Here is a 56,382-nt window from a genome sequence, read left to right on the forward strand (position 1 = left end):
CCACACCCCGTCGCCCTGGGCGAAGGCGGCGGCGAACGCCAGCAGGTTGAGGATGAACAGCCCGTACACCCAGTCGATGTAGCGCGAGCGCGGTACCCGCGAGTTGAGCCAGGCGAATAGCGGCACGGCCACCAGCATCAGCACGAAGGTGGCGCTGAACAGCCACTGCAGGTTCTCCACGCCGCCGCGGATGCCCATGGCCTCGCGGATCGGCCGCAGCATGAAGTAGCCGCAGAACAGGCAGAAGAACAGGGCGAAGCCGTTCAGCGCGGCGCGCAGTTCGCCGGGTTCGGCGTTGATCGCCCGGGCCAGGCGCTGCGCCGCGGTCATGACGGCGGCGGGCATTCAGGCGAACGCCTGGACGATCTTCTCGCGTAGCGCGGCATCCGGCAGGCGGCCAAGGCCGGCGCCGAGGTTGTCGGCCATGTAGTGCGCCTTGGAGGTGGCCGGAATGGCCACCGTCACCGCCGGCTCGGCGAGGATGAACTTGAGCAGCAGCTGGGCCCAGGAGTCGGCGTCGGTTTCCTTGGCCCAGTCTGGCAGCGGTCGGCCGCGCACCCGCTGGAACAGCTGGCCACGGGCGAAGGGACGGTTGATCAGGGTGGCGATGCCGTGGTCGGCGCAATACGGCAGCAGGCGCCGCTCGGCGTTGCGCTCGGCCACCGAGTAGTTGAGCTGGACGAAATCCACCGGCTCCCTGGCCAACACCGCCAGCAGGTCGTCGTGGGCCGCCTCGCGGTAGTGGGTGATGCCGACATAGCGCACCCGGCCCTGGGCCTTCAGCTCGCGCAACAGGGCCAGCTGGGTGCGGGTGTCCTGCAGGTTGTGCACCTGCACCAGGTCGAGGCGCTCGCTCTGCAGCGCCCGCAGGCTTGCCTCGAACTGGGCCAGGCCACGGTCGCGGCCGGTGGCGGACAGCTTGCTGGCGAGAAAGGCCCGGCCCTGGTGGCCCGTGCGCCGCAGCAGCTCGCCGGTGACCGCCTCGGCGTTGCCATAGCTCGGTGCGGTGTCGATCAGGCTGGCGCCGCCTTGGATGAAGGTGCGCATCACCGCCTCCAGGGGCGCGAGACTGGCATCGTCGAGACGCACGTGGAAGGTGCGCGAGGTGCCCAGGCCGATCACCGGCAGTAGCTCGCCGCTGGCGGGAATCTTGCGCTGCAGCAACTGCCCGGGCTCGAGGGCCAGGGCGCGGTGGGGCAGCAGCGGCAGGGCGGCGGCGAGGCCGAGCAGGGTGGCGCCGGTTTGGATGACCTGACGACGGCTGGGCATGCTGTCCTCCAGGGGCGCGGCCTAAGGGACTGGAAACCCGAGGCGCGGCGGGCCGCGGAGCGCGCGCTTCACCGTTCGAGCATAGTCCCCGGGGTCGGGGCGCGCCGGCTCAGTTGCCCGGATGCTCGCTCAGCACCTGCTCGGTCCCCTGGCGGTCCAGGCCTATGACCTGATAGGCGTCGCGGATATCGCCGCGCTCCATCCCCGGCGAGCCGGTCGGCATGCCCGGCACGGCCGCGCCGAGCAGATCGGGGCGCTGGCGCAGCTTGAGAATGTCCGCCGCTGGCACGTGGCCCTCGACGAACTGGCCGTCGATCACCGCGGTGTGACAGGCCGACAGGCGCGGCGGTACGCCCAGGCGCTGCTTGACTGCGCTCATGTCCGTCTCGACATGGTCGACGACGGTGAAACCGTTGTCCTGCAGGTGGCCGATCCAGGCCTTGCAGCAGCCGCAGTTGGGGTCGCGGTGGACATCGATGGTCAGCGGCTCGGCGGCCTGGGCCCAGGCGGCAAACAGCGTGGCGAGAAGCAAGGCGAGGCGCATCGGGCAGGACTCCCTAAGGATTCGGGGTGACAGGATAACGCCGTCGCCGGCACCGCCCCAGGCTCTGGCTGTTTCCGAATATGCCAGGCTGGGCCTATGCTGCCCGCTCCCGGACATGAGAAGGAAGCTGTCGATGCTGTTGGCGCGGGTGGTACTGATTCTGCAAATACTGGCCCTGGGCGGCCTCGGCCTGGCCTACTTCATCCGCCCCCACGAGATGAGCAACCTCAGCGGTATGCTGCTGATGGCGCCGGCCGCGGCCACCGATGTGCGGGCCTACTATGGCGGCCTGCAGCTGGGCCTGGCGGCCTACCTGCTGCTGGCCCTGGCGCGCCTGGAGCTGATCCGTGGCGCCCTGACCCTGCTGGTGCTGCTGTACAGCGCCCTGGCCCTGGCGCGCATCGGCGGCCTGTGGCTGGACGGCGGCGCCCAGCAGACCTTCAACCTCGTTGCCCTGCTGCTGGAACTGGTCTCGGCCGGGCTGGCGTTCTGGGCGCTGCGCACCCTGAACCGTCTCTAGCGCCTAGCGCCGCTCCAGCAGCACGCCCGCTTCCATGTGGTGGGTGTAGGGGAACTGGTCGAACAGCGCGCAGCGCGTCACCTTGTGGGTGTCGCTGAGTTGGGCGATGTTGGCGGCCAGGGTCTCGGGGTTGCAGGAGATGTACAGAATGCGCCCGAAGCGCCGGGTCAGCTCGCAGGTGTCCGGGTCCATGCCGGCGCGCGGCGGGTCGACGAACACGCTGCCGAACTCATAACTCTTGAGGTCGATGCCGGCCAGGCGGCGGAACGGCCGCACTTCGTTGAGCGCCTCGGTGAGTTCCTCGGCGGACAGGCGCACCAGGGTCACGTTGTCGATGCCGTTGTCGTCCAGGTTGGCCAGGGCGGCATTCACCGAGCTCTTGCTGATCTCGGTGGCCAGCACCTTGCGCACCCGGGTGGCCAGGGGCAGGGTGAAGTTGCCATTGCCGCAGTACAGCTCCAGCAGGTCGTCGTCGCGCTCGCCGAGCGCCTCGAAGGCCCAGCCGAGCATCTTCTGGCACACCTCGCCGTTGGGCTGGGTGAAGGCCCCCTCCGGCTGGCGGTAGCGGTAGGTGCGGCCGGCCACCTGCAGCGCTTCCAGGGCATGGTCGCGGCCGATGACCAGGCGCTTGCCGCGCGAGCGGCCGACCAGGCTGACCTGAAGCTCGGCGGCCAGTTTCTCGGCTTCGGCCTGCCAGGCCGCATCCAGAGGACGGTGATAGCACAGGGTGATCAGTGCGTCGCCGGCCAATGTGGTGAGGAACTCGACCTGGAACAGCTTGAAGCTCAGGACCTTGCTGGCCTGCCAGGCGGCTTTCAGGCGCGGCATCAGCTCGTTGATCCGGGCGCTGGCGATGGGGAAGTCGTCCAGCAGGATCGGCGTGTGCTTGTCGCCGGCCTCGAACATGGCGTAGTGGCGATCCTCGCCCTCGCGCCACAGGCGGAATTCGGCGCGCAGGCGGTAGTGCTCGCGGGGCGACTCGAAGACCTCGGGCGCCGGCGCGGCGAAGGGCGCGAGCAGCTCGATCAGGCGCTGCTTCTTCTCGTCTAGCTGGGCGGCATAGGTGGCGGGATCGAACTGGGGACGGCTCATGGACTACTCGACATTGCTTGCGGCTGAAACGGACAGGAGCGGGACCGGCCCGCTCCTGGAGGACTGGCTGGACGGTGTCAGGCGAAGAAGCCCAGCTTGATCACGAACAGCGCCGAGAGTATCACCAGCGCCGGGTTGAGGTCGCGCCAGCGGCCGGCCAGGACCTTGACCAGGGTCCAGGTGATGAAGCCGAAGGCGATGCCGTTGGCGATGGAGAAGGTCAGCGGCATGGCCAGGGCGGCCGCCGCCACCGGCGCGGCGACGGTCAGGTCGTCCCAGTCGATCTGCGCCAGGCTGCTCATCATCAGCACCGCGACGAACAGCAGCGCCGGGGCGGTGGCGTAGGCCGGCACGGCGCCGGCCAGGGGGGCGAAGAACAGGCTGAGGAGGAACAGCAGGGCGACCACGCAGGCGGTCAGGCCGGTGCGCCCGCCGGCGCTGATGCCGGCCGCCGACTCGATGTAGCTGGTGGTGGTGCTGGTGCCCAGGGCCGCGCCGGCCATGGTCGCGGTGCTGTCGGCCAGCAGGGCGCGGCCCAGGCGCGGCATCTTGCCGTCCTTGTCCAGCAGGTCGGCCTTCTGGGCCACGCCGACCAGGGTGCCGGAGGTGTCGAAGAGGTCGACGAAGAGGAAGGCGAAGATCACGCTGAGCAGGCCGATATCCAGGGCGCCCATGATGTCCAGCTGCAGCAGGGTCGGCATCACCGGGGGCGGCATGGACACCACGGCGTCCAGCTGCGACAGGCCGAGGACGATGGACAGGCCGGTAATCAGCAGGATGCCGATCATCACCGCGCCAGTGACCCGGCGGTGGGCCAGGGCGGCGATGATGAAGAAGCCCAGGCAGGCCAGCAGCGGCCCGCCTGCGGTCATGTCGCCGAGGGTCACCAGGGTGGCAGGGTGGTCGATGACGATGCCGGCGTTCTTCAGGGCGATGATCGCCAGGAACAGGCCGATACCGGCGGCGATGCCGGCACGCAGGGCCAGGGGGATGCTGTTGATGATCCATTCGCGGACCTTGAAGATCGACAGCAGGAAGAAGATCACCCCGGAGAGGAACACCGCGCCCAGCGCCACCTGCCAGGTATGGCCCATGGTCAGCACCACGGTATAGGTGAAGAAGGCGTTGAGGCCCATGCCCGGCGCGAGGGCGATCGGGTAGTTGGCCAGCAGGCCCATGATCGCCGAACCGATGGCGGCGGCCAGGCAGGTGGCGACGAACACCGCGCCGCGGTCCATGCCGGTCTCGGCGAGGATGCTGGGGTTGACGAAGAGGATGTAGGCCATGGTCAGGAAGGTGGTGAGACCGGCGAGGATCTCGGTGCGCACCGTGGTGTTGTGCGCTTTGAGTTGGAATAAGCGTTCCAGCATGGCGTCTCCCTGGGGCGCTGATGGCGCCGTTGATATGCGAATCGCAAGCAAAGCACATCCGTGCGGAGACGGCAGTTTCTGCGGGCAATTCGGAAAAGGCGCGCATCATATCAGCTAGGCTTTAGTCGGTGAATTTGTGACCGGAAGGTCAGCAAGATTCCCTTTCCTGTCGAGGAGAACAGCATGAGCACACGCGCCGTAATCACCGTAGCCGATGGTGTCGAAGACCTCGAATGCGTGACCCTGATCGACGTGCTGCGCCGCGCCGAGATCGAGGTGGTGGTGGCCAGCGTCGAGAACCGGCGGATGATCACCTGTGCCCGCGGCACGCGCCTGACCGCCGACGCCATGCTGGTCGACGTGCTGGCCCAGGACTTCGACCTGATCGTGCTGCCCGGCGGCATGCCGGGCGCCCAGCGCCTGGGCGAGCACGAGCCGCTGGCCGAGCGGGTGCGCCAGCAGGCCAAGGCCGGCAAGTTCTACGCCGCCATCTGCGCGGCGCCGGCCGTGGCCCTGCAGCCCTTCGGCGTGCTCAGGCAGCGGCGCATGACCTGCTACCCCAGCTTCAGCGATCGCCTGTCCGGCTGCAGCTTCGTCGACGAGCCGGTGGTGGTCGACGGCAACTGCATCACCAGCCAGGGACCGGGCACCGCCCTGGCCTTTGCCCTGACCCTGGTCGAGCAGCTGCGCGGGCGTGGCACGCGCCTTCAGGTGGCCGAGGCGATGCTGGCGTCCTAGGCCGGCGTCCTGTCCAAGGCGCGGTCGGCCGAGTCCGCGGCGGGTTGGGCGAGCAGGGCCGCCAGGTGGCTGTCGCGGCGGGCGATGAACTGCCGCAGGCGCTGCCCATAGTCCGCCGGCGCCGCGCCGCGCACCGAAGGCCGCTGGGCCAGCGCCAGGCGCCAGCGTTCGACCTTGTCCAGGCCGGCGAAGGTGGCGAAGTCGGCGATGCGCTCGAACACCTGCCAGTAGCGGAACACCGGGGCGAAGGCCGCGTCCACCAGGGAAAAGGCCGTGCCGGCGAACCAGGGGCCTTCGCCCAGTGCGTCCTCCAGCTGTTCGAAGCGCCGGCGCAGGGTCTGGTGCTGGGCGTCCAGCTGGGCCGCGTCGGCGGCGTTGTAGAAGCGCGCGACGTCGTTGAGCACCGCCGAGGCGAACTCGATCCCGGCGCGGTGGCGGGCGCGTTCGAAGGCGTCTTCCGGGTGCAGGCGCGGCGCCAGGGTCTCGTCGAGGTACTCGGCGATCACCGCCGACTCGAACAGCACGCCGCGTTCGCTGCGCAGCAGCGGCACCTTACCCAGCGGCGACAGGGCGAGGAACCAGGCCGGCTTGTCGCTCAGGTCGACGTCGCGGCGACGGAAGGCCACGCCTTTCTCCGCCAGCACGATGGCCGCCCGCTGCACGTAGGGGCACAGCGGGTGACTGATCAACTCCAGGGATGTGTTCATGGGGTGGCTCCTTCGGCTTTCAGGGCCAGCGGGCCGTCGCCGAGCAGGATGTGGACCAGGGACATGGCGGCGAGGAACAGCGGGTATTCCCAGCCGCCGTTGGGGTTGCTGAACACCCAGCCGTTGCCGGCATGGATCAGCAGCGCGCCGAGCAGGATCGGCAGCAGCGCCAGGGATACCCAGCGGCCGTAGAGACCGAGCAGGATCAGCAGGCCGCCGAGGCTTTCGGCGACGATCAGCGGCAGGGCCAGGGCGGACGGCAGGCCGATTCCGCTCAGCCAGCTGCCGAGGCCGTCGACGCCGAAGGTCAGCAGCTTTAGGAGCAGGCCGTGGCTGATCCACATGGCGGCCAGGCCGATGCGCAGCAGCAGGCGCGCGGCGGCGGGGGCATAGGGCAGGTCGAGGCTGGGCATGATCGGAACTCCGGTCTGTTGGCTGAGGTGCCGTGAGTCCAGGCTATGCTTTGCAAATCAGCGGATAAATTCTCAATATCCGCAAAATCATTATGCGGATTTGCAGAGATGGACTGGAGCGACCTGCAGTACTTCCTCGCCGTCGCCCACGGCGGCTCGATCAGCCGGGCGTCGCGCACCCTGCGGGTCAACCACAGCACCGTGCTGCGGCGCCTGCAGCGCCTGGAGGAGCGGCTCGGCGTCGCCCTGTTCCAGCGCCTGCCCGGGGGCTACGAACTGACCGCGGCGGGCGAGGCGCTGGGCAGCCAGCTGGCCGGTGTCGGCGAGCAGATCGAGCGGGCCGAGCGCCAGCTGCTGGGGCAGGACCTGCAGATTCGCGGCAGCATCCGCCTGACCTCCACCGACACCCTGTTCGCCGGCCTGCTGACCCCGTTGCTGGCCGAGTTCCGTGAACAGCATCCGGGGGTCCAGCTGCAGCTGGTGATCAACAACAGCTTCCTCCGCCTGACCCAGCGCGAGGCCGACATGGCGGTGCGCGGCACCAACCGGCCGCCGGAAAACCTGCTCGGTCGCTGCGTGGGGCGTATCCAGGCGGCGCTCTATGCCTCGTCCGCCTACCTGGCCGGGCGGCCGGCGTCGCTGCCGCTGAGTGAACACCTGTGGGTGGCCCCCGACGAGAGCCTGGCGCACCTGGAACAGGCTGCCTGGCTGGCCGCGCGGGTGGCCGATGAGCAGGTGGTGGCGCGCAGCGACAGCCTGGTGGGCATGGTCGACTGCGTGCGCCTGGGCATGGGCGTCGGCCTGCTGCTCTGTCCCCTGGCCGAGGCCCATGGCGAGCTGGTGCGCCTGGCCGAGCCTGACCCGGCGCTGGATACCCAGGTCTGGGTGCTGACCCATCCGGACCTGCGGCGGGTGGCGCGCATCCGCGCATTGGGCGAATTTCTCTACCAGCGGCTGAGCGCCGATCCGCGCCTGATGCACTGAGAGAACGGCGCCTCGGCCGGCTCCTCAAGCCTATACCGCCGAGCACCACCAGTACCGCCAGGCTGAGCCAGAACGAGGTGGACAGGCCGAAGGCGATGGTCGCCCCGCTGAACACTGTCACCGCCATGAATAGGGTCCGGCACCACTTGGTGCTCGATGGGAAACCGCGCCAGCCAGAGGGCGCTGAACGGGCGCTGGTGGTGCAGAAGCAGCGGACGAGGCGACGGCCCGTCGCGCGACAAATAACCACAGCGGTCGGCGCCTGGCCGGCGAGTACTCTTTAGTCAGTGCCTGATCCAGCTTAATAACGGTTGCGCACTCGCACGGGCTCGTGCGCCGACTCACCCGATGGAGAACCTTCCATGTTTGGCCTCGAGGCGCTCGATCTCGCCCGCATCCAGTTCGCCTTCACCATCTCCTTCCACATCATCTTCCCGGCCATCACCATCGGCCTGGCCAGTTACCTGGCGGTGCTCGAAGGGCTGTGGTTGAAGAGCGGCGAGGAGGTCTACCGCGACCTCTACCACTTCTGGGCGAAGATCTTCGCGGTCAACTTCGGCATGGGCGTGGTCTCCGGGCTGGTCATGGCCTACCAGTTCGGCACCAACTGGAGCGCCTTCTCCGACTTCGCCGGGGCGGTCACCGGGCCGCTGCTGACCTACGAGGTGCTCACCGCGTTCTTCCTCGAGGCGGGGTTCCTCGGCGTCATGCTGTTCGGCTGGAACCGGGTCGGCCCCGGCCTGCATTTCTTCTCCACGGTGATGGTGGCGATCGGCACCCTGATCTCGACCTTCTGGATACTCGCCTCCAACAGCTGGATGCACACCCCCCAGGGCTTCGAGATCGTCGACGGTCGGGTGATTCCGGTGGACTGGCTGGCGGTGGTGTTCAACCCCTCGTTCCCCTATCGCCTGGCCCACATGGCCACCGCGGCCTTCCTCGCCACCGCCTTCTTCGTCGGCGCCTCGGCGGCCTGGCACCTGCTGCGCGGGCGCGACAATCCGGCGATCCGCAAGATGCTGTCGATGGCCATGTGGATGGCCCTGATCGTGGCGCCCATTCAGGCTTTCATCGGCGACCTGCATGGCCTCAACACCCTCAAGTACCAGCCGGCGAAGATCGCCGCGATGGAGGGCCACTGGGACAACAGCAGCGGCGAGCCGACCCCGCTGATCCTGTTCGGCTGGCCGGACATGGAGGCCGAGCAGACCCGCTTCAAGCTGGAAATTCCCGCCCTGGGCAGCCTGATCCTCACCCACAGCCTGGACCGGCAGGTACCGGCGCTGAAGGACTTTCCGCCGGAAGACCGGCCCAACTCCACGGTGGTGTTCTGGACCTTCCGCATCATGGTCGCCCTGGGGCTGCTGATGATTCTCACCGGCCTGTGGAGCCTGTGGCTGCGCAAGCGCGGCGCGCTCTACCGCAACCGCGCGTTCCTGCACCTGGCGGTATGGATGGGACCCTCGGGGATCATCGCCATCCTCGCCGGCTGGTTCACCACCGAGGTCGGCCGCCAGCCCTGGGTGGTGCACGGCCTGATGCGCACCGCCGATGCCTCCTCCGGCCACAGTTTCGCGCAGATGAGCCTGACCCTGGCGCTGTTCGTGGTGGTGTATTTCGCCCTGTTCGGCGCGGGCCTGGGCTACATGATGCGCCTGGTGCGCAAGGGCCCGGTCACCGACGAGGGCAAGGAAGTGGCCCATGGCGGCCCCGGTCAGCAGCACACGCCGTCGCGGCCGCTGTCGGCGGCGGACGAAGGGCTGGATGAGCTGGAAACCGATCTGCCGGGCGGGAGGGCCTGAACATGGGTATCGATCTTTCGCTGATCTGGGCGGTGATCATCGCCTTCGGGGTGATGATGTACGTGGTCATGGACGGCTTCGACTTAGGGATAGGCATCCTCTTTCCCTTCGTCGCCAGCGAGGGCGAGCGCGATGTGATGATGAACACCGTGGCGCCGGTGTGGGACGGCAACGAGACCTGGCTGGTGCTCGGCGGCGCGGCGCTGTTCGGTGCCTTCCCGCTGGCCTATGCGGTGGTCCTCAGCGCCCTGTACCTGCCGCTGATCCTGATGCTGCTGGGGCTGATCTTCCGCGGCGTGGCCTTCGAGTTCCGTTTCAAGGCCAAGGCCGCCAAGCGGCACATCTGGGACAAGGCCTTTATCGGCGGCTCGCTGACCGCGACCTTCTTCCAGGGCGTGGCCCTGGGCGCCTATATCGACGGCTTCGAGGTGGTGGACCGGGCCTATGCAGGCGGCGCCCTGGACTGGCTCACGCCGTTCTCGCTGTTCTGCGGGCTGGCGCTGATCGCCGCCTACGCCCTGCTCGGCTGCACCTGGTTGATCATGAAGACCGAAGGCCGCCTGCAGCAGCAAATGCACGACCTGGCGAGGCCGCTGGTGTTCGTCCTGCTGGCGGTGACCGGCATCGTCAGCCTGTGGACGCCCCTGGCCCATGCCGAGATCGCCGAGCGCTGGTTCAGCCTGCCCAACCTGTTCTGGTTCATGCCGGTGCCCGTGTTGGTCGTCGTCTGCACCTGGGCGCTGCTGCGGGCGGTGGCGCGCAACGCCAACTACTCACCGTTCCTGCTGACCCTGACGCTGATCTTCCTCGGTTACAGCGGCCTGGGCATCAGCCTGTGGCCGAACATCATTCCGCCTTCGGTGAGCATCTGGGACGCCGCCTCGCCGCCGCAGAGCCAGGGTTTCATCCTGGTCGGCGCGCTGTTCATCATCCCCTTTATCCTGATGTACACGGCCTGGAGCTACTACGTGTTCCGCGGCAAGGTGACCGAGGATCAGGGCTACCACTGAGGGCAGGGCAATGAGCGGAACGCAGGAGAAGAAACCGCTGTGGCAGCGCCTGGCCTGGCTGGCGCTGATCTGGGCCGCCAGCGTGCTGGCGCTCGGCGCGGTGGCCGGGCTGCTGCGCCTGTTCATGGGCGCCGCGGGGCTGGGTGCGCCCTGAAGGTCAGGTTCACAATCGGGTAGGGTGCGCCGTGCGCACCACGCGCCTATGAGGTTTGCCCGGTGCGCACGGCGCAACCTACGGATCATCCGTCTGCGGGCTTACTTGCTCGCCTTGAGCACCACGAACTTGGGGTTGGCCGCCACCTGCTCGACGCCGCGGAACAGGCGCTTGAGTTTGGCGTGGTAGCCCAGGTGGCGGTTGCCGACTATCCACAGCTCGCCGCCGGTGACCAGCGCGGCGCGGGCCTGCTGGAACATGCGCCAGGCGAGAAAGTCGCCGACCACCTGCTGCTGGTGAAAGGGCGGGTTGCACAGCACCAGATCCAGGGAGTCGGCCTGCTGCTCGGCCAGGCCATCGCCGGCGCGGAGGGTCACCGGGCGCTCGCCCAGGGCCGCGCGCCAGTTCTCCTCGGCCGACTGCACCGCCATGTAGGACTCATCGACCAGGGTCAGTTCGGCCTGGGGGCTGGCCAGGGCATAGGCGATGCCGAGCACGCCGTTGCCGCAGCCGAGGTCCGCCACGCGGGTGCGCCCCAGGTGTTTGGGCAGGTGCGGCAGGAAGGCGCGGGTGCCGATGTCCAGGCCCTCGCGGCAGAACACATTGGCGTGGTTGACCAGCTCCAGGGCCGGCTTTTCCAGGCGGTAGCGGGTCGGGTAGGGCGATTCGGGCGCGTGTTTCGCCTGGGGCGTGGCCAGCAGCAGGCGGGCCTTCTTCACCGCCAGCGAGGCCTGCACCGGGCCGATGTATTTCTCCAGCAGATCGCCGGCGGCGCGCGGCAGGTGCTTGACCATCGCCGCGGCGACCACCTTGGCACCGGGGGCCAGCTGGCCGTGCAGGCGGATCAGCTGTTCCTCGAGCAGCGCCAGGGTCTTGGGCACGCGGATCAGCACCCAGTCGAAGGGCCCCACCGCCCACTGGCTGGCCGGGACGAAGGTCACCCCGTCGGCCGGCAGCTGGTTGCGCGAGAGATTGACCGTCAGGCCCAGCTGTCCCAGGTAGGAATCGCCGCTGCTGGTCACGCGGGCGCGGCCGGCGAGGCTGGCGGCCAGGGCGCCGAAGCTGTCGTTGAGCAGCAGCACGCGGGCGTCGCCTGCCAGGCCCTGCTCGTGCAGGTGAGCCAGCAGGTATTCGTCGGCGGCGTCGAAGGCCTGCAAGGGCTCGTTGGCCTGGTCGGGCTGGCGGATCAGGTCGAGTTGGGCGAAGGGGCTGGTGAATAGGGGCATCGGTCACTCGGGGTTGCGGGATGACAAGGACGGAGCCGGGACTCCGCGGCGCCATTGTCGACGTCCGCGCGGGAAAAGTCTCGAAACTGAGAAGCGGTCCGGCAAAACCGCCCTTGTACCCAAAGGCGCTTTGCCGAAGAATGCCGCCCCCGTTGAGCAGGGCGGTCACACTCGCTACCGCCGAGTCACCCTGGCAACGCGCCAATAATAACCGGGCCTTCGCGCACCGCGCGCGGATACGACCCGGTAGCCCATGACGATCCCGCGCCCACCCGGTGCAGCCGGTCCGTCAGCTCACAATCACTCGAACCGATGGGACCCCTGCCAAGCACGGGTGCCACGGGCTGCCATTGCATTAAGGAAGTGCCGATGTTCAACCCCCTGCTGGCCCTGTTCTGTTCCGCCCTGTTGCTGGCGTCTCCCGCCGTCCTGGCGCAGGAGCAAGGGCCGATCGTCATCAAGTTCTCCCATGTGGTCGCCGAGGACACGCCCAAGGGCCAGGGCGCGCTGCTGTTCAAGAAGCTGGTGGAGGAACGCCTGGCGGGGGAGGTGCGGGTCGAGGTGTACCCGAACTCGACGCTGTTCGGCGATGCCGACGAGCTGGAGGCGCTGCGCAGCAACGAGGTGCAGATGCTGGCGCCCTCGCTGTCCAAGTTCGGTCAGTACACCCCGCAGCTGCAGGTGTTCGACCTGCCGTTCCTGTTCGATGACCTGGCGGCGGTCAAGCGTTTCCAGAAGCGCGACAAGGGCCAGGAGCTTTTGCGTTCCATGGCGCAGCACAACATCTACGGCCTGGCCTTCTGGAACAACGGCATGAAGCAGCTCTCCGCCACCCGCCCGCTGCGCCTGCCGGCGGACGCCAAAGGCCTGGCCTTCCGCATCCAGCCGTCCGACGTGCTGGAGGCCCAGTTCGGCCTGCTCGACGCCCAGGCGCTGCGGCTGCCGTTCGCCGAGACCTTCGCCGCGCTGCAGAGCGGTGCGGTGCAGGGCGCGGAGAACCCCTGGTCGAACATTCGCAGCCAGAACCTGGACAGCGTGCAGCCGTTCATCACCGAGACCGCCCATGGTTCGCTGAACTACATGCTGGTGAGCAACTCGACCTTCTGGAACAGCATCCCGTTTCGCACCCGCTCGCAGCTGGAGGCGATCATCGAGGAGGTCAGCCATGCGGTCGGCCAGTCCGCCGAGCGACTCAATCGGCGCGACCGGGCGCAGCTGCTGGCGGCCGGCCGGGCCGAGCTGGTGCAGCTGAGCCCGGCCGAGACGGCGGCCTGGCGTGAGGCGATGGCGCCGCTGTGGCAGCGTTACGAGGGGCAGATCGGCGCCGATGTGCTGCGCGCGGCGCAGACCGTCAACCGGCGCTGAGCCGGCGCAATGGCCGCAGTGCGCGAGGGTGTTTATCGCCCGCGCTTTGCGGGACACTGAAGGCACTGCGATGACCTGGAGTCGGCCTCATGACCGTCAGCGAGGAGAAGTTCACCCGCCAGATCCTGAGCGACGTGCACGTCTGGTCACCGAGCCTGTTCAGCCTGCGTTGCTCGCGCGATCCGGGATTCCGTTTTCGCGCCGGGCAGTTCGCCCGCCTCGGCGTACAGAAGGCCGACGGTTCGCTGGTGTGGCGCGCCTACTCGATGGTCTCGGCGCCCCACGATGAGTTCCTCGAGTTCTTCTCCATCGTCGTGCCGGGCGGCGAGTTCACCTCCGAGCTGAGCCGCCTGCAGGCCGGTGACAGCCTGCTGGTGGACAAGCAGGCCTTCGGCTTTCTCACCCTCGACCGCTTCATCGACGGCCGCGACCTCTGGCTGCTGGCCAGCGGCACCGGTCTGGCGCCCTTCCTCTCGCTGCTGCAGGACTTCGAGGCCTGGCAACGCTTCGAGCGCATCATCCTGGTCTATAGCGCCCGCACCGCCAGCGAGCTGGCCTATCAGGCGCTGATCAGGGACATCGGCCAACTGGAACACCTGGCCGAGTACGCCGACCGGCTGACCTACCTGCCGCTGGTGACCCGCGAGCAGGCCCCGGGCTGCCTGAATGCGCGTATCACCACCCTGCTCGAAAGCGGCGAGCTGGAGCGGGCCGTCGGCGTCGAACTGAGTCCCGAACACTCCCGGCTGATGCTCTGCGGCAACCCGCAGATGATCGACGACACGCGGGCGCTGTTGAAACAGCGTGGCCTGCACCTGAGCCTGACCCGGCGGCCAGGCCAGGTGGCGGTGGAAAACTACTGGTAAGCACAGGGGGCATCGCCCCCAAGGGCTATTTCTGCTGCGCCTTGAGCAGGTCGCGGATCTCGCTGAGCAGCTGCTGGTCCTCGGTCGGCGTCTTGGGCTGCTCCGGCTTGGCTTCCTCCTCGCGCTTGAGCCGGTTGATGGTCCTGACCGCGAGGAAGATGGCGAAGGCGACGATGGTGAAGTCGAAGACCGTCTGCAGGAACTTGCCGTAGCTCAGGGTGACGGCTTCGGCATCGCCCTGCGCGGCCTGGAGCACGATGGCCAGGTCGGTGAAGTCCACCCCGCCGATCACCACGCCGAGCGGCGGCATCACCAGGTCGGCGACGAAGGAGGAGACGATCTTGCTGAAGGCGGCGCCGATGATGATGCCCACCGCCATGTCGACCACATTACCCTTGACCGCGAACGCCTTGAACTCGCTGAGTATGCTCATGTTTCTACCCGTTGCCGGTTGCTGATGGGCTGAGTCTAGCCGGCGGTCGCGGGGTTGCCGCTCAGCGATCAGTCGGCGAAGTCGATCTCCGGCAGGGACTCGAAGGCGGGTCTGGCGAACAGCTAGCCCTGCAACAGCTCCCCGTCTCGCGCAGGGTGTTCAGCTCGCCCTGAGTCTCGATGCCTTGTGCGATGATCCGGATGTCCAGCTTGCGGCACATCTGCAGCGCAGCCTCGATGAGGATCTGCCTTACCGAGGCCCCCTCGGCGCCGCGCACCAGGGCTTCATGGGCGAAGACCTGCCGGGTGTTCAGTGGAAGGCCATGCTGATGGCGAAATCCGGCCCCTTGCCGTCGCAGCAGGCCGAACAGCCTGGATTGCCGATCATGGAAGGCACTTGGGCGATAGAGGCGGACCATGGCAGAACAGTGGCGCCTTGTGACATCGATCGGACGCGGCAAGCGGTGCCTTCGGCGCTGAGCTAGGCTGAGGGTAAAACCGCCCCCAACCGGAGGATGCCGCCATGCCATTGCAATATCATCCGCTCAGCCGTGAGTTCCCGCAGTTTGAAAACGAAATGCGCGCCCTGCTACAGGCTGATGGACATTTCGCCCGGCTGGCCCAGGAGTACGAAGAGCTGGACAAGCGCATCTATGAGGTAGAAGACGGCCGGGTCGCCATGGACGAGATGGAGCTGCTGGGTCTCAAGATGCAACGGGTCAGCCTGAAGGACGAAGTCGCGTCGATGCTGAAGAACGGCTCCGCCAGCTGACTGGCGGCGCGCGGGCAGGGACCGGCTGCCAGGCGCGCCGTTGTATAGATCGACTCCTACCTCCGCTCGAGGGTTTTCCTCCCCGATGCTTTCAAGGCAACTGCCGACCTGCGCCTGCATGAGCGGTGCGCGGGTCGCGGGTTGTTGCTGCGCCAGCCGCCTGGACCGTCCCGTTCGGCCGGCGCGACAGGCTATGATGCGCGCTTTCGTCTTACGGAGTCCGTGATGGCCAAGGCCAAGCGCATGTACGGCTGCACCGAGTGCGGCGCGACCTTTCCCAAGTGGGCCGGCCAGTGTGGCGAATGCGGCGCCTGGAACACCCTGGTGGAGACCCTGCTGGAGTCCACTGCCAGCACCCCCAGCGGGCGCACCGGCTGGGCCGGCCAGCAGGCGCAGATCAAGACCCTGGCCGAAGTCAGCGTCGAGGAGATGCCGCGCTTCTCCACCGCCTCGGGCGAGCTGGACCGGGTGCTCGGCGGCGGCCTGGTGGACGGCTCGGTGGTGTTGATCGGCGGCGATCCCGGCATCGGCAAGTCGACCATCCTGCTGCAGACCCTGTGCAATATCGCCACGCGCTTCCCGGCGCTCTACGTCACCGGCGAGGAGTCGCAGCAGCAGGTGGCCATGCGCGCACGGCGCCTGGGGCTGCCGGAAGACCGCCTGAAGGTGATGACCGAAACCAACATCGAGGCGATCATCGCCACCGCTCGGCTGGAAAAACCCAAGGTGATGGTGATCGATTCGATCCAGACCATCTTCACCGAGCAGCTGCAGTCGGCGCCGGGCGGCGTCGCCCAGGTGCGCGAGAGTGCGGCGTTGCTGGTGCGCTTCGCCAAGCAGAGCGGCACGGCGATCTTCCTGGTCGGCCACGTGACCAAGGAGGGCGCCCTGGCCGGTCCGCGGGTGCTCGAGCACATGGTCGACACCGTGCTGTATTTCGAGGGCGAGTCCGACGGCCGCCTGCGCCTGCTGCGCGCGGTGAAGAACCGCTTCGGCGCGATCAACGAGCTGGGCGTGTTCGGCATGACCGACAAGGGTCTGAAGGAGGTCACCAACCCCTCGGCGATCTTCCTCACCCGCGCCCAGGAAGAGGTGCCGGGCAGCGTGGTGATGGCCACCTGGGAGGGCACCCGGCCGATGCTGGTGGAGGTGCAGGCGCTGGTCGACACGAGCCATATGGGCAACCCCCGGCGGGTCACCCTGGGCCTGGACCAGAATCGCCTGGCCATGCTGCTGGCGGTGCTGCACCGCCACGGCGGCATTCCCACCTACGACCAGGACGTGTTTCTCAACGTGGTTGGCGGGGTCAAGGTGCTGGAGACCGCCTCGGACCTGGCGTTGATGGCGGCGGTGATCTCCAGCCTGCGCAACCGGCCGCTGGCCAATGACCTGCTGGTGTTCGGCGAGGTCGGCCTGTCCGGCGAAATCCGACCTGTGCCCAGCGGCCAGGAGCGCCTGAAGGAGGCCGCCAAGCACGGCTTCAAACGCGCCATAGTGCCCAGGGGCAACGCGCCCAAGGAGGCCCCGGCGGGGCTGCGGATCATTGCGGTGACGCGCCTGGAGCAGGCGCTGGATGCCTTGTTCGAGTAGGCGAGTGCAGGCGCGCCGCCCATGGCGGCGCGATTGCCAGGCCCTGGCTAGTCGCTGCCGAGCGCGGCCAGTTCCCGTTCCAGCAGGGCTTCGTCGCCGAGGTTGAGTTCGACCAGGCGGCGCAGGTGGCTGATCGAGTCGAGGTCGATGTGCCGACAGCTGAAACCCAGCAGCTCATCCTGGGTGCGGGTCAGCAGCACTTCCATGCGCACGCGGATATCGCCGCCCAGATCGACCCGTGCCTCGAACGGCTGCTCGGCATCGCCGTTCCAGTCCGCCGGGCGCCGGACCAGCAGGCCCTTGAGCGACAGGTCGTGCAGTTCGACCGACCAGCGCTGAGCGCCCTGGACGATCTCGGTGGGTGCGTCGAAGGCAATGCGCTGAAAGCGCCGACGCTCTTGGCTAGTATCACTCATCTACAGACTCCCGGACGGTTGCGTCCACTATAGCCAAGGCCGTCGCGACTGGCTCGGCATTCTTGCCGGGCGCCGGGCATCGGTGCCGATTCGCGACCATGAAAAAGCCCGCCGATTGGCGGGCTTCCGTGTTCCTGGCGCGGCTTAGTTGCCGTAGACCGGGAATTTGGCGCACAACGCCTTGACCTGCTCGCGCACCCGGCTTTCCACCGCATCGTCGCCCAGGTTGGCGAGGACCTCGCAGATCCAGCCGGCCAGCTGGCGGCACTCGCCTTCCTGGAAGCCGCGGGTGGTCACCGCCGGGGTGCCGATGCGCAGACCGGAGGTAACGAACGGCGAGCGCGGATCGTTGGGCACCGAGTTCTTGTTCACCGTGATGAAGGCGCGACCCAGGGCGGCGTCGGCGTCCTTACCGGTGATTTCCTGCTTGATCAGGCTGAGCAGGAACAGGTGGTTCTGGGTGCCGCCGGAGACCACGTCGTAGCCGTTCTCGATGAATACGCCGGCCATGGCCTGGGCGTTCTTCACCACCTGCTGCTGGTAGGCCTTGAACTCGGGCTGCAGGGCTTCCTTGAAGCACACCGCCTTGGCGGCGATCACGTGCTCCAGCGGGCCACCCTGGCCGCCCGGGAACACCGCCGAGTTGAGCTTCTTCTCCAGCTCTTCGTTCTTGCGCGCGATGATCAGGCCGCCGCGCGGGCCGCGCAGGGTCTTGTGGGTGGTGGTGGTGACCACGTCGGCGAAGGGCACCGGGTTCGGGTACAGGCCAGCGGCGACCAGACCGGCGACGTGGGCCATGTCGACGAACAGGTAGGCGCCGACCTTGTCGGCGATGGCGCGGAAGCGCGGGAAATCGAGGATCTGGGAGTAGGCGGAGAAGCCGGCGATGATCATCTTCGGCTTGTGCTCGACGGCCAGGCGCTCGACCTCGTCGTAGTCGATCAGGCCATTGCCGTCGATGCCGTACTGCACGGCGTTGTACAGCTTGCCGGAGAAGCTGACGCTGGCGCCGTGGGTCAGGTGGCCGCCGTGGGCCAGGCTCATGCCCAGTACGGTGTCGCCGGCATTGAGCAGGGCCATGTACACGGCGCTGTTGGCCGAGGAGCCGGAGTGCGGCTGGACGTTGGCGTAATCGGCGCCGAACAGCTGCTTGGCACGGTCGATGGCCAGTTGCTCGACCACGTCGACGTACTCGCAACCGCCGTAATAACGCTTGCCCGGATAGCCTTCGGCGTACTTGTTGGTCAGCACCGAGCCCTGGGCTTCCATGACCGCCGGGCTGGTGTAGTTCTCCGAGGCGATCAGCTCGATGTGTTCTTCCTGGCGCTGGGCTTCCTGCTCCATCGAGGCAAACAATTCGGCGTCAAAACGAGCAAGGTTCAATTCACGGCTGAACATATGGCAATCCCCTGAGAATCAGCTGGGCGGTTGAAAGAGGGGGCGGATTCTACCCCAACCCGGCCGGTGCGGGGCGTGAATGGCGGTCATGGGCCGCACAAGCGCGACTCATCCAGATGCGCTCGCCCTGGGGCATGCCCGCCAGTCCTCCTGGACGGGCTCCGCTTGATGATTCAGCAAGCGCAGGCAGCCCTGAGGCGGTCAAACACGGTTGGCTGTCTTCAGCTCGCTTGCATTGAACTGCTGAAACGCCTGGTGGATGTCTTGGCGCAATTGTTGGTCATCCCACGGTTTGGTCAGGAATTTGTAGATGGCGCCTTGGTTGATGGCTTCTGTGACGGATTTCAGGTCGGTATAGCCGGAAAGCACCATCCTGATCGTGTGGGGGTGCAGATCTTTGACGCGACTGAGAAACTCCGTACCGCTCATCTCCGGCATCCGCTGGTCCGAGAGAATGACGCTGACATGATGTTTGGCGAGTAGCTCGAAGGCATCTCGGGCGCGAGTTGCGGTGAGGATCTTGTAGCCGTCACGCCGCAAAACTCGGACGAGGGCGCGAAGAATGTTCTCTTCATCGTCGACGAGGAGAATGGTCTGCAGGTTTTCCTCTTCGCTGGACTGGTCCATGACAGGGGCATGCACCTGCATGTGATAGTGAAGAAAGTTTTCAAGGGCCGCGAAAGGCATGGGCTTTGCGAAGTGGTAGCCTTGGAACTGGTCACAATGACTTTTTCTGAGAAAGGCCACCTGGGGCTCGTTTTCCACACCTTCGGCCACTACTTTCAGCTTCAGATGGTGGGCCATGGAAATGATGCCGCGGGTAATGGCGGCATCGTTGCTGTCGCTGATGATCTCCCGGATGAAGGAGCGGTCAATTTTGACCTTGTCGATCGGTAGCCGCTTCAAATAACCGAGGCTGGAGTAGCCCGTGCCGAAGTCGTCAATGGCGATTCCAACGCCAAGAGCCCGCAGTTGCTGCAGGGATTCGATAGCCTGGTCGGTGTTGTTCAGCAGCACCGACTCGGTAATCTCAAGAGCCAGTTGCTCTGGGTTGAGCGCGTACTTCTCCAGGGCGGCCCTTATCGTTTCGAGGAAGTTCTTCCGCTGGAAGTGAACCGGGGAGATGTTTACCGCTACCGATAGCTTGCTCATGCCCTGGTCGGCAAGCTGGCGAATCTGTCTGCAGGCGGTATCCAGCACCCAGAGGCTGAGCGGAATGATCTGTCCGCTTTCTTCCGCAACTGGGATGAACGTCATCGGTGAGATGAATCCGCGCGTGGCGTGTTGCCAGCGGAGCAGGGCCTCCAGGCCGACTACCCTGCCACTGCGACTGTCGATTTGCGGCTGGTAGTAGAGTTCGAAATCTTCGCCTTCGATGGCCTTTTGCAGTTCGCCGCGCAGTCCGGCGCGTTCGCGAACGGCCAAGCTCAGGTCTTCGGTAAACCACAGGTAATTGTTGCGCCCTTCCTGCTTGGCCTTGTACATGGCCAGATCCGCCTGCTGGATGAGCTGCATGGGGTGTTCGATGCTGCCGTCGTTCAGGGTGATGCCGATGCTGGCGCTGGTGTGGAAGTCGGTTCCGTCGATCTGATAGGGGCGTGAAATAGCTCGAAGCATGCGCTCCGCTACCTGCACGGCGTCTTCCTTCTGAGCCAGGTCCGGTAGCAACACGACGAATTCGTCGCCGCCCATTCTGGCCACCGTGTCACCGGCACGGACCTGCGCGCTCAGTCGCCTCGCGACCTCAATCAGGACCTGATCGCCGAAATGGTGCCCGTTGGTATCGTTGATCTGTTTGAAACCATCAAGGTCAATGAACATGACCGCAACGCTACGCTTATACCGATGGGAAAGCTGACAGCTCTGACCCAGACGGTCCTCCAGCAGGGTACGGTTGGGTAGGCCGGTGAGCACGTCATGGCTTGCATTGAAGCTGAGTTCGTCCTGGTAACGCCGCTCTTCGCTGATGTCGTTCTGGACGCCAACGAAGTGAGTGACTTGCCCGCCTTCATCGAGAACGGGAGAGATATACAGGTCGTTCCAGAACGGCGAGCCGTCCTTGCGGTAGTTGCGTAAGACGGCGTGCACCTCGCTGTTTCGGGCGAGGCTATGGCGAATTGCTTTGATGCCCTTCTGGCTGCTGTCGCCACGCTGAAGGAAGCGGCAGTTATGGCCAAGGATTTCGTCGGGACTATAGCCGGTGATTCGCTCGAATGCCGGATTCGCATAGATGATTGGCAGATCCTCGGCCTGCGCATCCACGATTAGTACGCCGTTGTAGCTGGACTCCAGGCTGCGCTGGAGCAGGCGTAGTTGCTTCTCTGATTCCTTGCGCTCGGTGATATCGCGCGCTGCGCAGTAGATCACGCGGTCATCGCTCAGGGTCGCGCTGAGTTGCAGCCAGTGCAGTTCCTGGTCGGCGTCCCAGACGCGAATGATCAGCTCTTCAATCGATTGCCCGAATTGCAGTTGCTGGACTGCCGACTTGACCATGGGCCGGTCCTGCGGGTGAATCAGGTCCATGTAGGCTTTGCCGATCAGATGCTCCTCGCTGTAGCGCAGGGTGCTGGCGAATGCCGGGTTCACCTGGATGAAGTGACCCGACAGGCTGAGCATGCAGAACATTTCCAGCGACAGGTTGAAGAACTGGTTGCGCTCGCGCATGGCCTGGTCCCCCAGGCGTTGGGCGGTGACGTCATCCAGGGCGATTACCCAGCCAGCGTGCTCGGCGTTGCTGCTCAGCGGCCGGGCATCATAGAGCAGGGTCCGGCTGTCGCCGGTCTGCAGGCAGAGTTCGCCTTCGAGTGCCGGCTGATCCTGCAGGTTACAGCTGGCGGGGTCCAGAGGCAGCACGCTGTGCAGCGGCTGGCCGAGCAGCCGCTGTTCCTGTGTGCCGAGGAGCGCTTCGGCCGCCGGGTTGACGAAGGTCACAAGGCCCGCGCTATCGACCGCCAGCAGTCCTTCGGACAGGCTGTCGGTGATGGCCGAGGTGAAGGCGAGCTGGGACTTCAGGCGTTGCTCGCCGCCCTTGACCTCATTGAGCAGGCGGATGTTCTCCAGCGCGGAAACCGCCATTTGCGAGAACTGCAGGGCGATGGCGAGGTCGTCCTGATCGAAGTCATCCTGCAGCTTGTCCGAGAGCAGCAGCATGCCGATAGTGTGGCCGCCGTTGTCGAGCAACGGTGCCAAGAGGAGACCGCGTAGAGGCGCATGCCCGCTGTTGCCGAGCTTGCCGGCGAAACCACCCCAGTAGGGGTCGGTCTCGAGGGCGTGCTGGCTCAGGCAGATCGGTTGCTCGACTGCCATGAGCTGCCGTAGGAGTGCGGTTTCTGCCCATGGCGAGGTGCCGTGATGCCTGGGGGCGTCCTGGCTGGATAGCGAGCTGGTGACTGTCGGATGTCCGGAGTCGCCTTCCGGGGCAACCAGCATGACCTGATGAACGCCGATGACCTGGCGAATCTGGTTGACCAGGTAGTGGGACAAGGCCTCGCGCTCAAGCAAGCGCGCGCTGGCGATGGCCGCAGCGCTGAGGCCACGCAGCTGATCTGTCCGCTGCTCGGCTTCGAGTAGCGCTTGATGCAGAGCGTCGGTCATCAGCTCGCGGCCGGTGATGTCCTTGGCGATGCCGTATACGCCGACGATCTGTCCGTCGACGATTATGGGCAGGTTGGTCACGTCCAGGTTCAGCAGCTCGCCATTGCTGTTGCGGATCCTCGTCTCGTAGCGCTGGGGGATGCCCTTGCAGGCCGAGGCAAAGTGCTGAGCCGTGCGCTCAGCGTCCTCGGCGACGACCATATCGATGAAGTGTCGGTGGGTTAGTTGTTCCTGAGCGAGCCCGGCCAGTTGCCGGGCGGCACCATTGACCTGCTGAAAGTGGCCATTGAGGTCGAAGGAAAGCACGGCATCCGGGTTGAAAGTGAACAGCGAGCGAAATCGTTGCTCGCTCTCTTGTTGCGTCTGGCGATCATGGGCGCGGGTGATGGCGATAGTGGCCAGTTGCGCGGCCGTCGCCAGGTGTTCGACCTGCTCCTGGTTCGGCGCATAGGGGCGGCGGTTATAGAGGGCAAGGGTACCCAGCACCTTGCCCTCTCGGGTCAGCAGTGGGAATGACCAGCAGGCGTGCAGGCCGTTGGCCAGTGCCAAGTCGCGATGGTCCTCCCAGAGCGGGTCCGTTGCGATGTCCTCGACCACCACGACTTGACGGCGGTACGCGGCCGTTCCGCAACTGCCTGCCTTGGGGCCGATGGCGGTGCCTTCGAGGGCCTGGTTGAGTGCGCTGGGAAGGTGGGGGGCTGCGCCGGTTTGCAGGTGCAGGCCGGTTTCGTCGAGTAGGAGGATGGAGCAGAGCGCTTCTGGCTCCAGAGCTTCGACCATCTGGCAGATGGAGTCGAGGATTTCTGCCTGTGGGTGATCACTGGAGATCAGGCTGAGGATGTCGCGTTGGGCCTCGGTGTAGGTTTGGCTCTGTACCAGAGCGGTAATGTCGTGCGCCACGCAGAACAGGGTTTCGTCCTGCCCTGAACCGTCCGCTGACCAAAGGATATGCAGTATTCGTCCATCAGGGTGGCGGTAGCGGTTGCGGAATCTGTGGGTTCGGCGTCCGGTGACAATTGCGGCGGTTTCTGCCTCGGTGTTCTGTCGGTCTTCGGGGAGAACCAACTCTATGTATGGCTGGCCGATGAGTTCCTCGGCCTTGTAGCCAAACACCCGCTCGCAGGAGGGGCTGATTTCGAGGAAGCGGCCTTGCTTGTCGATGGAGCAGAGCACATCGCGCGAGAACTGCATGATGCGGCGGTTAAGCAGCTGGAGGCTGTGTTGTTGGCTCAGGGTTGCCTGCAGTTCATGGTTGAGCTCTTGCGCGTTTTGCGTGCGATCGGCGTTCAGGCGCACGACTCGCTGGCTGAGCATCAGCAGACCGCTCAGGGACAAGCCGAACAGCAGTACCAGCGTTGGCAGGTAGGACAGCACGTTGCCGAGATGTGGGTGATCCAGGTAGCTGATCAGTCGCCAGGCCCGATCCTCATTCACCGGGACATCGAGAGAGCCCACTTGAATGGCGAAGTGGTTCAGCGGCTCACCGGAGGGGGCGAACAGCAGGGTATCGCCTTCATAGAGCCGTACGCCGAGGTCACTGAGATGCTGGTCGCTCAGGCTCTTCATGGTGTCGTGGATATCCAGGCTCGCGACCACCGTCAGGGCGGGCTGGTCAGGCAGGCTCAGCTGGCTGCTAATCAGTACCCTGGGTATTGATTCGGCGCCTGGCGCGACCGGGCTGATTTGCGAACCCCCGTCCTGCCTTGCGCGCTCAAGCCAGCGGCGCAGCTGGCTGTCGGAGAGAAAATGGTTGAGCCAGGAGCTCTGCTGCGGATCGCGAGCACCCTGTAGCAGGGGGCTGAGGTCTGGGCCGAGCACGGCGATCAGTCCCAGCCCCGGGAAGTCATGCAGGTAACTGCGCACCTCCTGTTGCCAGAGATTCTCCGGGGGCAGATCGCCAAGCGACTGCCAGCGTTCGCTCATGCGCTGTATCAGTGCCAGGCGGTCCGCCTGGGTGCGGATGATGGCGCTTTGTGTCTTGGCCAGCAGCACCCGGCTTTCACGATTGACGGATTCGATGTTCTGCAGGCTCAACAGGTACCAGCCGGTGCAGCTGAGTAGGGTGCAGATAAGCCCGGCGGCCAGCGAGGGGCGGTCCAGTCTGCTTCGCGAAACGCTGGGTAGCTGCGTAAGCGCTATGATCGAAGCGCCTAGAATCACCGCAAACAGGTTGGCGACGTTGTTGGCGGCATGCCTGAGCGCCAGCCTGAAAGTGCCAAGGTCGGGGTGAAAATCGCTCAGCTGCGACGAAATCGCGAACAGGATGATCGCGGCGCCAATGGCTTGCGCCGCGCGCTTGGCCAGCAAGTTTCCCAGACTCAGGGTTATGGCCAGGGTGCCTGCCAAGGCGGCAAGGGCCATCTCGCTGCGCACTCGCATGGAGCCACTGATCCATGAGTGTCCCACTTCGGCGCCGCCGGCCAGGTGGTTGTGCGTCAGGGTATACAGGCTGGCGACCGTCAGCAGCGTGGCAAACAGCGTCACAAAGGTGCGCAGCTGACGAATGGCGCTGAGCAGCAGGCCGCCCATCAGCATGGCGAAGACCGAGCTGTCGGGTCGCAAAACCACAGAGTGTTGGCTCAGGTGTTGGCTGCCCAGGTAGTCGAGCAGGCTGAGCAGGCCGGTGCCGAACAGCGCAAAGGCGGTTACCAGTAGGCAGCTTTCAAGGATCAGGTGGCGGGTCTTCATCGTGATGCCTCTACTCCTGGTCGGACGCTAGTCTGCGCCTCGGGTTCTTGTAACTGGGCCAAGACAGGTCGTCGTGCGATTGGCACTGCTTGGGGCGCCTGGCTGTTGCGCCAGCTATGGGGGGCTTGCGGGGTGCATTGGCTGGGCGCGAGCGCTCACTTGCGCTGTCGCGCAGACTTAATCGCGACAGGTGCGGGGCGCGTCGGTGGCGTTGCCTGTGGTCCTTGCGCGGGACTCCGAACTGGCCGCAGGCGGCTCTGGCAGTCGCGCTGTGCGGGGGCTCAATCGTCGAGAGGTTGTGCCGGAGGCGGCTGAAACAGATTCCTGGCCAAGGCTGTGCTCCGGGGCGCTGATCTCGGCCGTTGGTCATGTTGCGACTGCCGCTGGTCTGGACTGCTCGATGCTGCGCGACAGGGAGAAGCCGAGGCCAGTGCCCCTGCCGAGTGATTTGGTGCTAAAGACGGGGGCGCAGAGGCGCTCCAGGGCCTCGGTGGTGATGTCGGTACTGGACTCCTCGACCTCGGTCCAGACCCAATCGTCGTTGCAGGCCGTGCGCAGGGTGATATGGCCGAACGGTTCGATGGCGCGGGCGGCGTTCACGAGCGGGCTCATCACCACCCGATTGATCTGTGAGGGAGTGCATTCGACTTTCGGCAGGTCGTCGTACTCCTCGGTTAACTCGGCTTTGTACTTGAGTTCGCTGCTGACCAAATTGAACGTGGTATCCAGGCCTCGATGCAGGTCGACACGTTGGAGTGCCCCCTCATGGCGCAGTGGAGGACACTCACGCCGGTGGATGTGGCCATTGCCGTGCCGATCCCGCGCCAGCCCCACCTGGCAGTTGCAACGTTCGGCGTCGGTCTCCGGGAAGCGCTGGGTAAATGGTCGGCCGGTGGCCGGCCGCAGATTCCTGCCACTGCGCGGGCTGATGAACCTGTTCCGGTTCAGGGTCATGAACTCGGCGTCGAACACGGTGATTCCCATGTCGACCTGCTCGATCAGGGAGCAGAGCACTGGGGCCAGGCGGTTATCCATTCTGTGCCTCTGGTACGTGTAGTCGACCTGGGTTGGATACACGTCGGAATAACATCGGTCAAAATATGGGCGCCAATATTATAGCGATGCTGGCTGTTTGCCCATGCCGTCTTTTGGAATGGCCAGCTTTTCTGTGGGGTTTGATGCGGTAGAGGGCAGCTCGGCTTCAGCTCAGGATGAACAGCGCCGCACCACCGAACTGGGCGGCGAACTGCTTGGCGGGCATGGGCCGGCCGAGCAGGTAACCCTGCACTTCGTCGCATTCGTGCACGCGCAGGAAATCGAGCTGGGCCTGGGTTTCCACGCCCTCGGCGATCACCGCCAGGTTCAGGCTGTGGGCCATGGCGATGATGGCGCAGGCGATCTGCCCGTCCTGCTCGCCGTCGGGCAGGCCGTCGACGAAGCTGCGGTCGATCTTCAGCACGTCGATGGGGAACTGCTTGAGGTAGTTCAGCGAGGAGTAGCCGGTGCCGAAGTCGTCGATCGCCAGGCACAGCCCCAGGGCCTTGAGGTCGGCCAGGGTGCCCAGGGCGCCGGTGACGTCCTGCATCAGGATGCTCTCTGTCAGCTCCAGCTCCAGGCACGCCGGGGGCACGCCGCTGTCTTCGAGGATGGCGGCGATGCGCCGATCCAGATCGCCGTCGGCGAACTGCCGGGCCGACAGGTTGACCGACACCTTGGGCACGCGAATCTTCGCCAGGTGCCACTCCTTGAGCTGGCGGCAGGCCTCGGCCAATACCCAGTCGCCGACCTGCCCCACCAGGCCGAGCTCTTCCAGCACCGGGATGAAGTCGTCCGGCGGCACCAGGCCGCGGCGCGGGTGCTGCCAGCGCAACAGTGCCTCGACGCCGGTCAGGCGTTGGCCGTTGCCGGAGAACTGCGGCTGGTAATGCAGGATGAACTCGCCCAGGTCGAGGGCATGGCGCAGGTCGCTCTCCAGCTCCAGGCGCTCCAGGGCGCTGGCGTTCATGTCCGCCTGGTAGAACTGGAAGTTGTTCTTGCCGCGCTCCTTGGCGTGGTACATGGCCGTGTCGGCGTTCTTCATCAGTTGGCTCAGCTCGTCGCCGTCCTGGGGGCTCAGGGCGATGCCGATGCTGGCGGTGACGAAGAACTCCCGGCCCTCGAGGATGAACGGCCGGGCCAGGCTGGCGAGAATCTGTTCGGCCACATGGATCGCCCGGTTCAGCGCGGCTTCCTGGCTGGTGGATGACTGCAGCAGCAGGGTGAACTCGTCGCCGCCCATGCGCGCCACCGTGTCGTCGGCGTCGACGCAGGCCGACAGGCGGGTGGCCACGTCCTTGAGCATGCGGTCGCCGGCGGCGTGGCCGAGGGAGTCGTTGATCGGCTTGAAGCGGTCGAGGTCGAGGAACATCAGCACCACCCATTGCTGATGGCGTTCGCCGTGCTGCAGGGCGGTGTGCAGGCGGTCCTGGAACAGCGTGCGGTTGGGCAGCTGGGTCAGGGCGTCGTAGTAGGCCAGGCGGTGGATGCGCTGTTCGCTGGCCTTGCGTTCGCTGATGTCGCTGAAAAAGCACACGTAGCTGACCAGGTCGCCTTCCTCGTCCTGCACCGCGGTGATGCCGACCCAGGCCGGGAAGCTCTCGCCGCTGCGGCGCTTGAGCCAGACCTCGCCCTCCCAGCTGCCGCGCTGATTGAGCTGGCCGAGGATGTACTGCAGGTGGCTGGCCTGCTGGCGGTCGGCGGTGAGCATGCTCGGCAGCTGGTCGAGCACCTGGGCCGAGCTGTAGCCGCTGACCCGGCTGAAGGCCTTGTTGACCTGGACGATGTAGCCGGCCGGGTCGGTGACCAGGATCGCCGCGGTTGAGTGCTCGAACACCGTGGCGGCCATGCGCAGCTCTTTCTCCGCGCGGCGCTGCTGGGCGATGTCGCGGCCGACGCCGAGCAGGCCTTCGAAGCGTCCGTGCTCGTCCCACATCGGCACCAGGCGCAGTTCCACCGGAATCCGCCGGCCGTCGGCGCGCAGGCAGTCGAAGACGAACAGTTGCGGCTGCAGCTGCTGGCGCAGTTCGGCCATGCGCTGGGGGGTGCCCAGGCCGCCGCGCACCCGCTCGAGCAGCTGGTTCAGGTCCGTCAGCTGGGCCGGATTGCTGGCCAGGCTGCGGAAACCATTGCTCAGCACCCATTCAGTGGTGAAACCGAGCACCGGCTGCACCGAGGGGCTGACGTAGTTCAGTTTCAGGCTGCTGTCGGTGGAGAAGATCACGTCGCTGATGCTTTCGGCCAGCAGGCGATAGCGCTGTTCGCTGGCGCGCAGCGACTCGCTGCGCTCGATCTGCTCGGTGATGTCCTTGGCGATGCCCAGCAGGCGGCTGACGCGCCCGGTGTCGTCGCGCTGCAGGGCCTGCTCGCGAATGCTGAACCAGCGCCAGGCGCCATTCTGGTGTCGCCAGCGCAGCTGGGAGTCGAGCAGCACGCCGTCGCCGAGCACCTGCTGCAGGTTGCGGATACGCCAGTAATAGTCGCTGTCGTCCGGATGCAGGATGTGCTCCCAGAAACGCTCGCCCATGCTCTTCAGCTCGATCTGGCTGTAGCCAAGCTGCAGCCCCAGGTGGTGGTTGCTGAACAGCACCCGGCGGTTGGCCACGTCATGCACATAGAGGGTGTCGGGCACGGCGCGCACCACGTCGGACCAGAAGCGCTCGCGCTCGATCAGCGACAGCTCGATGCGCTTGCGACTGGTGACGTCGCTGATGCTCAGGGTCACCGCACGCAGGTCCTCCGCGCTTTCCGGCAGGCGCAGGACCAGCCACAGGTGGCGCTCGTGGCCCTGGGGCGTGCTGATCCGCTGCTCCATTTCCAGTTGGCCGGTATTTTCCAATAGGGCCGTGAGCAGCTGCATGCGGAAACCGCCGGGGCGCAGCGGGCCGCTGTTGATCAGGTGCTGCCAGGCCTGATCGTTACTTGAGGCGCCGAGCAGGCGCAGGGCCATCTGGTTGCTCTCGGTGCAGCGCAGGCGCTGCAGCAGTTCGCCGTGGCGCTGCGGGTTGGCCTGCAGCCAGCGGTCCAGGTCGACGCCGTCGCGCAGCTGCAACTGGCTCAGGTAGTCATGCAGGGCGGACAGGTCGAGTACGCACAGCGCCGTACCGGTGCCTTCGAATATGTCCTGATAGCGACGCCGGGTCTCCTTCAGCACGCGGGTCGCCTGCTGCTCCTCGGTGACGTCGCGCAGCACCCAGACCAAGCCCTGGTGACGACCCTCGTCGCTGAGCTCGCGGCGGCTGATGGCGAACAGCCGACTCACGCCCTGCTGTGGGATCTCCACCAGGTCCGGGCCCTGTTCGCTGTGAAACGCGGTGTGGTGCAGCAGCAGCGGGTCGAGGTGCGGCATCAGTTCCAGCAGGTGCCGGCTCTGGGCGTCCCGGCTGGCCCGGCCGAACAGCGCCTCGGCCTGGGGGTTGAGGTAGCGGATCAGGCCGTTGCCGTCGGTCACCAGCACCCTTTCCTCGATTGCGCTCAAGGCGCCGGCGGCCTGGTGCAGCGAGCGCTGCGAGGCGGCATTGAGCTCGTGCAGGCGGCGCTGCTCGCACAGCAAGCGGTACAGGGCGAACAGCGTGAGCAGGGTGCACAGCACGAACAGGGCGAACTTGGTTGCCAGGTTCGGCAGCAGCTTCGCCCGTACCTTGCGCTCGTTGAACAGTGCACGCAGTTGCCATTCGCTGCCCTTGAGGGGCGTCAGCAGCAGACTCTGGGCCAGGTCCTCGGCGGTCACTGGCGGGAAGGCCGCGCTGGAGGGCGCCGGGCGATCCTGACGACTGGCGATCACCCGCTGCGCCAGGCTGTCCTCCAGCAACCAATGGTAATCGTCCAGACGGTGCTCGTAGAGCCATTCGCGCAGGGTACTGGTGGTCATGCGCAGGGCCCAGTAGCCGCTCGTGCTGCTGTTCTCGGCCTGACGCAAGAGCACGTAGATGCGCCCCTCGGCGTGCGTGCTGAAGGCGTAATGGTAGGGCTGCCCCTGGCTGCGCCGGTACAGCTGGCCGAGGAACACGGCATCGTCGGCCCGGGGCTCGCTGTCGTCGAGGATGCCGCCGCGCGGGCCGAGCCAGGCCAGGCTCTGCACGTTGGGAAACACCGCGCGCAGGCTGTCCAGCACGGCGGCGCGCTGGCGCGCCGTGGCCGGAGGCTGGTCGAAGGGGGCGAGCATCGCCAGGCCGGCGCGCGCCTTGAGGTCCATGCTCAGGCCGAGGTGGTTGGCCAGCTGGGTGTTGAACTCGCGGTTGAGCTGGCGCTGATTGTCCTGCAGCTGTTGCGACTCCAGGTGCAGCTGCCAGAGCAGCAACGCCAGCATGCCCAGGACCAGTGCCACCAGTGCGCCCTTGACCGAGCCACGCAGCGGCGTTGCCGGTGGCTCGCCGGGTGCGCTGGGGAACGGCAGGGGTTGGGCTGTCGCCATGGGTCAGTTCCAGCGGCTGTGGCTCGGTTGGCGCGGGTGGCGTTGAGCGACCAGGGGTGGCCGGTCGCAAGAGGCGGCTAGCATGCCATAACCCCGGCAAAGTGCCAGCTTGGCCGACGAGTGCGGTTTGCCCTGTACCGCGCATTCCGGTAGCTTTGCCGCACGCGCGCGAGCTTTCATCTAGTAGGCGCAGCATGCGAATGGCGCAGCGCCTGCCGGGCGGCCCGACGAGCGGCCCTCTCCAGGCTCGGGCGGACGCGAACATTCGCCGCCACGGGGCGCGACAGCCGCCGAGCAATCTCCAGTTTCCTGTCATCGAACCAAGGGTATCCATGGCTCAATACGTCTACACCATGCATCGGCTGAGCAAAGTTGTGCCGCCGAAGCGGGAAATCCTCAAGAACATCTCCCTGTCCTTCTTCCCGGGCGCCAAGATCGGCGTACTGGGTCTCAACGGCTCGGGCAAATCCACCCTGCTGAAGATCATGGCCGGGGTCGACCAGGAATTCGACGGCGAAGCCCGCCCGATGCCCGAGCTGAATGTCGGTTACCTGCCCCAGGAGCCGCAGCTCGACCCGAGCAAGACCGTACGCGAAGTGGTGGAAGAAGCCGTCAGCGTGATCAAGGACGCCCAGGCGCGCCTGGATCAGGTCTATGCCGCCTATGCCGAGCCGGACGCCGACTTCGACGCCCTGGCCGCCGAGCAGGGCAAGCTGGAGGCCATCCTCCAGGCCGCCGACGGCCACAACCTCGAGCGTCAGCTTGAAGTCGCCGCCGATGCCCTGCGCCTGCCGGCCTGGGATGCCAAGGTCGCCGTGCTCTCCGGTGGCGAAAAGCGCCGTGTGGCGCTGTGCCGTCTGCTGCTGTCGGCGCCGGACATGCTGCTGCTGGACGAACCGACCAACCACCTGGACGCCGACTCGGTGGCCTGGCTGGAGCACTTCCTCCACGATTTCCCGGGTACCGTGGTGGCGATCACCCACGACCGTTACTTCCTGGACAACGTCGCTGGCTGGATTCTCGAACTGGACCGCGGCGCCGGCATTCCCTACGAGGGCAACTATTCCGGCTGGCTGGAGGCCAAGTCCGCCCGCCTGGCCCAGGAATCCAAGCAGCAGTCGGCCCACGAAAAGGCCATGAAGGAAGAGCTGGAGTGGGTGCGCAAGGGCGCCAAGGCTCGCCAGTCCAAGTCCAAGGCGCGTCTGCAGCGCTTCGAGGAGATGCAGTCCCAGGAGTTCCAGAAGCGCAGCGAAACCAACGAGATCTACATCCCGGTCGGTCCGCGCCTGGGCGACAAGGTCATCGACTTCGTCAACGTCAGCAAGGGCTACGGCGACCGCGTGCTGATCGACAACCTGTCGTTCAGCATGCCGAAGGGCGCCATCGTCGGGGTGATCGGCGGCAACGGCGCCGGCAAGTCGACCCTGTTCCGCATGCTGATGGGCAAGGAGCAGCCGGATTCGGGCAGCATCGAGATCGGCGACACCGTGCAACTGGCCTGCGTCGACCAGAGCCGCGACGACCTCGACGGCAGCAAGAGCGTGTGGGAAGCGGTATCCGGTGGCTCGGACATGATCAAGATCGGCAACTATGAAGTCCCGTCGCGCACCTACGTCGGTCGCTTCAACTTCAAGGGCGGCGATCAGCAGAAGTTCGTCAAGGACCTCTCCGGCGGTGAACGCGGCCGCCTGCACCTGGCCCTGACCCTGAAGGAAGGCGCCAACGTGCTGCTGCTCGACGAACCGTCCAACGACCTCGATGTGGAAACCCTGCGTTCGCTGGAGGAGGCGCTGCTCGACTTCCCCGGCGCGGCCATCGTCATCTCCCACGATCGCTGGTTCCTCGACCGCGTCGCCACCCATATCCTGGCGTACGAAGACGACTCGCACATCGAGTTTTTCGAGGGCAACTACACCGAGTACGAGGCCGACCGCAAGAAGCGCCTCGGCGAGGCCGCCTCGCAGCCGCATCGCGTGCGGCACAAGAAACTGGCGTAGGCCGGATCTGCTGCACAGAAAAAACGGAGCCCCAGGGCTCCGTTTTTTATCTCATCGACCCAGTATTAGCCCTTGACGCAGACCACCTGGCGCAGGGTATGCACCACTTCCACCAGGTCGCGCTGGGCGGCCATCACAAGGTCGATGTCCTTGTAGGCCATGGGGATCTCGTCGATCACGTCCTTGTCCTTGCGGCACTCGACATGGGCGGTGGCGCGCACCTGATCGGCCACGCCGAAGCGTTTCTTCGCCTCGGTGCGGCTCATGCTGCGCCCGGCGCCATGGCTGCAGGAGCAGAATGCCTCCTGGTTGCCGAGGCCGCGGACGATGAAGCTCTTGGCACCCATCGAGCCGGGAATGATGCCCAGCTCACCCTGCTGCGCCGACAGCGCGCCCTTGCGGGTGACCAGCACCTCCTGACCGAAGTGGCGCTCCTTCTGTACATAGTTGTGGTGGCAGTTGACCGCCTCCAGGCTGGCCTCGAACGGTCGACCCAGCAGCCGGCGCGCGGCGCCTATGACCGCCTGCATCATCAGCGCGCGGTTCTGCCTGGCGTAGTCCTGGGCCCAGCCCACGGCCTCGACATAGTCGGCGAAATGCCGGCTGCCTTCCTCGAAGTAGGCCAGGTCCCGGTGCGGCAGGTTGGCCAGGTGCTGGCGCATGTCCGCCTGGGCCAGCTGAATGAACTGGGTGCCGATGGCATTGCCGACCCCGCGCGAGCCGCTGTGCAGCATGAACCAGACCCGGTCGGCCTCGTCCAGGCAGACCTCGATGAAGTGGTTGCCGCCGCCCAGGGTGCCGAGGTGCTGGCGGTTGTTGGTCTTCTCCAGGCGCGGGTACTTGTCGGTGATCGCCTTGAAACGTCCGGCCAGGGCACGCCAGGCCTGGTCGGCGCTGGCCGGCACCTCGCTCCAGGCGCCCTGGTCGTGGCGACCGAAGGTCTTGCCGTGGGGCACGGCCTGCTCGATGGCGCGGCGCAGGCCGTGCAGGTTGTCCGGCAGGTCGTCGGCCTGCAGTGAGGTGCGGGTGGCGATCATGCCGCAGCCGATGTCCACGCCGACCGCGGCCGGGATGATCGCGCCGACGGTGGGAATCACGCTGCCGATGGTCGAACCCTTGCCCAGGTGCACGTCGGGCATCACCGCCAGGTGCTTGAAGATGAACGGCATTTGCGCAGTCTTGAGCAACTGCTGGCGCGCCTCCTGCTCGACCGGCACGCCCTGGGCCCAGAGCTTGATCGGCTTGCCGCTGGCGGCTTGAAGGATCTCTGGGGCGCTGTTTTTCATCGGCTGCGACGGGCCTCGCTCTCGTATTGGTCGATATGGGGGCTAACGCTCGGCGGCCCTCGTTCCGCGATCCGCTCTCAAGGAAAGCCTACACCCAGGCGATGGTGGAATCTCCTGGCGCGGGCCGGACGGCCGGCGCGCCCTGGCCGCCCGGGGTTTGCGGACTAGTTTCGCCGCAGGTCGTGCAACCTTGCCGCCAGCGTCCACACTTATAGGAAGTGCAAGACGAGGAGTACTTCCATGCCCGCCTTCGATCCCCGTGCGGCGCTCGATGCGTTGTTAGCCGAGTACAGTGCGCGGGCCAACGCCATCCGCCGGGACCTGGGACGCAGCCATTCCCCGGATTTCGCCGAGCAGGCGCTGCAGCGGCAGAACGATGAGGTGCTCGAGGCGCTGCTGGCCGAGGCCGAGTTGGCGCTGCGTCAGGTCGGTCTGGCCAAGTTGCGCCTGGCCGAGGGCCGCTATGGCGAGTGCGTGGAATGTGGTGAGCCTATCGAACCGGCGCGCCTGCAGGCGTTGCCCGCCGCGGAGCACTGCCTGCAATGCGCCGAGCGCAAGTGAACGGCGGCCCTGGCTGGGGGATAACCGGAAGGATCCCTGGGTCAGCGCTGCTTATGGCTTGTCGCCGCGGCCCGATACCGCCATGATTTCCCCAGCGAGTGCCCCTCTGTTCAAGGATTTCCGATGCCTGATTCCGTTGCTGCCCATCTGCGGCTAGCGCCCGATGCTCTAACCCGTCCCTTCTCCGCCACCCAGTTCAACTTCGCCACCACTGATGATCTCGAGCCCTTTCGCGGCGTGCTGGGCCAGGAGCGGGCGGTCGAGGCGCTGCAGTTCGGCGTGGCGATGCCGCGCCCGGGCTACAACGTGTTCGTCATGGGCGAGCCCGGCACCGGTCGGTTTTCCTTCGCCAAGCGCTACCTCAAGGCCGAGGCCAAGCGCCTGGCCACGCCGAGCGACTGGGTCTACGTCAACCACTTCGACGAGCCGCGCGAGCCGCGGGCGCTGGAGTTGCCTGCCGGCAGCGCAGGCGAGTTCATCGCCGACATCAACCTGCTGATCGACAACCTGCTGGCGACCTTTCCGGCGGTGTTCGAGCACCCGTCCTACCAGCAGAAGAAGAGCGTCATCGATCGGGCCTTCAACAAGCGCTACGACCAGGCCCTGGATGTGATCGAGCGACTGGCCCTGGAGCGCGGTGTGGCCCTGTACCGCGACAGCAGCAATATCGCCTTCACCCCGATGCTCGAGGGCAAGGCCCTGGACGAGGCGGAGTTCGCCCAGCTGCCGGAGGCCGAGCGCGAGCGTTTTCACGCCGACATCGCCGCCCTCGAGGAGCGCCTCAACGAAGAGCTGGCCAGCCTGCCGCAGTGGAAGCGCGAGTCGAACAACCAGCTGCGCCAGCTCAACGAGGAAACCATCACCGTTGCCCTGCAGCCCCTGCTGTCGCCGCTGTCGGAAAAATACGCGGAGAATGCCGGCGTCTGCGCCTACCTGCAGGCGCTGCAGGTCAACCTGCTGAAGACCGTGGTCGATCAGTTGGTCGAGGTGGACAAGGCCGACGTACAGACCCGCAAGCTGCTCGAGGAGCAGTACTGCCCGAGTCTGGTGGTGGGCCATCACGTTGACGGCGGTGCGCCGGTGGTCTTCGAGTCGCACCCGACCTACGACAACCTGTTCGGCCGCATCGAGTACAACAACGATCAGGGCGCGATTTACACCAGCTACCGCCAGCTGCGGCCCGGCGCCTTGCACCGGGCCAATGGCGGCTTCCTGATCCTCGAAGCGGAGAAGATGCTCGGTGAGCCGTTCGTCTGGGACGCGCTCAAGCGTGCACTGCATTCGCGCCAGCTGAAGATGGAGTCGCCCCTGGGCGATCTCGGCCGTATCGCCACCGTGACCCTCAACCCGCAGGTGATTCCGCTGCAGATCAAGGTGGTGATCATCGGCGCCCGCCAGCTGTATTACGCGCTGCAGGATCACGATCCGGACTTCCAGGAGATGTTTCGCGTTCTGGTCGATTTCGACGAGGACATCCCCCTGGGCGACGAGAGCCTGGAGCAGTTCGCCCAGCTGATGAAGACCCGTACCTCGGAGGAGGGCATGGCGCCGCTGACGGCCGCCGCGGTGGCGCGCCTGGCGACCTACAGCGCGCGCCTGGCTGAGCACCAGGGGCGACTGTCGGCGCGTATCGGCGACCTGTTCCAGCTGGTCAGCGAGGCCGACTTCATCCGTCAGCTGGCCAACGAGCCGGTGACCGAGGTAGGCCACATCGAGCGCGCGCTGAAGGCCAAGGCCACCCGCACCGGCCGGGTCTCGGCGCGGATCATCGACGACATGCTGGCCGGCATCATCCTGATCGACACCACTGGCGCGGCGGTCGGCAAGTGCAACGGCCTGACCGTGCTGGAGGTCGGCGACTCGGCCTTCGGGGTGCCGGCGCGCATCTCCGCCACCGTCTACCCGGGCGGCTCGGGCATCGTCGACATCGAACGCGAGGTCAACCTGGGCCAGCCGATCCACTCCAAGGGGGTGATGATCCTCACCGGTTACATGGGCAGTCGCTACGCCCAGGAGTTTCCCCTGGAAATCTCCGCGAGCATCGCCCTGGAGCAGTCCTACGGCTATGTCGATGGCGACAGCGCTTCCCTCGGCGAGGTCTGCACGCTGATCTCGGCCCTGTCACGCACGCCGCTCAAGCAGTGCTTCGCCATCACCGGCTCGATCAACCAGTTCGGCGAGGTGCAGGCGGTTGGCGGGGTCAACGAGAAGATCGAGGGCTTCTTCCGCCTGTGCGAGGCCCGCGGCCTGACCGGTGAACAGGGGGTGATCATTCCCCATTCCAACGTCACCACCCTGATGCTCGACGAGCGGGTGCTGCAGGCGGTAAGCGCCGGGCGCTTCCACATCTACGCGGTGCGCCAGGTCGACGAGGCGCTAAGCCTGCTGGTCGGCGAGGATGCCGGTACGCCGAATGCCGAGGGCCAGTTCCCGGCCGGCAGCGTCAATGCCCGGGTGGTCGAGCGTCTGCGTGAGATCGCCGAGATCGACCTGAGCGAAGAGCCCAAGGCCGAGGAGACGAAGGAGTTGGAAGCCGCACCGGTGAAGGAGAAGAAGCCGCGGGAGAAGAAGCCCGCTGCCTGATCCGCTATCGGTTGGCGCGGCGTTCGCTGACTGGTCATTCACTGATCGAGTCGTCCGCCGCGCCTGGCCACCTGGCCTTGCCGCGCTTGCCCACCCTTAGTTCACAGGGTTATCCACAATGGCCGTGGATAACCCTCGGCTTTCCATTCGCGCCATTGCGGGTGTAGGCTGGAGGCCTGATCTAGCGAGGGTCGCCGCCATGCCGCGTAACCTCTGCCTCACTCGTCAATGCCTGGGCCTGGTCACCCGTATCGAATGCGTGGTACTGCCTCTGGCCGGTGAGAATGGACTCTGGACGCTGATCTGTGCCGCCGGAATTTCCGGCGAACAACCCTCCGCCATCAAGGCGCAAGGCCCGTTCTATGGGCCTGTTGTGGCCGAAGGGGTGCTCAGCGGTATCGCCGAAAGCCTAGCCGTGCAAGGCTACGACGAATGCACCGAAATGATGATCTGGCGCTTGCATATTCAAGCCGAGTTGCGCCGCTTGAACGGCGAGCGCTGCCGTCATCAGGGCAATTACCAGTTTCGTCCGGAAACCTGATCGGGTCGCTGGTTGCCTTTTGATCGGCCGCTGGCAGCGCCGGTGCTTGTTGGTGCCCAGCGATTGATCCTGAGACTGCGCACAGCTTTATCCACAGATTGCGGGGATAACCCGACTCCCGCTTGCTGGCCTTGTCTGGCTGGGTGCGCTGGGTATACTCGGCCGCTGTTTATGCCCTATCTGTGAGTACCCATGGAACGCTTTATCGAAAACGCGATGTACGCCTCGCGCTGGCTGCTGGCCCCCATCTACTTCGGCCTGTCCCTGGCCCTGCTGGCGCTGGCGTTGAAGTTCTTTCAGGAAGTCTTCCACATCCTGCCCAATGTCTTTGCCATGGCAGAGGCCGATTTGATTCTGGTGCTGCTGTCGCTGATCGACATGGCCCTGGTCGGCGGTTTGCTGGTGATGGTGATGATTTCCGGTTACGAGAACTTCGTCTCCCAGCTGGACATCGACGAAGGCAAGGAGAAGCTCAGCTGGCTGGGCAAGATGGACTCCGGCTCGCTGAAGATGAAGGTGGCGGCCTCCATCGTGGCGATCTCCTCGATCCACCTGCTCAAGGTGTTCATGAATGCGCAGAACATCGATGACAGCAAGCTGATGTGGTACGTGATCATCCATATGGCCTTTGTGCTTTCGGCCTTCTCCATGGGCTACCTGGACAAGCTGACCAAGCACGACCACTGATCACCTCTGCACCTCACTCGCCGCCCGGCCGTTGTGAAACGGACGGGCGGTTTGCTTTGTACCTTGCGCTTGGTTTGTCCTGTACAAGAATTGTATATGATAAGGTTCTTGTACAAGTTGATTGCGCGAGGTGACCCCATGAACCTGCACGACCTGTCCTCCCACGCCCATGCCGGGCGCATCGACGAACTCAATCTGATCTCCATCGAGGGCGGCATCTACGTGCTCGAGGCGCGCATGGATGGTCGTTCGCACTCGCTCAGCGATGGGCGCGGCGAGGTGCTGCACCTGCGCTCGGTCGAACACGCCCGGGAGATGCTGCATGAGCTGCCCAAGGTGCCCTTCAATCTGGTGCATGCGGTGGTGCACGACGAGATGTGCGGCATGGCGGATGGCAGTCCCGACACCGTGCGCGTGCCGATCTCGATAACTTCTGCCTGGTGAGCGGGCGCTCTAGCGAGACGCGGTCCTCCCTGCTGCGGGAGCAGCTTGTGCTCAGCGCCGGCGCTGTCGTGCAACCGCGAGTCGAGGCGATCGATGGCAAAATGGCGGCGGAGTCGGCGTGAGCGTGCGCCGACTCGCCTTGGTGCTGGGCGATCAGCTGTCGTTCGAATTGCCCAGCCTGTTGGCCCTGGATGTCCGGCGCGACGCCGTTCTGCTGGCCGAGGTCGCCAGCGAAACTGACTATGTACTCCATCATCCGCAGAAGATCGCGCTGATTTTCAGCGCCATGCGTCACTTCGCCCAGGCGCTGCGGGAACGCGGCTTCACCGTGCACTATGTGGCGCTGGATGATCCCGGTAACACTGGCTCCCTTCCCGCTGAGCTCGTGCGCTGGGTGTCCAGGCTGGGCATCGATGAGGTGCACCTGACCGAGTGTGGCGAGTGGCGGCTTGAGAAGGCGCTCAAGGATTCGGGGCAAGCGATCGAGTGGCACGCCGACCCGCGCTTCTTCTGCAGTCGCCAGGCTTTTGCCGCTTGGGCCAAGGGGCGCAGGCAGCTGCGCATGGAGTACTTCTACCGGGAGATGCGCAAGGCCCATGGCGTGCTGGTGAATGCAGACCACACGCCGGTGGGCGGGGCCTGGAACTTCGACTCACAGAACCGCAAATCCTTGCCCAAGGGCCAGAAAGCGCCGGCGCTGGCGCACTTTGCCCGCGACACCATCACCGAGCAGGTGCTGACCCTGGTTGGGCAGCGTTTCGCCGCTCATTACGGAGGCCTGGAGGCATTCGACTATCCGGTGACCCATGGGCAGGCCGAGACGCTGTGGCAACACTTCCTCGAGTATGCCCTGCCAGCATTCGGCGATTATCAGGACGCCATGGCCACCGACGAGCCTTTTCTGTTCCATGCCCGGATCAGTGCTGCGCTGAACATCGGTCTGCTCGATGTGCGCCGGCTGTGCGCCGATGTCGAGGCGGCTTACTGGGCCAAGAGCGTGCCGCTCAATGCCGCCGAGGGCTTCATCCGCCAGCTGCTCGGCTGGCGTGAGTACGTGCGCGGCATCTACTGGATGCACATGCCGGACTACGCCAAGCGCAACACCTTGGGCAACGAGCGGGCGCTGCCCTCGTTCTACTGGACCGGCGAGACAGGGATGCGCTGCATGAGCCAGGCGATCGGCCAGACCCTCAAACACGCCTACGCACACCATATTCAGCGACTGATGGTGACCGGCAACTTCGCCCTGCTGGCCGGGATCGAACCCCGGCAGGTGTGCGACTGGTACCTGGCGATGTACATGGATGCCTACGACTGGGTCGAGCTGCCCAACACCCTGGGCATGGTCATGCATGCCGACGGCGGCTACCTGGGTTCCAAGCCCTACTGTGCCAGCGGCCAGTACATCAAGCGCATGTCCGACTACTGCGGCGACTGCGCCTACCGGGTGAGCGAGAGCACCGGCGAGCGGGCCTGTCCGTTCAATGCGCTGTACTGGCACTTTCTCATGCGCCACCGTGAGCGGCTCGCCGGGAATCAGCGGCTGGGCATGGTCTACCGCAACCTCGATCGGATGACTACGGCCAAGCGTGAGGCGCTTTGGCAGCGTGGCGAGCAGTTGCTGGCGCGCCTGGATGCCGGCGAGACGCTATGAGCAAGGCCGATCTGCCACTAAAGCCATGCGCGGTCTGCAAGCGGCCCTTTGTCTGGTGCAGGAAGTGGGTGCGATGCCGGGCCGAGGTGCGTTACTGCTCCGAGCGCTGTCGCCGCCGGCGCCAGGGGCGCGGGTAGGGGCGGCGGGGGTTCTGTGCTAGTCTGGCCGGCCTTTTTAGCCCCAGCGGAGCAGTGTCATGTCCGAACTCAATCTCTCAACTGACGAAACCCGCGTCAGCTACGGCATCGGTCGTCAGCTCGGCGGCCAGCTGCGTGACAACCCGCCGCCGGGTGTGAGCCTCGAGGCCATTCTGGCCGGACTGACCGATGCGTTCGGCGGTCAGCCGAGCCGCGTCAGCGAGGCCGATATGGCGGCCAGCTTCAAGGTCATCCGCGAGGTCATGCAGGCCGAAGCTCAGGCCAAGGCCGAAGCAGCCGCTGGTGCCGGCAAGGCCTTCCTCGCCGAGAACGCCAAGCGCGACGGCATCACCGTGCTGGCCTCCGGTCTGCAGTACGAGGTGCTGAGCACCGGCGAAGGCGCGGTACCGACCCGCGAAGACACCATCCGCGCCCACTACCACGGCACCCTGGTTGACGGCACCGTGTTCGACAGCTCTTACGAGCGTGGCCAGCCGGCCGAGTTTCCGGTCGGTGGCGTGATCGCCGGCTGGACCGAAGCCCTGCAGCTGATGAATGCCGGCAGCAAGTGGCGCCTGTACGTGCCGAGCGAACTGGCCTACGGCGCCCAGGGCGTCGGCAGCATCCCGCCGCACAGCACCCTGGTGTTCGACGTCGAGCTGCTGGACGTCCTCTAAGCGGCTACGCGCGGGCGTCGGACTTCTCTCCGACGCCCCGCACAGGCATCGCGGGCCATGCCCGCGGAGCCCAGACTCAGGGGCGCAAGGCCCGCGAGTAGCAGAACAGGAACAGGCTGCGGACCAGCTCCTTGAGCACCAGGGGTTCGTTACAGCTCAGCTCCTGCAGGTCGAGATCCCCCAGATCGCGCAGCTCCTGCAGGGCGTCTTCGTCCAGCAAGGCGCAGGTCTCACCGGGTTGACGGTTCACTATGCGCAGATACGGCTGGGGTCTATCCAGCCAGGCATCGATCAGGTAGGTCATGACTCATCTCCCATTTGAGGTTATAGATGAGAATAATTCCTGCTTGAATAATGGCAAGGGCCAGTCTTGGTTTTCTATCGGGCAATAAAAAGCCCGTCGCGTGGGACGGGCTCGTTTATCTGATGGCGTATCAGTGGGTGCGGGCGACCGCGAAGCGGCTGAGCTCGATCAGGGCGTCGCGGTATTCGCCGGCGGGCAGCACATCCAGGCAGGCAATGGCGCGTTCGGCGAAATCCCGTGCCTTCTGGGCGGTGTAGTCCAGTGCCCCGGCAGCTTCCACCGCGTTGCGGATGCTCTCCAGGTTCTCGAGGCCACCCTTCTGGATTGCCTGGCGCACCAGGGCGGCCTGCTCGGCCGTGCCTTCGCGCATGGTGTAGATCAGGGGCAGGGTCGGCTTGCCTTCGGCCAGGTCGTCGCCGACGTTCTTGCCCAGGGTGGCCGCGTCGCCGCGGTAATCGAGCAGGTCGTCGACCAGCTGGAAGGCCACGCCGAGGTGGTCGCCAAAGGTGCGCAGGGCTTCGCGCTGCTGCTCCGAGGCGCCGGCCAGGGCCGCGGCGCTGTGGGTCGAGGCCTCGAACAGCATGGCGGTCTTGCCGCGGATGACTTCCATATAGGTGTCTTCCGTGGTGCTGGCGTCGCGAATCTTCGACAGCTGCAGCACCTCGCCCTCGGCGATCACCCGGGTGGCCTTGGAGAGGATCTTCATCACCGGCATGGAGCCGAGCTCGACCATCATCTCGAAAGAGCGCGAATAGAGGAAGTCGCCGACCAGCACGCTGGGGGCGTTGCCCCACTGGGCGTTGGCGGTGCTGCGGCCGCGGCGCATGTCGGACATGTCGACCACGTCGTCGTGCAGCAGGGTGGCGGTATGCAGGAATTCGATGGTGGCGGCGAGCAGGCGCAGCTGCTCGTCATCGCGGCCCAGGGCCTTGCCACAGAGCAGCACCAGCAGCGGGCGCAGACGCTTGCCACCGGCGGAGATGATGTAGTCGCCGATTTTCTCCACCAGCGGCACGCGCGAGACGAGTTGCTGACGGATGATGCCGTCGACGGCGGTGAAATCGTCCGCCACCACGCGGTAGAAAGCCTGGGGTTGCATCGGCGACAAGTGCTCCTCTAAGGTTGCGCGGCATGCTAGGGGGCAGGGTGGGGGCTGTCAAGGCAAGCGCCCTGGATGCTTGCGCGGCGCCCGTGGCTTGCGTACAATCGCGCACCCTGAACTTCCCCCTGGGCATTTCCCTGCCTTACGCAATTGCAAGGGCGTCCTTCCGGCCCCGAGCAGCCATGCCAGCCGATGACCATACCTATAAAGCGCTGGGTGAGCAGGATTAACGGAGATTTACCATGTACGCAGTGATTGTTACTGGTGGCAAGCAATACAAGGTCACCGAAGGCGAATTCCTCAAGATCGAAAAGCTCGAAATCGCCACTGGCGAGGCCGTGACTTTTGATCGCGTGCTGCTGATCGGCAACGGCGACGACGTCAAAATCGGCGCGCCTGTCGTAGACGGTGCAAAGGTTGTAGCCGAAGTCGTTTCGCAAGGCCGTCACGACAAGGTTCGCATCATCAAGTTCCGTCGTCGTAAGCACCACATGAAGCGTCAGGGCCACCGTCAGTGGTTCACTGAGATCAAAATCACCGGTATTCAGGCCTGATTCGTTTCGGCCTAATCCCTTAATAGGAGTATTGACTCATGGCACACAAAAAAGCTGGCGGTTCTACCCGCAACGGTCGCGACTCAGAAGCCAAACGCCTTGGCGTGAAGATGTACGGCGGCCAGGCTATCAAGGCCGGCAACATCATCGTGCGTCAGCGCGGCACCCAGTTCCACGCCGGTTACGGCGTTGGCATGGGTAAGGATCACACCCTCTTCGCCAAGGTTGAAGGTGTGCTCAAGTTCGAAGTAAAGGGCGCGTTCAACCGCCGTTACGTGAGCGTCGTCGCGGCTTAATCGCGAGGCTGCTGGAGAAGCCCTGTCCTTGCGACGGGGCTTTTTTGTTTCTGTATCCTAGGGGTTCTTGCCCGATTACCCGGGTTGCCGCGCTTCGGGCGCGGGGTCATCCGGCAAGAGCCTGTGTTTTTAGATTCTGTTGACCCGCAGCATTGCGGGAGGCGTACCCATGAAATTCGTCGATGAAGTATCGATCTATGTAAAGGCCGGCGACGGCGGTAACGGCATGATGAGCTTCCGTCGTGAGAAGTTCATCGAGAAGGGCGGCCCCAATGGGGGTGATGGCGGTGACGGCGGCTCGGTGTACATCGAGGCCGACGAGAACCTCAATACCCTGGTGGACTACCGCTACACCCGGCGCTTTCTCGCGCCGAATGGCGAGAAGGGCGGCAGCACCGACTGTACGGGTGCCAAGGGCGAGGACCTGGTCCTGCCGGTGCCGGTCGGCACCACGGTGATCGATTCGTCGACCCAGGAAGTGATCGGTGACCTGACCAAGGCGGGCCAGCGCCTGTTGGTGGCTCAGGGCGGCTGGCATGGCCTGGGCAATACCCGTTTCAAGTCCAGCACCAACCGTGCGCCGCGGCAGACCACGCCGGGCAAGCCGGGTGATGCGCGTGACCTCAAGCTGGAGCTGAAGGTGCTGGCCGATGTCGGTCTGCTGGGCTTGCCGAATGCCGGCAAGAGCACCTTCATCCGCTCGGTCTCGGCGGCCAAGCCGAAGGTGGCCGACTATCCGTTCACCACCCTGGTGCCGAACCTCGGGGTGGTCAGTGTCGACCGCTACAAGAGTTTCGTGGTCGCCGATATTCCCGGTTTGATCGAGGGGGCTTCCGAGGGGGCGGGGTTGGGCATTCGCTTCCTCAAGCACCTGGCGCGTACCCGTCTGTTGCTGCACCTGGTGGACATGGCGCCGCTCGACCTGAGTGATCCGGCCGACGCGGCGGTCACCATCGTCGAGGAGCTGACCAAGTTCAGTCCGGCCCTGGCCGATCGCGATCGTTGGTTGGTGCTGAACAAGTCCGACCAGATGCTCGAGGAGGAGCGCGAGGCGCGGGTCGCCGAGGTGGTGGCGCGGCTGGAGTGGAAGGGGCCGGTCTATGTGGTCTCCGCCCTGGCCCGCGAGGGTACCGAGCGGCTCTGTCAGGACATCATGAATTACCTGGAGGCGCGCGCCGAGCGTGCGGCCGAGAATCCGGAGTTCGCCGCCGAGCTGGCCGAGCTGGATCAGCGCATCGAGGACGAGGCGCGTGCCCGTCTGCAGGCGTTGGATGACCAGCGTGCGCTGCGTCGGGCCGGGGTCAAGAGCGTCGATGATGTCGACGAGGATGACTTCGACGATGAAGATGACGAGGATGGCCCGGAAATTATCTACGTCCGGGATTAAGCAGAATTTCAGCGCCGCTTAATAGCGGCGTTTTTGTAACGGCTGAGCGAGCGTTGTCTGGCTAAGGTTGGAAGATCATGCGTGACAAGGTGACCGGCGCGCGGCGCTGGGTGGTAAAGATTGGCAGTGCGTTGCTGACCGCCGATGGCCGAGGCCTGGACCGGGCGGCGATGGCGGTGTGGGTCAGGCAGATGGTGGCGCTGCGCGAGCAGGGCGTCGAGCTGGTGCTGGTGTCGTCCGGCGCGGTGGCGGCGGGCATGAGTCGCCTGGGTTGGAATGGCCGGCCCAGCGCCATGCATGAATTGCAGGCGGCGGCCGCCATCGGTCAGATGGTGCTGATCCAGGCGTGGGAATCCAGCTTTGCCGAGCACGGTCGGCACACGGCGCAGATTCTCCTGACCCACGATGACCTGTCGGACCGCAAGCGCTACCTGAATGCCCGCAGCACGCTGCGCACCCTGGTGCAGCTGGACGTGGTGCCGGTGATCAACGAGAACGACACGGTGGTCACTGACGAGATTCGCTTCGGCGACAACGACACCCTGGCGGCGCTGGTGGCCAATCTGGTGGAGGCCGACCTGCTGGTGATTCTCACCGACCGCGATGGCATGTATGACGCCGATCCGCGACACAACCCCGGTGCGGCGCTGATCAACGAGGCGCGTGCCGACGACCCGGCCCTGGATGCGGTGGCGGGCAGCGTGGGTGGTGCGCTCGGCCGTGGCGGCATGCAGACCAAGTTGCGTGCGGCGCGGTTGGCGGCGCGCTCCGGGGCGCACACCGTCATCGCCGGTGGGGCGATCGAGCAGGTGCTGGTGCGGCTCAAGGCGGGCGAGCAGTTGGGTACCTTGCTGGCGCCGGAGCGCGGCCTGTTGGCGGCGCGCAAGCAGTGGCTGGCCGGTCACCTGCAGACCCGTGGCACCCTGGTGCTGGATGCCGGAGCGGTCAAGGCGCTGGTCAAGGATCGCAAGAGCCTGCTACCGGTTGGGGTCAAGGCTGTGCAGGGTGGCTTCCGCCGCGGCGAGATGGTGGTCTGCGTCGATCCCGAGGGGCGTGAGGTGGCGCGGGGTTTGGCCAACTACAGCGCGCTCGAGGCGCAGAAGATCATCGGTCAGCCATCCGAGGCGATCCTGCGTCTGCTCGGCTATGTCGATGAGCCGGAGCTGGTGCATCGGGACAATCTGATTCTGGTCTGAGGAGGGGTGGGTGCGGATAGCTAAGGGATTGTCGGCTGCGCTGTTGACGCTGCCGTTGCTGGTCTCGGCCGAGGAAATCGGCGAGGTGTCCACCGTGTTCAAGCTGCTGGGGCCGAACGACAAGATCGTGGTCGAGGCGTTCGACGATCCCGGGGTGGAGGGCGTGACCTGCTACCTGTCGCGGGCCAAGACCGGTGGCGTGAAGGGTGGCCTGGGCTTGGCCGAGGATCGGGCCGAGGCTTCGATCGCCTGCCGTCAGGTGGGGGCGGTGCGTTTCAGGTCGACGCTGAAGGATGGCGAAGAGGTATTTCGCGAGCGCACTTCACTGGTGTTCAAGACCATGCAGGTGGTGCGGTTTTTCGATGAGAAGCGCAACACCCTGGTCTATCTGGTGTACAGCGACCGGGTGATCGAGGGCAGTCCGCAAAATGCGGTGACCGCGATTCCGATCCTGCCCTGGCCGGAGCGGCCCTGAGCGCAAAGCAGAAAGGCCCGATGTCAGATCGGGCCTTTCTGCTGGGCAATAAAAAACCGGCCATCAGGCCGGTTTTTCAAGAACAGTCAGCTTAGGCTGCTGCAGCTTCACCGAGCGCCTTGATGTGGGCGTTCAGGCGGCCTTTATGGCGGGCTGCTTTGTTCTTGTGGATGATGCCTTTGTCAGCCATGCGGTCGATGACCGGAACAGCCAGGGTGTAAGCGGTCTTGGCCTGCTCGAGGTCTTTGGCGTCGATAGCCTTGACCACGTTCTTGATGTAGGTGCGGACCATGGAGCGCAGGCTGGCGTTATGGCTACGACGCTTCTCAGCCTGTTTGGCGCGTTTTTTGGCAGAAGGTGTATTGGCCACCGTCAAGCTCCTCGAAAACTGGGGGGTTACAAACAAATAAGGCCGCGAATCATGCCGAGCTGAGGGGCGCCTGTCAAGCGTGTTGGCGTTTTCCCCTGTTGGCCTGACCAGTGGCAGGCCGCTACACTCGTCGCCTTCGCGCGCCGGCGGATTGTCCGCTGGCGTGTTCGCTCGCGGAAACCGAATTATTACATGAATCTGCTCAAGTCGCTGGCCGCTGTCAGCTCGTTGACCATGCTTTCCCGTGTCCTCGGCTTCGTACGGGACACTATCATCGCGCGCATCTTCGGCGCTGGCGTGGCTTCGGACGCCTTCGTGGTGGCCTTCAAACTGCCCAACCTGTTGCGCCGAATTTTCGCCGAGGGCGCGTTCTCCCAGGCCTTCGTGCCCATTTTGGCGGAGTACAAGACCCAGCAGGGCGACGAGGCGACCCGTACCTTCGTTGCCTACGTCAGCGGCCTGCTGACCCTCGTGCTGGCGCTGGTCACCCTGGTCGGCATTCTGATCGCGCCGTGGATCGTGTGGATTTCCGCCCCGGGTTTCGCCGATGAGCCGGATCGCTTCAGCCTGACCACCGATCTGCTGCGGGTGACCTTCCCCTATATATTGTTGATCTCCCTGTCGTCGCTGGCCGGGGCGGTGCTCAATACCTGGAACCGCTTCTCGGTGCCGGCCTTCGTGCCGACCCTGCTCAATGTCAGCATGATCATCTTCGCCCTGTGGCTGAGTCCTTACTTCGATCCGCCGATCATGGCCCTGGGCTGGGCGGTGCTGGTTGGCGGCCTGCTGCAGTTGTTCTACCAGCTGCCTCACCTGCGGAGGATCGGCATGCTGGTGTTGCCGCGTCTTGATCTCCGGGACATGGGTGTGTGGCGGGTGCTCCGGCAGATGGGGCCGGCCATCTTCGGTGTGTCGGTGAGCCAGATATCGTTGATCATCAACACCATCTTCGCCTCCTTCCTGGTGGCGGGGTCGGTGTCCTGGATGTACTACGCCGATCGCTTGATGGAGTTGCCCGCCGGGGTGCTCGGGGTGGCGCTCGGCACCATTCTGCTGCCGGCCCTGGCGAAGACCCATGCCAGTGCCGATCGCGAAGAGTACTCGCGGCTGCTCGACTGGGGTTTGCGTCTGTCTTTCCTGCTGGCCCTGCCCAGTGCGGTGGCCCTGGCGGTGCTGGCCGAGCCGCTGACCGTCTCGCTGTTCCAGTACGGCAAGTTCGCCGCCCATGATGCGCTGATGACCCAGCGCGCGCTGATTGCCTACGCGGTCGGCCTGCTGGGTATCATCCTGGTGAAAATTCTCGCGCCGGGCTTCTATGCCCGGCAGAACATTCGCACGCCGGTGCGCATCGCCGTGGTCACCCTGGTCGCCACCCAGTTGATGAACCTCGCCCTGATCGGCCCGCTGGCCCATGCCGGCTTGGCCCTGGCCATCGGCCTGGGCGCATGCCTGAATGCCGGCCTGCTGTATTGGCAACTTCGCAAGGGCGACTATTTTCAGCCGCAGCCGGGCTGGGCGCTGTTCCTCGGCAAGCTGCTGCTGGCAGTGGCGACCATGGGCGGCATGCTGGTGCTGGTCATGCATTTCATGCCGGCCTGGAGTGAGGGCAACATGCTGCTGCGTCTGCTGCGCCTGGGGGGCGTGGTGCTGGTCGGGCTGGCGAGTTATTTCGGCATGCTGCTGCTGCTCGGCTTCCGCCTGCGCGACTTTGCCCGGCGGGCGCGGCCCTGATCGGCGGCTGTTGGATTTGCCGCCTGTTGTCGGCCGGCGGGTGTGCGTATAATCGGCCACTTTATGAGCAAGAAGCGTGCTATGCAGCTGGTTCGAGGCCTTCATAATCTGCGGCCCCAGCATCGGGGCTGTGTCGCCACCATCGGCAACTTCGACGGCGTCCATCGTGGCCATCAGGCCATCCTGGCGCGTCTGCGCGAGCGCGCGGCCGAGTTGGGGGTGCCCAGCTGCGTGGTGATTTTCGAGCCGCAACCGCGCGAATTCTTCGCCCCGCTGACTGCGCCGGCGCGCCTGACCCGACTGCGCGACAAGCTGGCGCTGCTGGCCAAGGAGGGCGTCGATCGAGTGCTGTGCCTGGCGTTCAACCCGCGTCTGCGCGAGCTGAGTGCGGCAGACTTCGTACGCGAGGTGCTGGTCGAAGGGCTGGCGGTGCGTCACCTCGAGGTCGGTGACGACTTCCGCTTCGGCTGCGACCGTGCCGGTGACTTCGCCTTCCTGGCTCAGGCCGGGGCCCAGTTGGGCTTCACCGTCGAGGCCGCGGCCACGGTCGAGGTCGATGGCGGACGGGTCAGCAGCACGCGGGTGCGTGAAGCCCTGGCCAGCGGCGACTTCGCCCTCGCCGAACAGTTGCTCGGACGGCCTTTCCAGATCGCCGGCCGGGTGCTGCACGGGCAGAAGCTCGGTCGTCAGCTGGACGCACCGACGGCCAATATCCAGCTCAAGCGCCGTCGCGTGCCCTTGACCGGGGTCTACCTGGTCAGCACCCGAGTGGACGGCCAGGCCTGGCCGGGTGTCGCCAACATCGGTGTGCGGCCGACCGTAGCCGGCGACGGCAGCGCCCACCTGGAAGTGCACCTGCTGGACTTTGCCGGCGACCTGTATGGCCGGCGTTTGACGGTGGCCTTCCACCACAAGCTGCGCGACGAGCAGCGTTTTGCCTCACTCGAGGCCCTGAAGACGGCAATTGCTGCCGATATTGCCGCCGCCCGTGCCCATTGGCAGGGCCAACCGCTTAAGTGAAGAGCCTGAGATGACCGACTACAAAGCCACGCTAAATCTGCCTGATACCCAGTTCCCGATGAAGGCCGGCCTGCCGCAGCGCGAGCCGCAGACCCTGCAGCGCTGGAACGACCTTGGCCTGTATCAGAAGCTGCGGCAGATTGGCGAGGGACGACCGAAGTTCGTCCTGCACGACGGCCCGCCCTATGCCAACGGCAGCATTCACATCGGCCATGCGGTCAACAAGATTCTCAAGGACATCATCACCCGCTCCAAGACCCTCTCGGGCTTTGATGCGCCCTATGTGCCGGGCTGGGACTGTCATGGCCTGCCGATCGAGCACAAGGTGGAAACCACCCACGGCAAGCACCTGGCCGCCGACAAGACCCGCGAACTGTGCCGTGCCTACGCCGGCGAGCAGATCGAAGGGCAGAAGGCCGACTTCATCCGTCTCGGCGTGCTGGGCGACTGGGACAACCCCTACAAGACCATGGCGTTCGCCAACGAGGCCGGCGAGATCCGCGCCCTGGCCGAGATGGTCAAGCAGGGCTTCGTGTTCAAGGGCCTGAAGCCGGTCAACTGGTGTTTCGACTGCCGCTCGGCGCTGGCCGAGGCGGAAGTCGAATATGCCGACAAGCAGTCGCCGACCATCGATGTCGGTTTCCCGGTCGAGGACGCCGACAAGCTGGCGGCGGCCTTCGGCCTCGGCGCCCTGGGCAAGACCGCCTATGTGGTGATCTGGACCACCACGCCCTGGACCATCCCGGCCAACCAGGCGCTGAACGTCCACCCTGAGTTCGAGTACGCCCTGGTCGACACCGGCGACAAGCTGCTGCTGCTGGCCGAGGAGCTGGTGGAGTCCTGCCTTGCCCGCTACGGCCTGCAGGGCGAGGTGGTCGCCCGGGCGAAGGGCGAGGCACTGGAGCAGATTCGCTTCCGTCACCCCTTCTACGAGCGTTTCTCCCCGGTCTACCTGGCCGACTATGTGGCCCTGGACGCCGGTACCGGCATCGTCCATTCGGCCCCGGCCTACGGCGAGGACGACTTCCACTCGTGCAAGCGCTACGGCATGCACAACGACGACATCCTCAATCCGGTGCAGAGCAACGGCGTGTACGCCGAGTCGCTGCCGTTCTTCGGTGGCCAGTTCATCTGGAAGGCCAACCCGGCGATCGTCGACAAGCTGGCCGAGGTCGGCTGCCTGCTGGCCCACGAGAAGGTCAACCACAGTTACATGCACTGCTGGCGTCACAAGACCCCGCTGATCTACCGCGCCACCGCCCAGTGGTTCGTCGGCATGGACAAGCAGTCGGCCCAGGGCAACAGCCTGCGCGAACGCGCCATCGCCGGCATCGGGCAGACCGCCTTCGTCCCGGCCTGGGGCCAGGCGCGCCTGCACGGCATGATCGCCGGGCGTCCCGACTGGTGCATCTCGCGCCAGCGCAACTGGGGCGTGCCGATTCCGTTCTTCCTGCACAAGGAGAGCGGCGAGCTGCACCCGCGCACTGTCGAACTGATGGAGGCCGTGGCCCAGCGCGTCGAGCAGCAGGGCATCGAGGCCTGGTTCCAGCTGGACGCCGCCGAGCTGCTCGGCGACGAGGCCGCCCAGTACGACAAGATCAGCGACACGCTGGACGTCTGGTTCGACTCCGGCACCACCCATTGGCACGTGCTACGCGGCTCGCACCCGCTCGGCCACGATGCCGGCCCGCGCGCCGATCTCTACCTGGAAGGCTCGGACCAGCACCGCGGCTGGTTCCACTCCTCGCTGCTGACCGGCTGCGCCATCGACGGCCATGCGCCCTACAAGGCGCTGCTGACCCACGGCTTCGTGGTCGACGAGAACGGCCGCAAGATGTCCAAGTCCCTCGGCAACGTGGTGGCGCCCCAGGAGGTCAACGACAGCCTGGGCGCCGATATCCTGCGCCTGTGGGTGGCCTCGTCCGACTACTCCGGCGAGATGGCGGTGTCCAAGGTCATCCTGCAGCGCAGCGCCGACGCCTACCGGCGCATCCGCAACACCGCGCGCTTCCTGCTCTCCAACCTCAGCGGCTTCGACCCGGCGCAGCACCTGTTGCCGGAAGGCGAGATGCTGGCGCTGGACCGCTGGGCGGTCGACCGCGCCCTGCTGCTGCAGCGCGAGATCGAGGAGGCCTACGACAGCTACCGCTTCTGGAACGTCTACCAGAAGGTGCACAACTTCTGCGTGCAGGAGCTGGGCGGCTTCTACCTCGACATCATCAAGGACCGCCAGTACACCACCGCCGCCGACAGCGTGGCGCGGCGGTCCTGCCAGACCGCGCTGTTCCACATCGCCGAGGCGCTGGTGCGCTGGATCGCGCCGATCCTGGCCTTCACCGCCGACGAGATCTGGCAGTACCTGCCGGGCGAGCGCAACGAGTCGGTCATGCTCAACGGCTGGTATCAGGGGCTGAGCGAGTTGCCGCAAGGCTTCGAGTTGAACCGCGAGTTCTGGGAGCGGGTCATGGCGGTCAAGGCGGCGGTGAACAAGGAGCTGGAGAACCAGCGCAGCGCCAAGGCCATCGGCGGCAACCTGCAGGCCGAAGTGACGGTGTACGCCGAAGACAGCCTGATCGCCGATCTGGACAAGCTGGGCAACGAACTGCGCTTCGTGTTGATCACCTCCACCGCCAGCCTGGCGCCGCTGGCCAGCGCGCCAAGCGATGCGGTGGAAACCGAAGTGGCCGGCCTCAAGCTCAAGGTGGTCAAGTCCGCCCACGCCAAGTGCGGTCGCTGCTGGCACCACCGCGAGGACGTCGGCAGCCATGCCGCCCATCCGGAGATCTGCGGCCGTTGCGTGGACAACATCGAAGGCGCTGGCGAGGTTCGTCACTATGCCTAACGCCGGCCGTTTCGGGCGGTTGGCCTGGCTGTGGCTGAGCCTGCTGGTGTTCGTGGCAGACCAGGCCAGCAAGCTCTACGTCGAGGATGTACTGACCCTGTACCAGCAGGTGGTGGTGATCCCCGGCTACTTCAGCTGGACCCTGGCCTACAACACCGGCGCCGCCTTCAGCTTCCTGGCCGGCGCGTCCGGCTGGCAGCGCTGGTTCTTCGCCGCCGTCGCCCTGGTGGTCAGCGTGGTGCTGGTGATCTGGCTCAAGCGCCTCAGACGCGACGAAACCTGGCTGGCCGTGGCGCTGGCCCTGGTGCTCGGCGGCGCGCTGGGCAACCTGGTCGACCGCGTCGTGCTCGGCCATGTGGTCGACTTCATCCTGGTGCACTGGCAGCACCGCTGGTATTTCCCGGCGTTCAACATCGCCGACGCCGCCATCACCCTCGGCGCCATCCTGCTGGCGCTGGATATGTTCAAGAGCAACAAGTCCGGAGAAGTCGCCCATGACTGACCTACGTATCGGCCCGGACAAGGAAGTCACCCTGCATTTCGCCCTCCGCCTGGAAAACGGCGATGTGGTGGACAGCACCTTCGACAAGCAGCCGGCCACCTTCAGGGTCGGCGACGGCAACCTGCTGCCCGGTTTCGAGGCCGCGCTGTTCGGTTTCAAGGCCGGCGACAAGCGCACCCTGCAGGTGCTGCCGGAGCAGGGCTTCGGCCAGCCCAACCCGCAGAACGTGCAGCATATGCCGCGCGCGCAGTTCCAGGACATGGAGCTGTCCGAAGGCTTGCTGGTGATCTTCAACGACGCCGCCAACGCCGAGCTGCCGGGGGTGGTCAAGGCGTTCGACGAGGCCCAGGTGACCATCGACTTCAACCACCCGCTGGCCGGCAAGACGCTCAACTTCGACGTGGAAATCATCGAGGTCAGGGCGCTCTGACGCTTGCCGACGGGGCCGGGTAAACGGCCCCGCTAAGCCGCCATTCGCCCGCCCCGTGCGGGCGGCGTTACACTCCCAGTTCCCGTTTCGCGCCGAGATTCACGCCCATGCATATCAAACTCGCCAATCCCCGCGGCTTCTGCGCCGGCGTCGATCGCGCCATCGAGATCGTCAACCGTGCCCTGGAGGTCTTCGGCCCGCCGATCTATGTGCGCCACGAGGTGGTGCACAACAAGTTCGTGGTCGAGGACCTGCGCGCCCGCGGGGCGGTGTTCGTCGAGGAGCTGGATCAGGTGCCGGACGACGTCATCGTCATTTTCAGCGCCCACGGCGTGTCCCAGGCGGTGCGCAACGAGGCCGAACGGCGTGGCCTCAAGGTGTTCGACGCCACCTGCCCGCTGGTGACCAAGGTGCACATGGAGGTGGTGCGTTACAGTCGCGAAGGGCGCGAGTGCATCCTCATCGGCCACCAGGGGCATCCCGAGGTGGAGGGCACCATGGGCCAGTACGACGCCAGCAATGGCGGCGCCATCTATCTGGTGGAGGACGAGGCGGACGTGCAGCGCCTGCAGGTGCGCAACCCCGAGGCCCTGGCCTTCGTCACCCAGACCACCCTGTCGATGGACGACACCAGCAAGGTGATCGACGCCCTGCGCCGCAAGTTCCCCGGCATCGGAGGCCCGCGCAAGGACGATATCTGCTACGCCACCCAGAACCGTCAGGACGCGGTCAAGCAGCTGGCGGCCGAGTGCGACGTGCTGCTGGTGGTCGGCAGCCCCAATAGCTCCAACTCCAACCGCCTGCGCGAGCTCGCCGAGCGCATGGGCACCCCGGCCTACCTGATCGACGGCGCCGACGACCTCAAGCGTGAGTGGTTCGATGGCGTCGCCGGCATCGGTATCACCGCCGGCGCCTCGGCGCCGGAAGTGCTGGTGCGCGGCGTGGTCGCCCGCCTGCAGGCGTGGGGGGCGAACGGGGAGAGCGAGTTGGCGGGCAGGCCGGAGAACGTGACCTTCTCGATGCCGAAAGAGCTGCGGGTCAAGCAGGTATGAAGAAGGGGCCTCTTGGCCCCTTCTTCAATTGTGGGTGATACTCGTCGTGAGATGGTTTCAGTGCGGCCCCCGCAGTGGCAGAGGCATTCACTTCGCCTTTCGTCGGATCACTAGCGCTCGTCAATCCAGTAGGTCGGGCCGACGCTGATGTCGACTTCCAGCTCCTCGCACTCCGTGCCGATGCACAGTGGTGGTTTGTCGGCGCCCTCTGGGAACAGAACCGTGCCTTTCGGCGGGATGCCGGCGGTCAGCAGGATGATGCTTCGATCCGCCCGGTCCGGTGAGCCTACGATACGTTGCTGAGGCGGCGTGGCGTCGAACAGGCTGACCGCATAGGAGCGTCCGGTGCCCTGCACGGCCTTGCACGTGTTGTTGGCCGAGTTGGAGCTCGGCTCGTAGGTGTTGAAAAACACCTGTCCTGCGAAGGTCGTCGCTTCCGAGAGCACTTTCTCCCCTGGTCGCTCCAAACGGATATACCAGCCGCCGGTTTTCTTGTTGAACGCGGCAGCGGCGGCCGCTTTCTGGGTTGCGGTGCCCTCCTGGATCAGGTTGAGCGTCGCGTCGTACATGTCGGCTTCGGTCAGCGTGGTATGGACGGTATTGCTGCCGATGATCGGGGTTCTGAACGAGTAGAAACGGTCCTCGGCGCCGATGTCGAGCGGGTGGCCTCGGTAGCCCGAGCCGATGTTGACGACCAGGGCCTTGCCGGCGTTCACCGTCAGCAGGGCGATGTCCGGCTCGTTATAGAAGCGACGCAGCTTGGCTTCCTTTTGCGCGGTGGTTTCGCTACCGGTGTCAGGCGGAATTACGCTGGCAAAGACGCCGTTCTCTTTGGTATTGCCGCCGGTGTTCGCCGGGGCGATGAGGTCGGTGATGCCGTTGCCGTTGTTGATAAAGAAGCGCCAGACCTGCCCGCCCATGTCGCCAACGAAGAACTGGTCGGCCAAGCCGTCGCGGTCGATGTCGATGACCCGCACGCTACTCGGGATGCTGTAGCGCATTTTCTCCAGTTCCTGATGCTGCGCACCGATCGGCAGGTTTATGAGGGACTTGTCGCTGCTGCCGGTCCAGATCAATGCACCGGTCAGCGCGTTGACCACATACAGCGCATTGCCGTGGGTATCAGGACTGAGCAGATTGCCCTTTTTCAATCGCTCGAGGGAGGAGATGTCGTCCTGATTGTCGTCATAACCACCTGCGAAGATCAGGATCGGCGTCTCGGTGCTGCCGATCTTTATCTTGGTCACCACTGGCGCCGACCAGGTCTGCCCCAGGCGCTGGAAGCCAAAGGTGGATGGGGTAATAAACCAGCGCATCTTCGGGTTGTTGACGTCTGTGATATCCAGGGCGTAAAGATTGCGGCCACCGCGGCCCATGGTCGCATAGGCATAGACGAACTCGCCGCTGTTGAGGCTGCCCGGAAGCAGGGTCGGCGTTGACTTCGAGGGGTCGCGCCCGCCATAGATCACGCCATTGCGGTTCACATCGTTGACCCAGAGGGCCAGCGTATTGTCCATGCCGTAGGGGCGTCCCGGCGGTGTTCCGGTACGGTCGTTGACCTTTAGTTTCTTGATATTGGTCAGCAGTTCCTGAGGCATGAAGGCCATCTGCTCGTCACCGGTTTTGGTGTCGAAAGCATGGACGAAGCCTTCATTGGTGCCGACCAACACGCTTTGCTCTTCGCTAGCGCACCGGGTCAGGTCGGTGTCGGTGAAGTTGTTGCATTTGTAGGTCACCAGACGCGGAGCCGAATGCAGCGGGTCGCCGAGGACGCTGCGCGAGCTGCCGTCATCGTTTAGGCCGCGGATCCAGTTGATCAGGGCGGTGCGCTCGGTGGCATCGGCGGCGCCCAGCATTTCCTTGGTGATAGTCGCGTTGCCGTCGATAAGCAGGTTGCCACCAGTAGTCAGGCTAGCCGGGGTGATCGGCGAATTGCCCAGATAGGTATAGGCCTTGCGGCTGGTGTGGGCGGGTAGGCGGCCGGCTGCGCCTCCTTGGGCTGTATTGTTGCCGTCGTTGCCGATGCTCCAGAAGCTGCGAGCGGTAGGCTCGAAGAAACCTGTGCTCTTGTCGATCGCACCAACATTATCGGCATCGAGGATGATGTCCCCCGTGCCGCTGTTGAGGGCGTAACGCTTGAGGTTGCCGGCCCAAC

Annotated in this window: 50 protein-coding genes (2 of these 50 cut by a window edge); 31 read left to right on the forward strand and 19 right to left on the reverse strand. The window is 65.5% G+C overall.

The window, feature by feature from the left end; all coding sequences use genetic code 11:
- From KDW96_RS15940 to KDW96_RS15950, 3 genes are all read right to left on the reverse strand, one after another.
- On the reverse strand, positions 1-345 hold the beginning of the coding sequence (locus KDW96_RS15940; protein ID WP_255837206.1) for an NTP/NDP exchange transporter. It extends 933 nt beyond the left edge of the window; 345 of the gene's 1,278 nt are visible here — the first part of the coding sequence; it begins with the start codon at positions 343-345; its stop codon lies beyond the left edge, outside the window.
- Entirely contained in the window at positions 346-1,269 is a 924-nt protein-coding gene (locus KDW96_RS15945; protein WP_255837207.1) for an aldo/keto reductase, read from the reverse strand.
- A gap of 109 nt (positions 1,270-1,378) precedes the next feature.
- Entirely contained in the window at positions 1,379-1,813 is a 435-nt protein-coding gene (locus KDW96_RS15950) for a DUF411 domain-containing protein (protein WP_255837208.1), read from the reverse strand.
- A 133-nt stretch (positions 1,814-1,946) separates the two neighbouring features.
- Here KDW96_RS15950 and KDW96_RS15955 point away from each other — a divergent pair, with 133 nt between their 5' ends.
- Positions 1,947-2,333, forward strand: coding sequence for a DUF4345 family protein (locus KDW96_RS15955; protein WP_255837209.1), 387 nt, complete (start codon positions 1,947-1,949; stop codon positions 2,331-2,333).
- 3 nt (positions 2,334-2,336) lie between these two features.
- Here KDW96_RS15955 and trmA read toward each other — a convergent pair whose 3' ends face one another.
- Both trmA and KDW96_RS15965 read right to left on the reverse strand, forming a co-directional pair.
- Positions 2,337-3,425, reverse strand: coding sequence for a tRNA (uridine(54)-C5)-methyltransferase TrmA (trmA, locus tag KDW96_RS15960; RefSeq protein WP_255837210.1), 1,089 nt, complete (start codon positions 3,423-3,425; stop codon positions 2,337-2,339).
- 77 nt (positions 3,426-3,502) lie between these two features.
- Positions 3,503-4,795: an NCS2 family permease gene (locus tag KDW96_RS15965; RefSeq protein WP_255837211.1), complete on the reverse strand. Its 1,293-nt coding sequence runs from the start codon at positions 4,793-4,795 to the stop codon at positions 3,503-3,505.
- Between the two features lie 183 nt (positions 4,796-4,978).
- Here KDW96_RS15965 and KDW96_RS15970 point away from each other — a divergent pair, with 183 nt between their 5' ends.
- Positions 4,979-5,533, forward strand: a complete 555-nt coding sequence (locus KDW96_RS15970) for a DJ-1 family glyoxalase III (RefSeq protein WP_255837212.1) — start codon at positions 4,979-4,981, stop codon at positions 5,531-5,533.
- Here KDW96_RS15970 and KDW96_RS15975 read toward each other — a convergent pair.
- Complete coding sequence (locus KDW96_RS15975; RefSeq protein WP_255837213.1) at positions 5,530-6,240, reverse strand: glutathione S-transferase family protein; 711 nt, start codon at positions 6,238-6,240, stop codon at positions 5,530-5,532. The genes KDW96_RS15970 and KDW96_RS15975 overlap by 4 nt on opposite strands.
- On the reverse strand, positions 6,237-6,653 hold the full coding sequence (locus tag KDW96_RS15980; protein WP_255837214.1) for a DoxX family membrane protein: 417 nt from the start codon (positions 6,651-6,653) through the stop codon (positions 6,237-6,239). Before KDW96_RS15980 ends, KDW96_RS15975 begins: the two co-directional genes overlap by 4 nt.
- A gap of 108 nt (positions 6,654-6,761) precedes the next feature.
- On the opposite strand from KDW96_RS15980, the gene KDW96_RS15985 reads away from it, so the two are divergent.
- The 4 genes from KDW96_RS15985 to KDW96_RS16005 all read left to right on the forward strand — a co-directional run bounded on the left by KDW96_RS15985 (position 6,762) and on the right by KDW96_RS16005 (position 10,603).
- A complete protein-coding gene (locus tag KDW96_RS15985; RefSeq protein ID WP_255837215.1) occupies positions 6,762-7,637 on the forward strand; it encodes a LysR family transcriptional regulator in 876 nt (291 codons plus the stop codon).
- 362 nt (positions 7,638-7,999) lie between these two features.
- Positions 8,000-9,439, forward strand: a complete 1,440-nt coding sequence (locus tag KDW96_RS15995) for a cytochrome ubiquinol oxidase subunit I (protein ID WP_255837216.1) — start codon at positions 8,000-8,002, stop codon at positions 9,437-9,439.
- A gap of 2 nt (positions 9,440-9,441) precedes the next feature.
- Positions 9,442-10,449, forward strand: a complete 1,008-nt coding sequence (cydB, locus tag KDW96_RS16000; protein ID WP_255837217.1) for a cytochrome d ubiquinol oxidase subunit II — start codon at positions 9,442-9,444, stop codon at positions 10,447-10,449.
- Between the two features lie 10 nt (positions 10,450-10,459).
- Positions 10,460-10,603, forward strand: a complete 144-nt coding sequence (locus KDW96_RS16005; protein WP_255837218.1) for a DUF2474 domain-containing protein — start codon at positions 10,460-10,462, stop codon at positions 10,601-10,603.
- Between the two features lie 101 nt (positions 10,604-10,704).
- On the opposite strand, the gene KDW96_RS16010 is transcribed toward KDW96_RS16005, so the two are convergent.
- On the reverse strand, positions 10,705-11,829 hold the full coding sequence (locus tag KDW96_RS16010; protein ID WP_255837219.1) for a methyltransferase: 1,125 nt from the start codon (positions 11,827-11,829) through the stop codon (positions 10,705-10,707).
- Positions 11,830-12,198: 369 nt separating this feature from the next.
- Between KDW96_RS16010 and KDW96_RS16015 the strand changes: the two genes are divergently transcribed.
- Positions 12,199-13,194, forward strand: coding sequence for a TRAP transporter substrate-binding protein (locus KDW96_RS16015; RefSeq protein ID WP_255837220.1), 996 nt, complete (start codon positions 12,199-12,201; stop codon positions 13,192-13,194).
- 89 nt (positions 13,195-13,283) lie between these two features.
- Positions 13,284-14,060 carry a ferredoxin--NADP reductase gene (locus KDW96_RS16020; protein ID WP_255837221.1) on the forward strand — a complete coding sequence of 259 codons (777 nt, stop codon included), beginning with the start codon at positions 13,284-13,286 and terminating at the stop codon, positions 14,058-14,060.
- Between the two features lie 25 nt (positions 14,061-14,085).
- On the opposite strand, the gene mscL is transcribed toward KDW96_RS16020, so the two are convergent.
- On the reverse strand, positions 14,086-14,493 hold the full coding sequence (gene mscL, locus KDW96_RS16025; protein WP_255837222.1) for a large-conductance mechanosensitive channel protein MscL: 408 nt from the start codon (positions 14,491-14,493) through the stop codon (positions 14,086-14,088).
- Positions 14,494-14,677: 184 nt separating this feature from the next.
- On the opposite strand from mscL, the gene KDW96_RS16030 reads away from it, so the two are divergent.
- From KDW96_RS16030 to radA, 3 genes are all read left to right on the forward strand, one after another.
- A complete protein-coding gene (locus tag KDW96_RS16030) occupies positions 14,678-14,977 on the forward strand; it encodes a hypothetical protein (RefSeq protein WP_255837223.1) in 300 nt (99 codons plus the stop codon).
- A 38-nt stretch (positions 14,978-15,015) separates the two neighbouring features.
- Positions 15,016-15,264, forward strand: a complete 249-nt coding sequence (locus KDW96_RS16035) for an HP1242/YdcH family protein (RefSeq protein WP_255837224.1) — start codon at positions 15,016-15,018, stop codon at positions 15,262-15,264.
- 225 nt (positions 15,265-15,489) lie between these two features.
- Positions 15,490-16,854, forward strand: coding sequence for a DNA repair protein RadA (radA, locus tag KDW96_RS16040; protein WP_255837225.1), 1,365 nt, complete (start codon positions 15,490-15,492; stop codon positions 16,852-16,854).
- 47 nt (positions 16,855-16,901) lie between these two features.
- Here radA and KDW96_RS16045 read toward each other — a convergent pair whose 3' ends face one another.
- The 5 genes from KDW96_RS16045 to KDW96_RS16065 form a co-directional block, all read right to left on the reverse strand.
- Positions 16,902-17,270, reverse strand: a complete 369-nt coding sequence (locus KDW96_RS16045; protein ID WP_255837226.1) for a PilZ domain-containing protein — start codon at positions 17,268-17,270, stop codon at positions 16,902-16,904.
- Positions 17,271-17,414: 144 nt separating this feature from the next.
- Positions 17,415-18,668 (reverse strand): serine hydroxymethyltransferase, encoded by a 1,254-nt coding sequence (gene glyA, locus KDW96_RS16050; protein WP_255837227.1) that lies wholly within the window; start codon positions 18,666-18,668, stop codon positions 17,415-17,417.
- A 201-nt stretch (positions 18,669-18,869) separates the two neighbouring features.
- Entirely contained in the window at positions 18,870-24,950 is a 6,081-nt protein-coding gene (locus KDW96_RS16055; RefSeq protein ID WP_255837228.1) for a PAS domain S-box protein, read from the reverse strand.
- Positions 24,951-25,316: 366 nt separating this feature from the next.
- Complete coding sequence (locus tag KDW96_RS16060) at positions 25,317-25,985, reverse strand: ATP-binding protein (RefSeq protein WP_255837229.1); 669 nt, start codon at positions 25,983-25,985, stop codon at positions 25,317-25,319.
- Positions 25,986-26,151: 166 nt separating this feature from the next.
- Positions 26,152-30,399, reverse strand: a complete 4,248-nt coding sequence (locus KDW96_RS16065) for a bifunctional diguanylate cyclase/phosphodiesterase (RefSeq protein ID WP_370295135.1) — start codon at positions 30,397-30,399, stop codon at positions 26,152-26,154.
- Between the two features lie 332 nt (positions 30,400-30,731).
- Between KDW96_RS16065 and ettA the strand changes: the two genes are divergently transcribed.
- Entirely contained in the window at positions 30,732-32,396 is a 1,665-nt protein-coding gene (gene ettA / locus KDW96_RS16070) for an energy-dependent translational throttle protein EttA (RefSeq protein WP_255837230.1), read from the forward strand.
- Between the two features lie 65 nt (positions 32,397-32,461).
- On the opposite strand, the gene KDW96_RS16075 is transcribed toward ettA, so the two are convergent.
- On the reverse strand, positions 32,462-33,682 hold the full coding sequence (locus KDW96_RS16075; protein ID WP_255837231.1) for an RtcB family protein: 1,221 nt from the start codon (positions 33,680-33,682) through the stop codon (positions 32,462-32,464).
- Positions 33,683-33,922: 240 nt separating this feature from the next.
- On the opposite strand from KDW96_RS16075, the gene KDW96_RS16080 reads away from it, so the two are divergent.
- From KDW96_RS16080 to bamJ, 8 genes are all read left to right on the forward strand, one after another.
- Entirely contained in the window at positions 33,923-34,243 is a 321-nt protein-coding gene (locus tag KDW96_RS16080) for a TraR/DksA family transcriptional regulator (protein ID WP_255837232.1), read from the forward strand.
- Between the two features lie 123 nt (positions 34,244-34,366).
- The gene (locus KDW96_RS16085) at positions 34,367-36,826 is read left to right on the forward strand and encodes a Lon protease family protein (RefSeq protein ID WP_255837233.1); all 2,460 of its coding nucleotides are present in this window, start codon (positions 34,367-34,369) and stop codon (positions 36,824-36,826) included.
- Between the two features lie 199 nt (positions 36,827-37,025).
- The gene (locus KDW96_RS16090; protein WP_255840545.1) at positions 37,026-37,367 is read left to right on the forward strand and encodes a PA4575 family protein; all 342 of its coding nucleotides are present in this window, start codon (positions 37,026-37,028) and stop codon (positions 37,365-37,367) included.
- A 192-nt stretch (positions 37,368-37,559) separates the two neighbouring features.
- Complete coding sequence (locus KDW96_RS16095; protein ID WP_255837234.1) at positions 37,560-38,054, forward strand: TIGR00645 family protein; 495 nt, start codon at positions 37,560-37,562, stop codon at positions 38,052-38,054.
- Between the two features lie 138 nt (positions 38,055-38,192).
- Entirely contained in the window at positions 38,193-38,498 is a 306-nt protein-coding gene (locus tag KDW96_RS16100; RefSeq protein ID WP_255837235.1) for a DUF6482 family protein, read from the forward strand.
- A gap of 118 nt (positions 38,499-38,616) precedes the next feature.
- Entirely contained in the window at positions 38,617-40,152 is a 1,536-nt protein-coding gene (locus KDW96_RS16105; RefSeq protein WP_255837236.1) for a cryptochrome/photolyase family protein, read from the forward strand.
- Positions 40,149-40,289 carry a DUF2256 domain-containing protein gene (locus KDW96_RS16110; RefSeq protein ID WP_255837237.1) on the forward strand — a complete coding sequence of 47 codons (141 nt, stop codon included), beginning with the start codon at positions 40,149-40,151 and terminating at the stop codon, positions 40,287-40,289. Before KDW96_RS16105 ends, KDW96_RS16110 begins: the two co-directional genes overlap by 4 nt.
- A gap of 59 nt (positions 40,290-40,348) precedes the next feature.
- Entirely contained in the window at positions 40,349-40,966 is a 618-nt protein-coding gene (bamJ, locus tag KDW96_RS16115; RefSeq protein ID WP_255837238.1) for a BamJ family beta-barrel-assembly machinery protein, read from the forward strand.
- A gap of 76 nt (positions 40,967-41,042) precedes the next feature.
- On the opposite strand, the gene KDW96_RS16120 is transcribed toward bamJ, so the two are convergent.
- Positions 41,043-41,270: a PA4570 family protein gene (locus tag KDW96_RS16120; RefSeq protein ID WP_255837239.1), complete on the reverse strand. Its 228-nt coding sequence runs from the start codon at positions 41,268-41,270 to the stop codon at positions 41,043-41,045.
- A 130-nt stretch (positions 41,271-41,400) separates the two neighbouring features.
- A complete protein-coding gene (locus KDW96_RS16125) occupies positions 41,401-42,369 on the reverse strand; it encodes a polyprenyl synthetase family protein (RefSeq protein ID WP_255837240.1) in 969 nt (322 codons plus the stop codon).
- A 245-nt stretch (positions 42,370-42,614) separates the two neighbouring features.
- Here KDW96_RS16125 and rplU point away from each other — a divergent pair, with 245 nt between their 5' ends.
- The 5 genes from rplU (at position 42,615) to KDW96_RS16150 (ending at position 46,280) form a co-directional block, all read left to right on the forward strand.
- The gene (rplU, locus tag KDW96_RS16130; protein WP_255837241.1) at positions 42,615-42,926 is read left to right on the forward strand and encodes a 50S ribosomal protein L21; all 312 of its coding nucleotides are present in this window, start codon (positions 42,615-42,617) and stop codon (positions 42,924-42,926) included.
- A 38-nt stretch (positions 42,927-42,964) separates the two neighbouring features.
- Positions 42,965-43,222, forward strand: coding sequence for a 50S ribosomal protein L27 (gene rpmA, locus KDW96_RS16135; protein WP_213641310.1), 258 nt, complete (start codon positions 42,965-42,967; stop codon positions 43,220-43,222).
- Positions 43,223-43,391: 169 nt separating this feature from the next.
- Positions 43,392-44,609 (forward strand): Obg family GTPase CgtA, encoded by a 1,218-nt coding sequence (gene cgtA, locus KDW96_RS16140; protein ID WP_255837242.1) that lies wholly within the window; start codon positions 43,392-43,394, stop codon positions 44,607-44,609.
- Positions 44,610-44,686: 77 nt separating this feature from the next.
- Positions 44,687-45,805 (forward strand): glutamate 5-kinase, encoded by a 1,119-nt coding sequence (proB, locus tag KDW96_RS16145; RefSeq protein WP_255837243.1) that lies wholly within the window; start codon positions 44,687-44,689, stop codon positions 45,803-45,805.
- 10 nt (positions 45,806-45,815) lie between these two features.
- Complete coding sequence (locus KDW96_RS16150) at positions 45,816-46,280, forward strand: CreA family protein (protein WP_255837244.1); 465 nt, start codon at positions 45,816-45,818, stop codon at positions 46,278-46,280.
- Between the two features lie 91 nt (positions 46,281-46,371).
- Here the strand turns inward: KDW96_RS16150 and rpsT are convergent, their stop codons facing one another.
- Positions 46,372-46,650: a 30S ribosomal protein S20 gene (rpsT, locus tag KDW96_RS16155; protein WP_213641307.1), complete on the reverse strand. Its 279-nt coding sequence runs from the start codon at positions 46,648-46,650 to the stop codon at positions 46,372-46,374.
- Positions 46,651-46,842: 192 nt separating this feature from the next.
- Between rpsT and murJ the strand changes: the two genes are divergently transcribed.
- The 6 genes from murJ (at position 46,843) to ispH (ending at position 54,227) form a co-directional block, all read left to right on the forward strand.
- A complete protein-coding gene (gene murJ / locus KDW96_RS16160) occupies positions 46,843-48,381 on the forward strand; it encodes a murein biosynthesis integral membrane protein MurJ (RefSeq protein WP_255837245.1) in 1,539 nt (512 codons plus the stop codon).
- A gap of 81 nt (positions 48,382-48,462) precedes the next feature.
- Positions 48,463-49,401, forward strand: coding sequence for a bifunctional riboflavin kinase/FAD synthetase (gene ribF, locus KDW96_RS16165; protein WP_255837246.1), 939 nt, complete (start codon positions 48,463-48,465; stop codon positions 49,399-49,401).
- 10 nt (positions 49,402-49,411) lie between these two features.
- Positions 49,412-52,243: an isoleucine--tRNA ligase gene (ileS, locus tag KDW96_RS16170; protein ID WP_255837247.1), complete on the forward strand. Its 2,832-nt coding sequence runs from the start codon at positions 49,412-49,414 to the stop codon at positions 52,241-52,243.
- Positions 52,236-52,745, forward strand: coding sequence for a signal peptidase II (lspA, locus tag KDW96_RS16175; protein WP_255837248.1), 510 nt, complete (start codon positions 52,236-52,238; stop codon positions 52,743-52,745). Before ileS ends, lspA begins: the two co-directional genes overlap by 8 nt.
- Positions 52,738-53,175 carry an FKBP-type peptidyl-prolyl cis-trans isomerase gene (locus KDW96_RS16180; RefSeq protein ID WP_255837249.1) on the forward strand — a complete coding sequence of 146 codons (438 nt, stop codon included), beginning with the start codon at positions 52,738-52,740 and terminating at the stop codon, positions 53,173-53,175. Before lspA ends, KDW96_RS16180 begins: the two co-directional genes overlap by 8 nt.
- A 107-nt stretch (positions 53,176-53,282) precedes the next feature.
- Positions 53,283-54,227, forward strand: a complete 945-nt coding sequence (ispH, locus tag KDW96_RS16185; RefSeq protein WP_255837250.1) for a 4-hydroxy-3-methylbut-2-enyl diphosphate reductase — start codon at positions 53,283-53,285, stop codon at positions 54,225-54,227.
- Between the two features lie 110 nt (positions 54,228-54,337).
- Here ispH and KDW96_RS16190 read toward each other — a convergent pair whose 3' ends face one another.
- On the reverse strand, positions 54,338-56,382 hold the final stretch of the coding sequence (locus tag KDW96_RS16190) for a PilC/PilY family type IV pilus protein (RefSeq protein WP_255837251.1). Its footprint extends 2,689 nt past the window's final position; 2,045 of the gene's 4,734 nt are visible here — the last part of the coding sequence; its start codon lies off the right edge, out of view; its stop codon occupies positions 54,338-54,340.

Origin of the sequence: Pseudomonas benzenivorans (assembly GCF_024397895.1) — a bacterium.
In the GTDB taxonomy this organism is placed as follows: domain Bacteria; phylum Pseudomonadota; class Gammaproteobacteria; order Pseudomonadales; family Pseudomonadaceae; genus Aquipseudomonas; species Aquipseudomonas benzenivorans_A.

What these genes read in the sequence shown, in the direction of transcription:
- KDW96_RS15945 (WP_255837207.1), bottom strand. Translation starts at nt 1,269, where the DNA reads ATGCCCAGCCGTCGTCAGGTCATCCAAACCGGCGCCACCCTGCTCGGC.
- KDW96_RS15950 (WP_255837208.1), bottom strand. Translation starts at nt 1,813, where the DNA reads ATGCGCCTCGCCTTGCTTCTCGCCACGCTGTTTGCCGCCTGGGCCCAG.
- KDW96_RS15955 (WP_255837209.1), top strand. Translation starts at nt 1,947, where the DNA reads ATGCTGTTGGCGCGGGTGGTACTGATTCTGCAAATACTGGCCCTGGGC.
- trmA (WP_255837210.1), bottom strand. Translation starts at nt 3,425, where the DNA reads ATGAGCCGTCCCCAGTTCGATCCCGCCACCTATGCCGCCCAGCTAGAC.
- KDW96_RS15965 (WP_255837211.1), bottom strand. Translation starts at nt 4,795, where the DNA reads ATGCTGGAACGCTTATTCCAACTCAAAGCGCACAACACCACGGTGCGC.
- KDW96_RS15970 (WP_255837212.1), top strand. Translation starts at nt 4,979, where the DNA reads ATGAGCACACGCGCCGTAATCACCGTAGCCGATGGTGTCGAAGACCTC.
- KDW96_RS15975 (WP_255837213.1), bottom strand. Translation starts at nt 6,240, where the DNA reads ATGAACACATCCCTGGAGTTGATCAGTCACCCGCTGTGCCCCTACGTG.
- KDW96_RS15980 (WP_255837214.1), bottom strand. Translation starts at nt 6,653, where the DNA reads ATGCCCAGCCTCGACCTGCCCTATGCCCCCGCCGCCGCGCGCCTGCTG.
- KDW96_RS15985 (WP_255837215.1), top strand. Translation starts at nt 6,762, where the DNA reads ATGGACTGGAGCGACCTGCAGTACTTCCTCGCCGTCGCCCACGGCGGC.
- KDW96_RS15995 (WP_255837216.1), top strand. Translation starts at nt 8,000, where the DNA reads ATGTTTGGCCTCGAGGCGCTCGATCTCGCCCGCATCCAGTTCGCCTTC.
- cydB (WP_255837217.1), top strand. Translation starts at nt 9,442, where the DNA reads ATGGGTATCGATCTTTCGCTGATCTGGGCGGTGATCATCGCCTTCGGG.
- KDW96_RS16005 (WP_255837218.1), top strand. Translation starts at nt 10,460, where the DNA reads ATGAGCGGAACGCAGGAGAAGAAACCGCTGTGGCAGCGCCTGGCCTGG.
- KDW96_RS16010 (WP_255837219.1), bottom strand. Translation starts at nt 11,829, where the DNA reads ATGCCCCTATTCACCAGCCCCTTCGCCCAACTCGACCTGATCCGCCAG.
- KDW96_RS16015 (WP_255837220.1), top strand. Translation starts at nt 12,199, where the DNA reads ATGTTCAACCCCCTGCTGGCCCTGTTCTGTTCCGCCCTGTTGCTGGCG.
- KDW96_RS16020 (WP_255837221.1), top strand. Translation starts at nt 13,284, where the DNA reads ATGACCGTCAGCGAGGAGAAGTTCACCCGCCAGATCCTGAGCGACGTG.
- mscL (WP_255837222.1), bottom strand. Translation starts at nt 14,493, where the DNA reads ATGAGCATACTCAGCGAGTTCAAGGCGTTCGCGGTCAAGGGTAATGTG.
- KDW96_RS16035 (WP_255837224.1), top strand. Translation starts at nt 15,016, where the DNA reads ATGCCATTGCAATATCATCCGCTCAGCCGTGAGTTCCCGCAGTTTGAA.
- radA (WP_255837225.1), top strand. Translation starts at nt 15,490, where the DNA reads ATGGCCAAGGCCAAGCGCATGTACGGCTGCACCGAGTGCGGCGCGACC.
- KDW96_RS16045 (WP_255837226.1), bottom strand. Translation starts at nt 17,270, where the DNA reads ATGAGTGATACTAGCCAAGAGCGTCGGCGCTTTCAGCGCATTGCCTTC.
- glyA (WP_255837227.1), bottom strand. Translation starts at nt 18,668, where the DNA reads ATGTTCAGCCGTGAATTGAACCTTGCTCGTTTTGACGCCGAATTGTTT.
- KDW96_RS16055 (WP_255837228.1), bottom strand. Translation starts at nt 24,950, where the DNA reads ATGAAGACCCGCCACCTGATCCTTGAAAGCTGCCTACTGGTAACCGCC.
- KDW96_RS16060 (WP_255837229.1), bottom strand. Translation starts at nt 25,985, where the DNA reads ATGGATAACCGCCTGGCCCCAGTGCTCTGCTCCCTGATCGAGCAGGTC.
- KDW96_RS16065 (WP_370295135.1), bottom strand. Translation starts at nt 30,399, where the DNA reads ATGGCGACAGCCCAACCCCTGCCGTTCCCCAGCGCACCCGGCGAGCCA.
- ettA (WP_255837230.1), top strand. Translation starts at nt 30,732, where the DNA reads ATGGCTCAATACGTCTACACCATGCATCGGCTGAGCAAAGTTGTGCCG.
- KDW96_RS16075 (WP_255837231.1), bottom strand. Translation starts at nt 33,682, where the DNA reads ATGAAAAACAGCGCCCCAGAGATCCTTCAAGCCGCCAGCGGCAAGCCG.
- KDW96_RS16080 (WP_255837232.1), top strand. Translation starts at nt 33,923, where the DNA reads ATGCCCGCCTTCGATCCCCGTGCGGCGCTCGATGCGTTGTTAGCCGAG.
- KDW96_RS16085 (WP_255837233.1), top strand. Translation starts at nt 34,367, where the DNA reads ATGCCTGATTCCGTTGCTGCCCATCTGCGGCTAGCGCCCGATGCTCTA.
- KDW96_RS16090 (WP_255840545.1), top strand. Translation starts at nt 37,026, where the DNA reads ATGCCGCGTAACCTCTGCCTCACTCGTCAATGCCTGGGCCTGGTCACC.
- KDW96_RS16095 (WP_255837234.1), top strand. Translation starts at nt 37,560, where the DNA reads ATGGAACGCTTTATCGAAAACGCGATGTACGCCTCGCGCTGGCTGCTG.
- KDW96_RS16100 (WP_255837235.1), top strand. Translation starts at nt 38,193, where the DNA reads ATGAACCTGCACGACCTGTCCTCCCACGCCCATGCCGGGCGCATCGAC.
- KDW96_RS16110 (WP_255837237.1), top strand. Translation starts at nt 40,149, where the DNA reads ATGAGCAAGGCCGATCTGCCACTAAAGCCATGCGCGGTCTGCAAGCGG.
- bamJ (WP_255837238.1), top strand. Translation starts at nt 40,349, where the DNA reads ATGTCCGAACTCAATCTCTCAACTGACGAAACCCGCGTCAGCTACGGC.
- KDW96_RS16120 (WP_255837239.1), bottom strand. Translation starts at nt 41,270, where the DNA reads ATGACCTACCTGATCGATGCCTGGCTGGATAGACCCCAGCCGTATCTG.
- KDW96_RS16125 (WP_255837240.1), bottom strand. Translation starts at nt 42,369, where the DNA reads ATGCAACCCCAGGCTTTCTACCGCGTGGTGGCGGACGATTTCACCGCC.
- rplU (WP_255837241.1), top strand. Translation starts at nt 42,615, where the DNA reads ATGTACGCAGTGATTGTTACTGGTGGCAAGCAATACAAGGTCACCGAA.
- rpmA (WP_213641310.1), top strand. Translation starts at nt 42,965, where the DNA reads ATGGCACACAAAAAAGCTGGCGGTTCTACCCGCAACGGTCGCGACTCA.
- cgtA (WP_255837242.1), top strand. Translation starts at nt 43,392, where the DNA reads ATGAAATTCGTCGATGAAGTATCGATCTATGTAAAGGCCGGCGACGGC.
- proB (WP_255837243.1), top strand. Translation starts at nt 44,687, where the DNA reads ATGCGTGACAAGGTGACCGGCGCGCGGCGCTGGGTGGTAAAGATTGGC.
- murJ (WP_255837245.1), top strand. Translation starts at nt 46,843, where the DNA reads ATGAATCTGCTCAAGTCGCTGGCCGCTGTCAGCTCGTTGACCATGCTT.
- ribF (WP_255837246.1), top strand. Translation starts at nt 48,463, where the DNA reads ATGCAGCTGGTTCGAGGCCTTCATAATCTGCGGCCCCAGCATCGGGGC.
- ileS (WP_255837247.1), top strand. Translation starts at nt 49,412, where the DNA reads ATGACCGACTACAAAGCCACGCTAAATCTGCCTGATACCCAGTTCCCG.
- lspA (WP_255837248.1), top strand. Translation starts at nt 52,236, where the DNA reads ATGCCTAACGCCGGCCGTTTCGGGCGGTTGGCCTGGCTGTGGCTGAGC.
- KDW96_RS16180 (WP_255837249.1), top strand. Translation starts at nt 52,738, where the DNA reads ATGACTGACCTACGTATCGGCCCGGACAAGGAAGTCACCCTGCATTTC.
- ispH (WP_255837250.1), top strand. Translation starts at nt 53,283, where the DNA reads ATGCATATCAAACTCGCCAATCCCCGCGGCTTCTGCGCCGGCGTCGAT.